General features: G+C 38.2%; 54 protein-coding genes, 2 pseudogenes and 1 riboswitch (1 of these 57 only partly in view). Of the genes and pseudogenes, 37 read left to right on the top strand and 19 right to left on the bottom strand.

The features are described 5' to 3' along the window. The first annotated feature begins 3 nt into the window (after positions 1–3). A complete protein-coding gene (locus tag DVW83_RS16050; RefSeq protein WP_375731119.1) occupies positions 4–99 on the top strand; it encodes a hypothetical protein in 96 nt (31 codons plus the stop codon). 57 nt (positions 100–156) lie between these two features. Here DVW83_RS16050 and DVW83_RS01830 read toward each other — a convergent pair whose 3' ends face one another. From DVW83_RS01830 to rpsD, 3 genes are all read right to left on the bottom strand, one after another. Next, positions 157–360 (bottom strand): hypothetical protein, encoded by a 204-nt coding sequence (locus DVW83_RS01830; protein WP_104660188.1) that lies wholly within the window; start codon positions 358–360, stop codon positions 157–159. A gap of 654 nt (positions 361–1,014) precedes the next feature. Continuing rightward, on the bottom strand, positions 1,015–1,572 hold the full coding sequence (locus DVW83_RS01820) for a biotin transporter BioY (RefSeq protein ID WP_104660189.1): 558 nt from the start codon (positions 1,570–1,572) through the stop codon (positions 1,015–1,017). A 495-nt stretch (positions 1,573–2,067) separates the two neighbouring features. After that, positions 2,068–2,679: a 30S ribosomal protein S4 gene (rpsD, locus tag DVW83_RS01815; protein ID WP_005880660.1), complete on the bottom strand. Its 612-nt coding sequence runs from the start codon at positions 2,677–2,679 to the stop codon at positions 2,068–2,070. Between the two features lie 322 nt (positions 2,680–3,001). Between rpsD and DVW83_RS01810 the strand changes: the two genes are divergently transcribed. From DVW83_RS01810 to DVW83_RS01770, 9 genes are all read left to right on the top strand, one after another. After that, a complete protein-coding gene (locus DVW83_RS01810) occupies positions 3,002–3,799 on the top strand; it encodes a formate/nitrite transporter family protein (protein WP_104660190.1) in 798 nt (265 codons plus the stop codon). Positions 3,800–3,822: 23 nt separating this feature from the next. Further along, positions 3,823–4,458 carry a DNA alkylation repair protein gene (locus DVW83_RS01805; RefSeq protein WP_104660191.1) on the top strand — a complete coding sequence of 212 codons (636 nt, stop codon included), beginning with the start codon at positions 3,823–3,825 and terminating at the stop codon, positions 4,456–4,458. 19 nt (positions 4,459–4,477) lie between these two features. Then, complete coding sequence (locus DVW83_RS01800; protein ID WP_104660192.1) at positions 4,478–5,251, top strand: HAD family hydrolase; 774 nt, start codon at positions 4,478–4,480, stop codon at positions 5,249–5,251. Positions 5,252–5,744: 493 nt separating this feature from the next. Then, positions 5,745–6,503 (top strand): DMT family transporter, encoded by a 759-nt coding sequence (locus tag DVW83_RS01795; RefSeq protein WP_238699324.1) that lies wholly within the window; start codon positions 5,745–5,747, stop codon positions 6,501–6,503. Positions 6,504–6,859: 356 nt separating this feature from the next. Further along, the gene (locus DVW83_RS01790) at positions 6,860–7,657 is read left to right on the top strand and encodes a TIGR00282 family metallophosphoesterase (RefSeq protein WP_104660193.1); all 798 of its coding nucleotides are present in this window, start codon (positions 6,860–6,862) and stop codon (positions 7,655–7,657) included. Between the two features lie 14 nt (positions 7,658–7,671). Then, positions 7,672–8,046 (top strand): YlbF family regulator, encoded by a 375-nt coding sequence (locus DVW83_RS01785; RefSeq protein ID WP_104660194.1) that lies wholly within the window; start codon positions 7,672–7,674, stop codon positions 8,044–8,046. After that, positions 8,030–10,648, top strand: coding sequence for a DNA mismatch repair protein MutS (gene mutS / locus DVW83_RS01780; RefSeq protein WP_104660195.1), 2,619 nt, complete (start codon positions 8,030–8,032; stop codon positions 10,646–10,648). The genes DVW83_RS01785 and mutS overlap by 17 nt, the downstream gene beginning before the upstream one ends. A 15-nt stretch (positions 10,649–10,663) precedes the next feature. Next, positions 10,664–12,754, top strand: coding sequence for a DNA mismatch repair endonuclease MutL (gene mutL / locus DVW83_RS01775; RefSeq protein ID WP_104660196.1), 2,091 nt, complete (start codon positions 10,664–10,666; stop codon positions 12,752–12,754). Between the two features lie 19 nt (positions 12,755–12,773). Next, complete coding sequence (locus DVW83_RS01770; RefSeq protein WP_104660197.1) at positions 12,774–13,331, top strand: Maf family protein; 558 nt, start codon at positions 12,774–12,776, stop codon at positions 13,329–13,331. A gap of 404 nt (positions 13,332–13,735) precedes the next feature. Here the strand turns inward: DVW83_RS01770 and treP are convergent, their stop codons facing one another. After that, entirely contained in the window at positions 13,736–15,718 is a 1,983-nt protein-coding gene (gene treP / locus DVW83_RS01765) for a PTS system trehalose-specific EIIBC component (RefSeq protein ID WP_137238932.1), read from the bottom strand. A gap of 236 nt (positions 15,719–15,954) precedes the next feature. On the opposite strand from treP, the gene treR reads away from it, so the two are divergent. The 7 genes from treR (at position 15,955) to DVW83_RS01730 (ending at position 20,903) form a co-directional block, all read left to right on the top strand. Further along, positions 15,955–16,668 carry a trehalose operon repressor gene (treR, locus tag DVW83_RS01760; RefSeq protein ID WP_104660199.1) on the top strand — a complete coding sequence of 238 codons (714 nt, stop codon included), beginning with the start codon at positions 15,955–15,957 and terminating at the stop codon, positions 16,666–16,668. 76 nt (positions 16,669–16,744) lie between these two features. Further along, positions 16,745–17,185, top strand: coding sequence for a peptide-methionine (R)-S-oxide reductase MsrB (gene msrB / locus DVW83_RS01755; RefSeq protein ID WP_081133753.1), 441 nt, complete (start codon positions 16,745–16,747; stop codon positions 17,183–17,185). A 481-nt stretch (positions 17,186–17,666) separates the two neighbouring features. Further along, positions 17,667–18,269 (top strand): Holliday junction branch migration protein RuvA, encoded by a 603-nt coding sequence (gene ruvA / locus DVW83_RS01750; RefSeq protein WP_104660200.1) that lies wholly within the window; start codon positions 17,667–17,669, stop codon positions 18,267–18,269. Positions 18,270–18,281: 12 nt separating this feature from the next. Beyond that, entirely contained in the window at positions 18,282–19,283 is a 1,002-nt protein-coding gene (gene ruvB / locus DVW83_RS01745) for a Holliday junction branch migration DNA helicase RuvB (protein WP_005875281.1), read from the top strand. A 48-nt stretch (positions 19,284–19,331) separates the two neighbouring features. Further along, positions 19,332–19,913, top strand: coding sequence for a TetR/AcrR family transcriptional regulator (locus DVW83_RS01740; RefSeq protein WP_005875283.1), 582 nt, complete (start codon positions 19,332–19,334; stop codon positions 19,911–19,913). Positions 19,914–19,928: 15 nt separating this feature from the next. Beyond that, the gene (locus DVW83_RS01735) at positions 19,929–20,393 is read left to right on the top strand and encodes a low molecular weight protein-tyrosine-phosphatase (RefSeq protein ID WP_104660201.1); all 465 of its coding nucleotides are present in this window, start codon (positions 19,929–19,931) and stop codon (positions 20,391–20,393) included. 135 nt (positions 20,394–20,528) lie between these two features. Next, positions 20,529–20,903, top strand: a complete 375-nt coding sequence (locus DVW83_RS01730) for a hypothetical protein (protein ID WP_081133757.1) — start codon at positions 20,529–20,531, stop codon at positions 20,901–20,903. A gap of 552 nt (positions 20,904–21,455) precedes the next feature. On the opposite strand, the gene brnQ is transcribed toward DVW83_RS01730, so the two are convergent. Next, complete coding sequence (gene brnQ, locus DVW83_RS01725; protein ID WP_104660202.1) at positions 21,456–22,808, bottom strand: branched-chain amino acid transport system II carrier protein; 1,353 nt, start codon at positions 22,806–22,808, stop codon at positions 21,456–21,458. A 149-nt stretch (positions 22,809–22,957) separates the two neighbouring features. Here brnQ and DVW83_RS01720 point away from each other — a divergent pair, with 149 nt between their 5' ends. After that, entirely contained in the window at positions 22,958–23,554 is a 597-nt protein-coding gene (locus DVW83_RS01720; protein WP_104660203.1) for a TMEM175 family protein, read from the top strand. A 47-nt stretch (positions 23,555–23,601) separates the two neighbouring features. On the opposite strand, the gene DVW83_RS01715 is transcribed toward DVW83_RS01720, so the two are convergent. The 5 genes and pseudogenes from DVW83_RS01715 to DVW83_RS01695 form a co-directional block, all read right to left on the bottom strand. Then, positions 23,602–24,951, bottom strand: a complete 1,350-nt coding sequence (locus DVW83_RS01715) for an amino acid permease (RefSeq protein WP_104660204.1) — start codon at positions 24,949–24,951, stop codon at positions 23,602–23,604. Between the two features lie 97 nt (positions 24,952–25,048). Continuing rightward, positions 25,049–25,433: pseudogene (locus DVW83_RS01710) on the bottom strand (transposase); the annotation flags it as partial. Positions 25,434–25,568: 135 nt separating this feature from the next. Beyond that, positions 25,569–26,312: an amino acid ABC transporter ATP-binding protein gene (locus DVW83_RS01705; protein WP_104660205.1), complete on the bottom strand. Its 744-nt coding sequence runs from the start codon at positions 26,310–26,312 to the stop codon at positions 25,569–25,571. 12 nt (positions 26,313–26,324) lie between these two features. Next, positions 26,325–27,920 carry an ABC transporter permease subunit gene (locus DVW83_RS01700; protein ID WP_104660206.1) on the bottom strand — a complete coding sequence of 532 codons (1,596 nt, stop codon included), beginning with the start codon at positions 27,918–27,920 and terminating at the stop codon, positions 26,325–26,327. A gap of 231 nt (positions 27,921–28,151) precedes the next feature. Then, positions 28,152–28,326: riboswitch (Lysine riboswitch) on the bottom strand. 317 nt (positions 28,327–28,643) lie between these two features. Continuing rightward, a complete protein-coding gene (locus DVW83_RS01695; protein WP_005875305.1) occupies positions 28,644–28,946 on the bottom strand; it encodes a hypothetical protein in 303 nt (100 codons plus the stop codon). Positions 28,947–29,176: 230 nt separating this feature from the next. Here DVW83_RS01695 and DVW83_RS01690 point away from each other — a divergent pair. The 5 genes and pseudogenes from DVW83_RS01690 to DVW83_RS01670 all read left to right on the top strand — a co-directional run bounded on the left by DVW83_RS01690 (position 29,177) and on the right by DVW83_RS01670 (position 32,250). Continuing rightward, a pseudogene (locus DVW83_RS01690) lies at positions 29,177–29,905 on the top strand (NAD-dependent protein deacylase). After that, entirely contained in the window at positions 29,895–30,746 is an 852-nt protein-coding gene (locus tag DVW83_RS01685) for a chorismate mutase (protein ID WP_104660208.1), read from the top strand. Before DVW83_RS01690 ends, DVW83_RS01685 begins: the two are co-directional and overlap by 11 nt. After that, complete coding sequence (locus DVW83_RS01680) at positions 30,739–31,260, top strand: transcription repressor NadR (RefSeq protein ID WP_005875311.1); 522 nt, start codon at positions 30,739–30,741, stop codon at positions 31,258–31,260. Before DVW83_RS01685 ends, DVW83_RS01680 begins: the two co-directional genes overlap by 8 nt. 306 nt (positions 31,261–31,566) lie before the next feature. Next, positions 31,567–31,761 (top strand): hypothetical protein, encoded by a 195-nt coding sequence (locus DVW83_RS01675; protein ID WP_137238930.1) that lies wholly within the window; start codon positions 31,567–31,569, stop codon positions 31,759–31,761. Positions 31,762–31,890: 129 nt separating this feature from the next. Next, the gene (locus DVW83_RS01670; RefSeq protein ID WP_104660210.1) at positions 31,891–32,250 is read left to right on the top strand and encodes a hypothetical protein; all 360 of its coding nucleotides are present in this window, start codon (positions 31,891–31,893) and stop codon (positions 32,248–32,250) included. Positions 32,251–32,855: 605 nt separating this feature from the next. Here the strand turns inward: DVW83_RS01670 and def are convergent. After that, positions 32,856–33,419 (bottom strand): peptide deformylase, encoded by a 564-nt coding sequence (gene def, locus DVW83_RS01665; RefSeq protein WP_081133766.1) that lies wholly within the window; start codon positions 33,417–33,419, stop codon positions 32,856–32,858. Between the two features lie 250 nt (positions 33,420–33,669). On the opposite strand from def, the gene rpsO reads away from it, so the two are divergent. After that, positions 33,670–33,939, top strand: coding sequence for a 30S ribosomal protein S15 (gene rpsO, locus DVW83_RS01660; RefSeq protein ID WP_005875316.1), 270 nt, complete (start codon positions 33,670–33,672; stop codon positions 33,937–33,939). A gap of 181 nt (positions 33,940–34,120) precedes the next feature. Continuing rightward, positions 34,121–36,244 carry a polyribonucleotide nucleotidyltransferase gene (pnp, locus tag DVW83_RS01655; RefSeq protein ID WP_104661555.1) on the top strand — a complete coding sequence of 708 codons (2,124 nt, stop codon included), beginning with the start codon at positions 34,121–34,123 and terminating at the stop codon, positions 36,242–36,244. 257 nt (positions 36,245–36,501) lie between these two features. On the opposite strand, the gene DVW83_RS15340 is transcribed toward pnp, so the two are convergent. Both DVW83_RS15340 and DVW83_RS01650 read right to left on the bottom strand, forming a co-directional pair. Continuing rightward, a complete protein-coding gene (locus DVW83_RS15340; RefSeq protein ID WP_224784396.1) occupies positions 36,502–36,672 on the bottom strand; it encodes an AraC family transcriptional regulator in 171 nt (56 codons plus the stop codon). Beyond that, positions 36,627–37,430, bottom strand: a complete 804-nt coding sequence (locus DVW83_RS01650) for a PocR ligand-binding domain-containing protein (protein ID WP_224784397.1) — start codon at positions 37,428–37,430, stop codon at positions 36,627–36,629. Before DVW83_RS01650 ends, DVW83_RS15340 begins: the two co-directional genes overlap by 46 nt. Positions 37,431–37,816: 386 nt before the next feature. Here DVW83_RS01650 and DVW83_RS01645 point away from each other — a divergent pair, with 386 nt between their 5' ends. Further along, the gene (locus DVW83_RS01645) at positions 37,817–38,080 is read left to right on the top strand and encodes a GlsB/YeaQ/YmgE family stress response membrane protein (protein WP_104661554.1); all 264 of its coding nucleotides are present in this window, start codon (positions 37,817–37,819) and stop codon (positions 38,078–38,080) included. A 119-nt stretch (positions 38,081–38,199) separates the two neighbouring features. Beyond that, complete coding sequence (locus DVW83_RS01640) at positions 38,200–40,212, top strand: KUP/HAK/KT family potassium transporter (protein ID WP_104661553.1); 2,013 nt, start codon at positions 38,200–38,202, stop codon at positions 40,210–40,212. A gap of 94 nt (positions 40,213–40,306) precedes the next feature. Here the strand turns inward: DVW83_RS01640 and DVW83_RS15335 are convergent, their stop codons facing one another. Next, on the bottom strand, positions 40,307–41,731 hold the full coding sequence (locus DVW83_RS15335; protein WP_238699323.1) for a hypothetical protein: 1,425 nt from the start codon (positions 41,729–41,731) through the stop codon (positions 40,307–40,309). 286 nt (positions 41,732–42,017) lie between these two features. Here DVW83_RS15335 and DVW83_RS01625 point away from each other — a divergent pair, with 286 nt between their 5' ends. After that, on the top strand, positions 42,018–43,349 hold the full coding sequence (locus DVW83_RS01625) for a hemolysin family protein (RefSeq protein WP_104661557.1): 1,332 nt from the start codon (positions 42,018–42,020) through the stop codon (positions 43,347–43,349). Between the two features lie 107 nt (positions 43,350–43,456). On the opposite strand, the gene DVW83_RS01620 is transcribed toward DVW83_RS01625, so the two are convergent. The 3 genes from DVW83_RS01620 to DVW83_RS01610 form a co-directional block, all read right to left on the bottom strand. Next, the gene (locus tag DVW83_RS01620; protein WP_104661552.1) at positions 43,457–44,842 is read right to left on the bottom strand and encodes an MATE family efflux transporter; all 1,386 of its coding nucleotides are present in this window, start codon (positions 44,840–44,842) and stop codon (positions 43,457–43,459) included. Between the two features lie 255 nt (positions 44,843–45,097). Further along, positions 45,098–45,421, bottom strand: coding sequence for a DUF960 domain-containing protein (locus DVW83_RS01615; RefSeq protein WP_005875335.1), 324 nt, complete (start codon positions 45,419–45,421; stop codon positions 45,098–45,100). Between the two features lie 219 nt (positions 45,422–45,640). Then, positions 45,641–46,249: a 50S ribosomal protein L25/general stress protein Ctc gene (locus tag DVW83_RS01610; protein ID WP_104661551.1), complete on the bottom strand. Its 609-nt coding sequence runs from the start codon at positions 46,247–46,249 to the stop codon at positions 45,641–45,643. 329 nt (positions 46,250–46,578) lie between these two features. Here DVW83_RS01610 and DVW83_RS01605 point away from each other — a divergent pair, with 329 nt between their 5' ends. The 5 genes from DVW83_RS01605 (at position 46,579) to DVW83_RS01585 (ending at position 50,006) form a co-directional block, all read left to right on the top strand. Beyond that, positions 46,579–47,295: a 16S rRNA pseudouridine(516) synthase gene (locus DVW83_RS01605; protein WP_104661550.1), complete on the top strand. Its 717-nt coding sequence runs from the start codon at positions 46,579–46,581 to the stop codon at positions 47,293–47,295. Between the two features lie 11 nt (positions 47,296–47,306). Continuing rightward, a complete protein-coding gene (locus tag DVW83_RS01600) occupies positions 47,307–48,002 on the top strand; it encodes a YjjG family noncanonical pyrimidine nucleotidase (protein ID WP_005875340.1) in 696 nt (231 codons plus the stop codon). 83 nt (positions 48,003–48,085) lie between these two features. Further along, the gene (gene udk, locus DVW83_RS01595; protein WP_005875342.1) at positions 48,086–48,715 is read left to right on the top strand and encodes a uridine kinase; all 630 of its coding nucleotides are present in this window, start codon (positions 48,086–48,088) and stop codon (positions 48,713–48,715) included. A 184-nt stretch (positions 48,716–48,899) separates the two neighbouring features. After that, a complete protein-coding gene (locus tag DVW83_RS01590; RefSeq protein ID WP_104661549.1) occupies positions 48,900–49,499 on the top strand; it encodes a TVP38/TMEM64 family protein in 600 nt (199 codons plus the stop codon). A gap of 15 nt (positions 49,500–49,514) precedes the next feature. Beyond that, entirely contained in the window at positions 49,515–50,006 is a 492-nt protein-coding gene (locus DVW83_RS01585) for a GNAT family N-acetyltransferase (protein WP_104661548.1), read from the top strand. Positions 50,007–50,492: 486 nt separating this feature from the next. Here the strand turns inward: DVW83_RS01585 and DVW83_RS01580 are convergent, their stop codons facing one another. Beyond that, on the bottom strand, positions 50,493–51,290 hold the full coding sequence (locus DVW83_RS01580) for a hypothetical protein (protein WP_104661547.1): 798 nt from the start codon (positions 51,288–51,290) through the stop codon (positions 50,493–50,495). 376 nt (positions 51,291–51,666) lie between these two features. On the opposite strand from DVW83_RS01580, the gene DVW83_RS01575 reads away from it, so the two are divergent. Continuing rightward, positions 51,667–53,040, top strand: a complete 1,374-nt coding sequence (locus tag DVW83_RS01575; protein ID WP_104661546.1) for a hypothetical protein — start codon at positions 51,667–51,669, stop codon at positions 53,038–53,040. Next, the gene (locus DVW83_RS01570) at positions 53,024–53,470 is read left to right on the top strand and encodes a YaiI/YqxD family protein (RefSeq protein ID WP_104661556.1); all 447 of its coding nucleotides are present in this window, start codon (positions 53,024–53,026) and stop codon (positions 53,468–53,470) included. The genes DVW83_RS01575 and DVW83_RS01570 overlap by 17 nt, the downstream gene beginning before the upstream one ends. Before the next feature lie 100 nt (positions 53,471–53,570). Here DVW83_RS01570 and DVW83_RS01565 read toward each other — a convergent pair whose 3' ends face one another. Beyond that, entirely contained in the window at positions 53,571–55,316 is a 1,746-nt protein-coding gene (locus tag DVW83_RS01565; protein ID WP_104661321.1) for an ABC1 kinase family protein, read from the bottom strand. A 258-nt stretch (positions 55,317–55,574) separates the two neighbouring features. On the opposite strand from DVW83_RS01565, the gene DVW83_RS01560 reads away from it, so the two are divergent. Together DVW83_RS01560 and DVW83_RS01555 are read left to right on the top strand one after the other, a co-directional pair. Then, on the top strand, positions 55,575–56,651 hold the full coding sequence (locus tag DVW83_RS01560) for a D-alanine--D-alanine ligase (RefSeq protein ID WP_005875355.1): 1,077 nt from the start codon (positions 55,575–55,577) through the stop codon (positions 56,649–56,651). Positions 56,652–56,722: 71 nt separating this feature from the next. Then, positions 56,723–57,430, top strand: the 5' portion of a protein-coding gene (locus DVW83_RS01555; RefSeq protein ID WP_137238928.1) for a UDP-N-acetylmuramoyl-tripeptide--D-alanyl-D-alanine ligase. Its footprint extends 645 nt past the window's final position; only the first 708 of its 1,353 coding nucleotides appear in the window; the start codon lies at positions 56,723–56,725; the stop codon falls past the right edge of the window.

The raw sequence follows: 57,430 nt of genomic DNA, 5'->3' as shown, positions 1-57,430 counted from the left end.
TATATTGAAACTTACTATAACACAAAACGCATACACTCTGCCCTTGGCTATCAATCTCCTAGAGCCTTTGAAAAAAAATCCGCTTATTCTCTTAACTAAGTGTCTAGTTTTTCTTGACAACTCCAATGTCGATCAGGCACTCTTTTTATACAATCACTACTTCTCTTTTTGATATGTTTTTGTGTCTCTTTTTTTCCTTTTTTCTTCAGAATATTCTAAATTAGAAATTGATTTTTGAATTTTTTGTGTCTCCTGTAAAGTTCGCTGAACTTGTAAGAATGATTCTTCTTTGGGTAAATTAATTTTACTTAGAATATCGCTATTTTGATAAAAATTTGGTGCATTTACAAATTCTGGCATAAAAAATACCTACTTTCTAGTTAACGTTCCGGAGTAAGTCGCAATAATTATTTCCAGCTGATTTATAACTTTGTAAATACATACCAATAACCATTTCTTTTTTATTTCCAATTTCGTGATTGAGGAGGTCTAGAAGGCCAACCAACTTTATCAAAAATCATCATTCCTGTCACTCGTATCGTTTTAGAAGCTGCTCGTGAAAGTAATGGAGAAACTGTTAAATAATTTCAGTAACAGTTAAGTCATTAGTTGGGTTGCCAATGGCTACTCCATCCTTATCTAAAGGAGTTAATTCTATCTACTATAAGTAGTTGGTTCATTTACACTATCAGCAAATGTAGGGATTGTAGATCTAGCTACACTAACGCCAATAGTTAAAAGACCTAAAGATAAAATAAACTTGTTTTTCATTATGTACCACCTCGGAACCTAAGCATAGAAAAAGCTTTCCATGCTTAGGTTTTAACAGATAAATCAAGTTATATATTAGAAAATTCATAAAATATATTTTTAATGTCATAATCGTTTAATTTTTCTGGATTGTCATTTATTTATAAAAGGTATTCCCATTTAAAAAGAAAAGTAACAACTAACTTTCGGAGAAGTGTCGAATAGTAGTGTACCGTTTATTTTTTATTGTAATGGGAAGAATAGTTATTTTTTAGGTGAAGCAATAGTCGATCGAGTAATCATGTGCAATCTTTTTCTCAATAAGATCCCTAGATAAGCCGCTGCAGTTCCTTTGATCAGTTCTGGGAGTAGGAAGGGAACGAACCCACTTAAAAATGCCGTTTGGATCGATAATCCACCACTGATTTTCAACCAAAATGTGCCAAAAATCAAAGCAATCACAGAACCTAAGAGATTTGCAATAAAAGCTTGTGGATAATTTTCGCCCCATTTTTCAATCAGCCAACCAATCAGCAGGGTTTGAAAAATAAACCCAATCAAATATCCACCAGTAGGGCCAAATAGGACACCAATCCCACTAGTCATGCCAGAAAAAACAGGTAAGCCAATCAATCCTAACAATAAGTAGATAAAGACGGCTATCGTTCCTGTTCGTTTACCAAGGAAGGTGGCGGTCAACCCGATCGCAAACGTTTGGCCTGTTAAAGGAATGATACCTAAGGGGATGGTAAATTGTGAGAGGGCAGCGATAATCGCTGCAAATTCAGCCGCAAGTATAAGTTCTTTCAAAGATTTTGTCATAAGTTCTCCTTTTTGTTAACTTTATATTTTTTATAGGTTAACGAAATTGTACGTTATATACATAGAATTGTAAAGAGAAAAATGAAAATATGTTGATCCTAACCAATGAAACGGATTCAGAACTATTTAAACAAAAAACAAGCCGAATAGGAGAAAAAGAACGTCTTCCCAAAATAGCAGTTTTTTAAGCTAACTTTTTGGATCGTACTTCAAAAGCCAACTTCTTGAAATAAGTCTGAATTTTTCAAAACATGAGGAGCTGTTTCGAAAAATCCATTCTTATTGTCGGCGGAGCTGAACGGGCTTTTTCACAACCTTATCTACGGTGTTTAAAGAGCTGACTTTCGGCGTTAGCTTAAAAAAATAAAAGATATGAGAAGCTGTTTTCTATTTTTCTTCTCTAATGCTCAAGCCAAAGCGCTCTTTTCACAGCCTCTAAATAAAAAAGCCCAACTACCGAAGTGGTAGTGGGCTCGTAAACCAAAACTTTTGAAATTATAGGCTTTGGTTGTAGTATTCAACGACAAGTGCTTCGTCGATTTCTGGATATAGTTCGTCACGTTCTGGTAAACGAGTTAATGAACCTTCCAATTTTTCAGCGTCAAAGCTTACAAATGCTGGGCGTCCAACAGTTGCTTCAACAGCTTCTTTAACTGTTACGATATTTTGTGATTTTTCACGAACTGAGATCACTTGACCCACTTCAACGTGGTATGAAGGGATATCAACGCGTTTGCCATCAACAGTGATGTGGCCATGGTTAACTAATTGACGTGCTTGGCGACGAGTAGTTGCAAGACCTAAACGATAAACAACATTGTCTAAACGTTGTTCTAGTAAGATCATGAAGTTAACCCCGTGTTTACCTTCTTTGATTTTGCTAGCTTTAACGAACAAGTTACGGAATTGACGTTCGTTCATTCCGTACATATGACGTAGTTTTTGTTTTTCAGTTAATTGCATACCGTATTCTGATTGTTTACCACGGCTATTTGGTCCATGTTGACCTGGAGCGTAAGGGCGACGTGCTAATTCTTTTCCTGTACCTGATAATGAAATACCTAGGCGACGAGAAATTTTCCATGATGGTCCTGTATAACGAGACATTAAAATTTCCTCCAATAAATAAATGTAGTTTTTGGAGTAAAATAATCCGATGAAAAATTCATAATCGTGTAGTCCGTTCTTCAATCTTCACCTTTGCAGCCGCGGTTACACAATTGAACCCGAATCGGGGCAACGAACTAGGGACGTATTATTATTCTTCTGCTGCATTATTTTACACGAATTCCAGTATAAAGGAAATCACTTGGTGATGTCAAGTGAAAAAGCTTCTAAAAACGCTTTACAAACGCTTCTGCACTCTATAAAATAAGGAGGTATATGCCAAAAGCATGAAAATAATTGAACAAATCAAAGGAGAAAAGAGATGAACCCAGTATCACCGTTGTTTGAAAAGATCGATGCCTCGATCGAAAAGAAAGTCGACTTGTTCGACAATAGTTTTGCACGTTATGCACTACGCGCCATATTTGCTTGTTTATTTTTAACATTAGGAACAGCTGTGGCTTTTGCAATCGCAATGAAAGGCGAAGCAATCGCTCACGGACTTGGGAAGATCCTTTATGCATTTATGTTTAGTTGGGGTTTGGTAATGATTTTGTACATGAATGCAGAGTTAGGGACTTCGAATATGCTTTATATGACAGTTGGTGTTTATCGTAAGCGCTTGAATCTATCGAAAGCACTAAAAATTTTATTTACTTGTATTTTGTTTAATCTGATCGGTGGCTTGTTGTTTGGATTTTTGATTTCTGCTACTTCGCCATTTCAAAGTTTGGCATTGGACAATTATATGTTAGAATCAGTTGCAACGAAACTGACAAAGCCAACGATGACGATTTTGGTGGAAGCAATGTTTGCAAATATCCTAGTCAATACAGCTGTTTTGATCAGCATGCGTATGAAGGATGATGCAGGTAAAGCATTAACGGTTGTGTTCATTATTTTCATTTTCTCATTTTTAGGTTATGAACACGTGATTGCGAATTTTCCTGCTTTTACATTGGCTTTCTTTGCTTCAGGAGGGCAAATGGATGCGATGACGCTAGGCAACATCGTACATAATTTATTGTTTGCCTTGCTTGGAAATTATATAGGAGGCGGACTAGTCATGGGGCTAGGATACGCTTGGTTGAATCAGTCTAAATCAGCTTATGTGGACTGACCCCTTCGAAAGGAGGAGAAAAATTGGAGAAGCTTGTTTTTCCAAAAAATGAAGAGAAAGCTAAACAGATGGAAGACTATATGCGTAATCAGTTTTTATTTGCCGGCGTGCCAAAACCAGAACGAGCAAATCTGCAAAAAAAATTGTCGCTTGATAGTAAATGCCTATCTGTTTCAGAAATTATTGCTTTGGCTGACTATTATTATGGTCAAATCGAAAGAGAGTATCAGTATTTAGCCATCGATTTAGTCCAACGTAATGTTCAACGTTTTACTTTTGATGAGTTGCGGGCATTGATAATGCTTGTAGAAAGAAAAGAATGGTGGGACAGTATTGATCTATGGCGGAAAGTTTACAGTACATGGTGCCTTCACCATCTAGAGCAACTGGAATCAGTTTTTGTTGTTTTTGCGCAACAAGATGATTTTTGGTTGCGGCGTATCGCTATTACGCTACAATTAGGTTTTAAAGAAAAAACGGAGACACAGCTACTTGCAAAAGCAATCGAAGCCGACCGTATGACCAATGAGTTTTTTATCCAAAAAGCAATTGGGTGGGCTTTAAGGGATTATAGTAAAGCAGACGCAGATTGGGTAAGAGAACAATTAGCAAAAGATTTGAGTCCTTTGGCAACAAGAGAAGCAAGCAAGTATTTATAAGAAAGAGAGACGACAAAAAATGAAACGCAAACTATTTGCATTTGATATTGACGGGACATTGTTGGACACGAATAAACAAGCACTAGATAGCACGAGAGAAGCGCTCGATAAATTACGAAAAGCAGGTCATTTAGTGACGATTGCTACGGGACGTAGTCGTTTCCATGCACAGGAAGTGATCCGTGACTTAGATTTTACCAACTATATTTTATGTAATGGAGCTGCAGGTTTTTTAGATCATGAACAAGTCTACAAAAACCTTTTGGATCGTGAACAGTTAGACCGCTTTGTCGAAGAAGCACATAGTGAGAATATCGATACGGCATTTGTTAGTCTAGATAATATCAAGCGCTCTTCTTCGAATAATGTCGGAGTAATGGAAGAGGCAATGCATTCATTTGGCGCCGTTTTGCCTGAGCTGGATCAGTATTTTGTCGAGGAACAAGAGATTTACCAAGCTTTAGCCTTTTTTGATAAAAACTATGATGATCGTTTTGCTGATTATGATAAGATCCGTTTTGTACGTTGGCATGAAAATAGTGTAGACGTTGTTCCTCATGACGGTTCAAAAGCAGCGACGATCGTACATTTAGCTGATCAAGTCGGTATTGCGCAAGAAGATATCATTAGTTTTGGTGACGGACAAAATGACCGAGAAATGTTGCGTATGTCAGGAATCGGAGTAGCAATGGGAAATGCTGCGCCAGAAGTCCAAGCAGAAGCAAAATTAGTCACAGATACAAATGACCAAGATGGTATTTGGAAAGCGTTGAAAGAATTGGCTTTTATTTAGTCTATCCCTACTGATTATTCGAATGACGAGTCAAAAGTTAGTTTTGAGAAATTGAAAAGAAAAACGAACAATACGTTTTTGTATTGCTCGTTTTTTTTTTGAAATTTCCGAAAAACCTGGCTTTTGGATGCTGTTTATTCGAGAGTCTGTGGCAAAACTGATTTTTAGATTTGTCCTACATTCTTTTTCGACAATAAGAAAGGGTACCATATAGATACTTTTGACTCAGGTTTTAAACAAGAATAAACGGTGACGGAAGAAGAAAATCATCTTGATTTCTCAGAGCAAAACACTTCTGGATCGGCCTCAATCGTAGGGTTATAAGCTGTATTTCTCTAGATATGCTTGACAAATTGATCGTTTAGTCGAAGCTTTTTTTCGTGTTGCTGTATGTTAAACGTTTTCTCGGTAGTAGATGCTGAATAAATTTACTTTCTCAAATTAAGATATGAATAAAGCTGGTGTATTCTTTTAACTAAATGTTTTAGTGAAGGTGGGAAAAGGGTTTGTCTGTACGTCCACGGGGGGGATTTATGTAATCAGTGGCTCGGTTTTATGGGGAGCATCTGGGAGCGTCGACCAATACTTTTTTGAAAAAAATGCTGTTAGTACAGAATGTATTGTTGGTCTGTGGTTGTTAGGTGCTGGTTTTTTAATGTCTTTATGGGCTACGCAACGAAAACAGTTGACTCAACTGTTCAGTCGGCCGAAAGATATAGGTCATGTGTTGTTGTTTGGTTTTGCTGGTGTTGTGCCATCGAAATTTACTTATTTTATGGCGATCCGCTTGGGTAATGCCCCGACCGCCACTATTCTGCAGTTTCTAAACCCGGTTTTTATTCTGCTTTATTATTCGATCCGTCAGAGAACAGCGCCGCGACGAATTGATCTTTTATCGATTGTTTTATCGATTGCAGGGATCTTTCTGTTGGTGACTCATGGTAGTTTGAACCAGCTCGTTTTGTCACCTTGGGCTGTTTTCTGGGGGATCATGGCTGGGGTTTCAGCAACTTTATACACCTTGTTACCGAGAACCCTTTTGCGGACGTATGATGCTACCTTAGTAACTGGCTTAGTAATGTTAGCGGCTGGAATTGCTCTATTGCCGTTTATTTTACGGGAGTGGTCGTTGCATTTATCAAGATCGAGTATTCTTTCTTTGGCCTTTATTATTATTTTTGGTACATTGTTTTCTTATTTGTTTTATCTCAAAAGTTTGCAGTTTATCGATCCCACTACGACAGTTTGTTGAGTTCGTTTGAACCGTTAACGCCACTTTTTTATCTGTTTTATTCTTGAACACGTTATTTGATTGGTCTTCTTAGCATTTTTTACTTTGTTTTCAGAAGGTAAAAGTAAAGCATAGGAAATTCAATTATGGCAACACACGATCATATGATTTTTACTAGGAGTGAAGGATCATTGAATGGAGAGAACTAAAAGAATGTGGGGCATGTTCTAAATATAAATAAACTGCGGGAGCATAAGCAATTCCTACATAAATAAATAGAAAGCACTTGGAGTGAAACACTTCTGTCCCAGCCTCTTTTCTTTCTTCTATAAAACAACTATAATATAAAGTGACGTTAAAAGAGAAGAGGAAAAAGTGTGCGGGTTTTATTTATTGGTGATGTAGTAGGTTCAATGGGGCGAGAAATGATTACAGAGTATCTTCCTCGATTAAAGAAAAAATTTCGACCACAGGTGACGATTGTCAATGGGGAAAATGCGGCTGCTGGAAGAGGGATTACAGAAAAAATTTATAAGAAGTTCTTACAAGATGGTGTAGATGTGGTCACTATGGGGAATCATACATGGGACAATAGAGATATTTTTGAGTTTATTGACCAAGCGAAAAAAATGGTACGTCCAGCTAATTTCCCAGAAGGAACACCAGGACAAGGGATAGTATTTGTCAAAGTCAACCAGCTTGAATTAGCAGTTATCAATATGCAAGCTCGTTCTTTTATGGTGGATCTAGATGACCCTTTCCGTAAAATAAACGAATTGATCGAAGAAGCAAGAAAAAGAACGCCAATTATTTTTGTTGATTTTCATGGGGAAACAACCAGTGAAAAACAAGCAATGGGTTGGTTCCTAGATGGAAAAGTTTCCGCAGTCGTTGGAACACATACCCATGTGCAGACGAACGATGCGCGTATCTTGCCTCAGGGGACGGCTTATCTGACTGATGTTGGTATGACTGGTCCGTATGATGGAATCTTAGGTATGCGACGTGAACCTGTTATCGAGAAATTCCTAACTGCCCTACCTAAACGTTTTGAAGTGGTAGAAAACGGCAGAGGGATTTTGAGCGGTTGTTTGTTAGAGATCGATGATGTGACTGGAAAAGCAAAAACGATCGAATTGATCCAAATCAATGAAGATCGGCCATTTTTAGAATAGAGAGTGAGCGAATATTGCTAAAAGAAGCGAACATTCAAAAAGAAGTAGACAAGCTTATGGAACAATTAAGTCTGAATGAAGTAATCATCCGCTACAAAGAACTAGAAATGAAAGTACAACAGAATCACTATCTAACGCAACTTACAGAAGAAATCCAAAAAGCACAAAAAGAAGCAGTGAACTTTGCGCATTATGGCAAGAAAGAAGCGGAAAAAGAAGCGATTGCACGAGCGAATGAGCTGACTGAAACAATGGATCAGCATCCGCTTGTCTTGGCTTACCGCCACCAACTGGTTGAAGCAAACGACCTTTTACAACATTTGACGAAGATGATCCAAGAGGAAATCAATGAATGGATAGAGGAGGAAGAGCATGCCTCAAAAAACTAAGAATACTCCGATGATGGAACAATATTTAAGCATCAAGGCTCAATACCAAGATGCTTTTTTGTTCTATCGTTTAGGTGACTTTTATGAATTATTTTATGAAGATGCTATCAAAGCATCACAAATTTTAGAATTGACGTTAACGAGTCGCAACCGAAATGCAGATGATCCGATTCCGATGTGTGGCGTGCCACACCATGCAGCCCAAGGGTATATCGATATTCTGATCGAAAAAGGCTATAAAGTGGCTATTTGTGAACAAGTCGAAGATCCCAAGACAACTAAAGGAATGGTCAAACGTGAAGTAATCCAATTGGTCACTCCAGGAACAGTCATGGATAGTAAAGGTCTTTCGGCTAAAGACAATAATTTCTTGACAGCTGTAGTGAATGATGGAACTGATTTTGGATTTGCCTATGTTGATTTGAGTACGGGAGAATTAAAAACAGCCCATTTACATGATGAGGAAGCTGTTTTAAATGAAACTTCTGCTTTGCAGACCAAAGAACTTGTTCTGGGAAATAAAATCAGCGAAACACTTTCTGAACAATTGAAGAATCGTCTAGGTTTAGTTTTTTCAAAACAAGAAACAAGTGAAGAAAATGCGGAATTTAGTTTTTTGACAAGTGAATTGAATGATCCGCTTGAAAAAGAAGTGACTGGCAAATTATTGACTTATTTAGCAGTTACACAAAAAAGAAGTCTCTCACACATCCAAAAAGCAGTAGAATATCAACCCGATCATTATTTAAAGATGGACTACTATTCAAAATTCAACTTGGAACTAAGTCAGTCTATTCGGACAGGCAAGAAACATGGGACACTCTTATGGTTGCTGGATGAGACAAAAACAGCTATGGGTGGTCGTCTGTTGAAACAATGGCTAGATCGTCCTTTGATCCAGTTGAAGCAAATCAATGCACGTCAAAACATGGTAGATTCACTTTTAAATAGTTATTTTGAAAGATTGGATCTTCAAAGTGCCTTGACGAAGGTCTATGATTTAGAACGCCTAGCAGGAAGAGTGGCTTTCGGGAATGTCAATGGGCGTGACTTGATCCAGTTGAAAACTTCATTAGAACAAGTACCGTTACTTCGTCAGTTGATTGAAGGCATCAATGAAGGACAATGGACAGAACTATTAAAAGAAATGCAACCGATGGATCAATTGGTACGTCTGATCGATCAAGCGATCCAAGATGAACCTCCTTTACAGATCACTGAAGGAAATGTCATTAAAGATGGATTCAATGAACAATTGGATACCTATCGTTCAGCAATGAAAAATGGTAAGCAATGGTTAGCAGAGTTAGAAGCAAGAGAACGACAAAATACAGGAATCAAAAACTTAAAAGTTGGCTTTAACCGCGTTTTTGGTTATTATATTGAAATCACGAAAGCCAATCTTGCGAACACTGAACTAGAAAAGTATGAAAGAAAGCAAACATTAGCGAATGCAGAGCGCTTCATAACCCCTGAATTGAAAGAATTAGAAACACAGATTCTTGAAGCAGAAGAAAAATCAGTAGATTTAGAATATCAGTTGTTTTTGGCAGTAAGGGAAGAAGTGAAAAAAGCCATCCAACCATTACAAACACTTGCCAAGGCTATTAGTACAGCAGATGTTTTGCAAAGCTTCGCTACCATCAGTGAACGCTATCAATATGTGCGCCCTGAAATGGTTACAAACCGTCATGAACTAGTGATTCAAGAAGGACGCCATCCAGTAGTCGAAAAAGTTTTAGGACATCAAGAGTACATCCCGAATAGTGTGGAGATGGCAGAAGATGAAATGATCTTGTTGATAACGGGACCAAATATGTCAGGTAAAAGTACGTATATGCGGCAGTTGGCATTGACTGTTCTAATGGCACAAATGGGTTGTTTCGTACCCGCGCAAAAAGCCATCCTACCAGTATTCGATCGGATCTTTACTCGTATTGGGGCAAGTGATGATCTTATTGCTGGCCAAAGTACATTCATGGTTGAAATGATGGAAGCAAACCAAGCATTGCTCCATGCTACATCGAATAGCTTGATTCTATTTGACGAGTTAGGTCGAGGAACGGCAACGTATGATGGTATGGCATTAGCCCAAGCAATCATTGAGTATATCCACAAAAACGTACAAGCAAAGACATTGTTCTCTACACACTACCATGAATTGACTGTTTTAGACCAAGAATTACCTCAGTTGAAGAATGTCCATGTGGGTGCGGTGGAAAAAGAAGGGGAAGTGGTCTTCCTCCACAAGATGATGGACGGACCCGCAGACAAAAGTTATGGGATCCACGTAGCGAAAATTGCTGGCTTACCTCCTAAATTATTAGAGCGGGCAGCCAAAATTTTAGAAACTCTAGAAGCAGGCGATACTATCCATCGTTCAGTTGCTGTCGAGGTTGAAGCGGCGTCAAGTAAAGAAATCTCGTATCCAGAGGCTAACACGATACAAGAAGAGCCAGCAGAAACACAACAACTTTCATTGTTCAGTGAATTAAGTGAATCAGAAACAGCTGTTATCACCGCTTTAAAACAAATGAACCTTCTAGAAATGACGCCGATGGATGCATTGAATCAATTATACGAACTAAAAAAACAACTATAGGAAGAAGGCGTTGAGATGGCAAAAATTCAGGAACTATCGGAACGATTAGCCAATCAGATCGCAGCTGGTGAAGTTGTCGAACGGCCAGCATCCGTGGTAAAAGAACTCGTTGAAAATGCCATTGATGCCGGAAGTACGCAAATTGATATTTTAGTTGAAGAAGCAGGCTTGAAAAAAATCCAAGTCATTGATAATGGCGAAGGTATCTTGACTGAAGATGTGGAAAATGCGTTCAAACGCCACGCTACAAGTAAGATCCATAGTCGTGATGATCTTTTCCGCATCCGTACGTTAGGGTTTCGCGGAGAGGCGCTTCCTAGTATTGCTTCCGTATCGTTGCTCACGATTGAGACAGCAAACCAAGATGAAACACAAGGAACCTACTTAGAATTGAAGGGCGGAGAAGTAATAGAGCATCGTCCGGCGCCACTAAGACAAGGAACAAAAATCACCGTTGGCAATCTGTTCTTCAATACACCTGCACGGTTAAAATATGTAAAAACATTGCATACGGAGTTAGCCAATATTGGCGATATCGTCAATCGCTTAGCTTTGAGCCATCCCACGATTGCATTTCGTTTAGTCCACGACGGCAATAAAATGTTGGCAACAGCAGGAAATGGAGATCTAAAACAAACGATTGCGGGGATTTATGGATTAGCTACAGCAAAAAAAATGTTGAAAATCGAAGCGAACGATTTAGATTTTGAAGTCTTTGGGTATGTTTCCTTGCCAGAAGTTACTCGTGCAAGCCGAAATTATTTATCGACGATCATCAATGGCCGCTTCATCAAGAATTTTTCATTAAACAAAGCAATTGTGGCAGGTTATGGCTCGAAACTAATGGTTGGCCGTTTTCCAATTGCTGTTTTAGAAATCAAAATGGACCCGTTATTAGTCGATGTCAATGTCCATCCTACAAAACAAGAAGTCCGTTTATCCAAAGAACAAGAACTGACAGATTTGATTGCTCAGGCGATCCAAACAGCACTATCACAAGAAAACTTGATTCCTAGTGCTGCAGACAATTTAAGATTTAAGAAAAAAGTACCGGATCAACCAAAAGCTGAACAAATTGAGATTGATTTATCTTATGCGTTTGAAGAGCAGAAACCAAAAACCCCGCAAAGTTTGGGTTACGATCAAGCGACAGGCGCATTCTATGTTTCTGAGGAAAAGAGTCCAGTTGTGAACGATTCTGTTGATAACTCTGTGGAAAGTGTTGAAAACAATGAGGGATTTTCTGAAGAAACAGGGGATTATCCAGAAAAACAGAGGGAAACGGTGGATAAACCTGGTGATACTGTGGATAACTTTGTAGAAAAATCAGTGGATAAGTCTGCAGATGAGTTATCCACTGTGGGCAACTTTTTAGAACAAGAAGTTCCTGGTCAAGATGTAGCGGAAACTGTGCACGAGGAAGAACTAGCTTTACATCCAGAATTTGATTTAGGGAAAAAAGATCGTGGATTGGAGCAAGCAATCCAAAAACTCGAGACTGAAAAGGCAACACAACGTTTTCCTCAGTTGGAATATTTTGGACAAATGCATGGAACATATCTATTTGCTCAAAGCAAAGAGGGGCTCTATATCATTGACCAACATGCCGCTCAGGAACGGATCAAATATGAATATTTCCGAGAAAAAATCGGGGAAGTCACAGATGATCTTCAAGAACTGCTTGTTCCTTTTGTTTTAGATTACCCGAATAGCGACGCATTGAAATTAAAAGAGCAGAAACCTGTACTTGAAGAAGTCGGGATTTATTTAGAGGAATTTGGCCAAAATAGTTTTATTGTTCGTTCACACCCAACTTGGTATCCAAACGGGGAGGAAGAAGCGATCATTCGAGAAATGATCGATATGTTATTGTCCACTGGAACGGTTAGTGTGAAGAAGTTTCGTGAGGCAACGGCAATCATGATGAGTTGTAAACGATCGATCAAAGCGAACCATTATCTAAATGAAGCACAGGCTAGGGTACTGTTGAACGATCTTGCCCAATGTGAAAATCCGTTTAATTGTCCGCATGGAAGACCAGTATTGATCCATTTCACTAATTCAGATATGGAAAGAATGTTCAAAAGGATCCAAGATCCACATTAAGGCGAAGAGGGGAAAACAGATGAAAGTTGTTTTGGCTTCACAGTCACCAAGAAGAAAAAAATTACTAGGACGATTGGTTTCCACATTTGAGGTTCAACCTGCTGATATCGATGAAACGCCATTTGAAGGGGAAAACCCTAAACAATATGTACAACGAATGGCTCTTGAAAAAGCGAACGTTGTTAAAAGTAAACAACTACCAGATACAGTGGTCATCGCAAGCGATACGACGGTGGTGCTTGAAGACGAGATCATGGGTAAGCCTGAGAATGAGGAAGAAGCGCAAGAGATGCTTCGAAAACTAAGTGGCACGACCCATGATGTCTATACAGCAGTCGTTCTAACAGATCATCAAAAAGAAGAAAAAATCTTAGCACATGCGGCAGTTACTTTCTACGATCTAACAGATGCAGAGATCGCTGCTTACTTAGCAACTGGTGATTATGCTGATAAAGCAGGCGCATATGGTATCCAAAGCCTGGCTGGTGCGTTTGTCAAAGCAATTAATGGCGACTATTACAGTATTGTAGGATTTCCCATTGGTGCCGTCAATCAAGCACTGAAAAAATTTAACTGAAACTAAAAAAGACGCATTGTCAAAAGATAGTGGTAATGAGAAATTTTGGAATAATGGCTATTCGTCAAATCGTATTAATGCAAATTTGTATAAAACTCACGATGAATGTGGGACAAATCTAAAAATCAGTTTTGCTACAGACTCCGGATAAACGGCGTCCAAAAGTCAGGTTTTTCGGAAGTTTCTCAAACCTAAACGACTTTTGTCTCGAACTCATTTTATTTCCAAAGATTAGTCCTTGTTGCATATAGATGTCAAATTCATTCTAAAGAATTTAAAGATGTCTTTTCTATACTTTTGAATCATAAAAAATGTTGGCGAACTTCACCAACATCAAAAAGTATAGAGCTAAAAAAATGAGCCAAGTAACCTCGTTATGCAGTGGTTATCTGGCTCATTTTGTCTTACTTGATTTTTGCTTTTCCGACTTGTTCACCGTGGCGGACAAGTCCTGTTTGATCGAGTGATAATCCAGCTACTTTTTCATTGTTAGTTAGAACAACGAGGATATCGGTCTTTTTCCCTGCTTGCTCAACCGCAGCTAGATCCATTTCAGCTAAACGTGTATTTGGTGTGACAAGGTCGCCTTCTTTCACGTGTACAGTGAAAGGTGCTCCTTTTAACTCAACCGTATCAAGCCCCATATGAATAAGAACTTCAAGACCTGCATCACTTAAGATACCGATAGCATGTTGTGTTTCAAAAACGCTAGTGACTCTTCCGCTGACAGGTGCATACACATTGTTGTTTGAAGGTTCGATCGCGTATCCTTCACCCATCATTTTTTGAGAAAAGACAGGGTCATCAACTTCGATGATCTCTTTAACTGGTCCATCTGCTACTGCAAACAATTCTTCAGTAAGAGCTACGCTAGTTGTTGCTGTGTTGACTGGTTCGAACTGTTTTGGAGCAACAGTATTGCCGTCTGCTGTTTGTAATTGGATGTTTGATTCAGCAACAGGTACAGCTGGATCAATTTTATTTAAAATGCCTTGACGTCTAAAGATGACAGTCAAACCGAAAGGAACAATGACTGCAATGACCATTGCAATGATGAATGGTACCCATGCTTGTGCTTGGATAGCTAAGATGCCAGGTAGGCCTCCTACACCGATAGCATTTGCACGTACACCCATCAAGTTAGCAAACATCCCTGCTAGACCTGACCCAACCATTGCTGCCACAAATGGATAAACATATTTCAAGTTGATCCCGAACATTGCAGGTTCTGTTACACCTAAGTAACAAGAGATCATTGCAGGAATAGAGATTTGTTCTTCTTTTTTATTTCCTCTGTGTAAGAAGATGATTGCAAGTACAGCTGAACCCTGTGCGATATTTGATAGAGCAATCATAGGCCAGAGATTCGTTGAACCAAAATCAGCAATCAACTGCATATCGATCGCATTTGTCATATGATGCAATCCAGTAATTACTAATGGGGCATATAAGAAACCAAATACTGCACTGAATAGCCAGCTGATTGAAGAAGTCAACCCTGTATTTACGACATTTGAGATCCAGCTACCAATTGTCCAGCCGATAGGACCTAAAATTACATGAGCTGCTAAGACTGTTGGTACCAAGGAGAATAATGGTACGAAGATCATTGAGATCGACTGTGGGATATACTTACGGAAGAAAATTTCCAAATAAGCTAACATGAATCCGGCAAGCATTGCTGGAATCACTTGTGCTTGATAACCGATCATTTGAACTTGTGCAAATCCGAAATCCCAGAAAGGAATATCAGCAGCAGTTGTAGCTACACTATAGGCATTTAATAATTGCGGTGAAACTAATGTGATCCCTAAAACAATTCCTAAAATTTGTGTAGTACCCATTTTCTTCGCGATACTCCAAGTGATCCCGACAGGTAAGAAGTGGAAGATTGCTTCACCTGGTAACCATAAGAATCCATTGACACCATTCCAGAACTGAGAATGTTCAACGATCGTTCCACCAAGACTCGCAAATTGGATACCTTCTAATACATTACGAAAACCTAAAATCAGTCCACCTACGATAATTGCAGGAATCAGTGGTGTGAAAATTTCCGCTAAAACAGCAATTGCTCGTTGGACAGGATGAAGATTTTGCTTGGCTGCGACTTTACTTTGTTCTTTGGATACGCCTTCAACGCCAGATACAGCAACAAAATCATTGTAAAATGTGGCTACATCATTGCCGATAATTACTTGAAACTGTCCTGCGTTAGTAAACATTCCTTTGACACTGGGAATATCTTCGATTGCTTTTTCGTCTGCTTTTTGTTGATCATTCAAAACGAAACGCATACGTGTAGCACAGTGACTCACAGCGGCAATATTTTCTTTTCCGCCGATACTCTCTAGTAGTTTTTCGGCATCTGCTTGGTACTTTACCATAGGAATAAACCCCTTTCTTTTTAACTTGTGTATACAAGTTGTCCATATCCATACTATACTGTTTTATTTAGTGGATTGCAAGCGTTTTATTTGAAAACGAGAAAATCTTATAACTGCTATAAAAACGATGGAGTGAATGGAGCAAGAAAGTAGCCAGAACATTGAAATCATAAAAAAGCTGTAGTATAGTTGATTAACGAATAAGAGATTTCAACTGTTTAGTGGAGGAGAAAAGAATGAATAAATTCAATGAAATTTTTTTAGATTTGGAACAAAAAATTTTGGAAAAAGAATATCCTCCCCATACGTTGTTGCCAAGTGAGAATCAATTGATCAAGATTTATGGTGTTTCACGGGAAACAATTAGAAAAGCGCTTAATCTTTTGACAACAGAAGGTTATATCCAAAAAAAACAGGGAAAAGGATCAATCGTATTAGAACGTAATCGATTTGATTTTCCAATCGCTGGTTTAACTAGCTATAAAGAGTTACAAGAAGCACAACATATTCCTAGTGAAACGATCGTGCAGACGTTAGAAGAAACAACGGTCGATCAAGCACTTAGCGATGTTACTGGTTGGGTAAAAGGAACACCGGTCTGGCATTTGATACGTCAAAGAAAAATCAATGGGGAAATAGTGATCTTGGATAGAGATTATCTATTGAAGGACGTAGTTCCTGTGTTGACAAAGCAGATCAGTGAAGGATCTATTTATGAATACTTTGAAGATGAGTTACAGCTGACGATTGCTTATGCCCAAAAAGAAATCACCGTTGAACCTGTGACAGTAGCGATAGAAGAAGCTATGGATCTAAACGGAGACAAATACGTAGTGGTTGTGAGAGGCTTAGTCCATTTAGAGGATACGAGTTGTTTCGAATATACCGAATCGATCCATCGTTTAGACAAATTCCGCTTTGTAGAGTTTGCAAGAAGACGAAAAGTATAAACCTGTAGCAAAATGAGCAGATTGTTTGCTTCTCCCTCCTTTGTCATTATGATTAAAAGACAAGGAGGCGTTTTTGATGAACGAAATTGAAAAGAAAAAACAAGAGTTAAAAGAACAAGACCCAATTTCCTATGCAGTGACACAAGAAAACGCGACAGAACGACCATTCACAGGAAAATATGATGATTTTTATGAAAAAGGGATCTATGTTGATATTGTCAGTGGTGAACCACTATTCAGCTCTGCCGAGAAATATGATGCAGGCTGTGGGTGGCCAGCTTTCAGTAAGCCAATCACAAGAAAAGATATCAAAGAAAAAGCTGATTTTTCACATGGGATGCATCGAGTAGAGGTGAGGAGCAATCAAGCAGACTCACATTTAGGACATGTCTTCAATGACGGCCCCACAGAAAAAGGTGGCTTACGCTACTGTATCAATTCTGCGGCTTTAAAGTTCATTCCTTATGATGAAATGGAACAGCAAGGATATGGCGACTATCGCTCGTTAGTTGAATGAAAGGTCTGACCATGACAAAATTATCAAGTATAATCAAGAAAACGTCTAAGGTGGACAATCAAGTGGCTTTCAGTAAAAGAATGACCAATATCTGAACTTTTTATCCACGATCAAGCGCTGTGAACGATGAAATTTGACAAGAAATGCGAAAAAATTTTTTCGCATTTCTTGTTACCTACTGGGTATAGTCACAAATTTCATTGTTTGCGGCTTTTTTCGTCGTATTTTGTTGGTCCACTTATCGAGTCCAGTACTGTTTTTGATCTGTATCCGAGATGGTGGCTAGAGATGAGGGCAGAGAAATCAACACTATCAGATTAAAACAGCCATTTCTCTCTGTTCCAAAGTTTATGTGATTTTGGATTCATATGACTTGATGATGCGGGAACAAAAATAGCGACCTCTTTTTTCAAAAGCCAAAGTGTGCTACAATAGGAGAAAATATGCGAACGTATGTGTGTGAAAGAAAGAGGATAACAAGATGTATGAATATCTGACAGGTGTGGTCACTTTTATCAACCCCTATTACATAGTAGTGGAAGCAAATGGGATTGGTTATCAAATTGCTTTGGGAAATCCTTACCGTTACAGCAGTCAAATGAACAAAGAAGTAAAAATCTACGTCCATCAAGTCATCCGAGAAGATGCGCATCTTCTCTATGGCTTCGGTTCTCTAGAAGAAAAACAATTATTCTTACGATTGGTCAGTGTTTCAGGCATTGGTCCTAAGAGCGCATTGGCTATTATGGCTAGTGACGATCATTCGGGATTGATTCATGCAGTAGAATCTGGAGATGTCACTTATTTGACGAAATTCCCGGGTGTTGGTAAAAAGACAGCTCAGCAGATGATTCTCGATCTAAAAGGAAAATTTGGCGAGTTGAGCATCGAGACGCCCTTCAATTTATTTGATGAGACTACACTGCAAGATGCAACGGCTCTATCTGAGGCAATGGAAGCTTTATCTGCATTAGGATACAGTGAAAGAGAAGTCAAGCGTGTAGAAAAACAACTAAAAGAAGTGGAAAATCAAACCACTGATGAATATTTACGTCAAGCATTGAAATTGATGATGAAAAAATAAGGAGGGCTATGAATGACAGACGAACATCTATTATCGCCTGAAACGGGTGAAAATGAACTTAGTTTGGAAAAATCCCTCCGCCCGCAGTATCTTTCGCAGTATATCGGGCAAAATAAAGTCAAACAAGAACTAAAGATCTATATCGAAGCAGCTCGTAATCGGGAAGAGCCTTTAGATCATGTATTATTATATGGTCCTCCAGGTTTAGGAAAAACGACAATGGCCATGGTGATTGCAAACGAAATGGCGGTAAATATCCGGACTACGAGTGGACCGGCTGTTGAACGACCAGGGGATCTAGTAGCGATCCTCAATGAATTAGAAGCTGGAGACGTATTATTTATTGACGAAATCCATCGGTTACCGCGGGTAGCAGAAGAAATGCTTTATTCGGCGATGGAAGATTTCTATGTAGATATCATGGTAGGCCAAGGACCGACTGCTCATCCAGTCCATTTTCCGTTGCCACCATTTACATTGATTGGCGCAACAACTAGAGCAGGAATGCTGTCGGCACCACTTAGAGATCGGTTTGGGATCATTTCCCACATGGAGTACTATGAAGAATCTGATTTAAGAGAGATCGTTATCCGTTCTTCTGATATTTTCCAAACAGAGATCATCGAAGAAGGTGCGTTAGAGATTGCACGACGTTCGAGAGGAACACCTCGTATCGCAAATCGCTTGTTGAAGCGAGTCCGAGATTTTGCGCAAGTCCAAGGCGATGGAAAAATCGATCAGCAAATCGCAGATCGAGCATTGACTTTATTGCAAGTGGACCAAGCTGGGCTAGATTATGTGGATCAAAAACTGTTGCGGACAATGATCGAATTATATGGTGGTGGACCGGTCGGACTAAGTACTTTATCCGTCAATATCGGGGAAGAACGAGAAACAGTAGAAGATATGTATGAACCTTTTTTGATACAAAAGGGATTTTTAAAGCGTACACCGCGAGGAAGAATTGCGACTGCCTACGCATACGAACATTTTGGCTACGACTATCAAGTCTGATTTTGTAGTGAATTCAATTCTTTAAGTGGAAAGATAGGAGGAATGTGGATGGGTGATACACTGCACACGAAACAATTGATAAAAACCGTGTTTATCGATCTATGTCAAGAACAGTCTCTACAAAAAATCAGTGTTCAGCGGATTGCGCATGAAGCTGGAATCAATCGTCAGACGTTTTATTATCATTTTACAGATAAATATGATCTATTACGCTGGGTCTATTATGAAGACTGTTTACACTATTTAGATCCTGATTCTCTTTCTTTAGACAATTGGGAAGAACAAGCTTTGAAAATGTTAAAAGCAATCGCTGCTCAAAAAGATTTTTATGCAAGTACAGTAGTTTCAGACCAAGAAGTAATGCAAAAAGAATTTATAACGATCATCCAGCAATCATTTATCAAGATTTTTGAAGAAATGGACGAGGAAAAGCAATTATCTTCAACAGATAAATTGTTTTATGCCCGTTTTTTCTCCTACGGTTGTAGTGGGGTATTGATCAATTGGATCACTCACGAGTATACTGAAACGCCAATGGAGATTGCGATGCAACTCTTTCGTTTAGCCAAAGATACAGAGTTGTATTCTTACCGGTTGTATGCAAAAGAAGAACTAGAAGAAAATGAATGAGGGGAGAACCTGTCAATGACTAGCGTTTTATTTGTGTGCTTAGGAAATATCTGTCGCTCACCGATGGCTGAGGGACTATTGAAAAAGCGGATTGCAGATGATGGGATGTCGCATCGATTTAGGATTGATTCAGCAGCCACTAGCACGTATGAAATTGGACGTTCACCTCATCCAGGTACGCAAGCAATCTTAGCAAAAGAAAATATTTCTACAGAGGGTATGATTGCCCGCCAAATCCAGCCACAAGATTTCCAAAAATTTGACTGGATCATTGGTATGGATCAGTCGAATGTCGAGGAACTAAAACAGTTAGCACCTGCAGATGCTCAAGCCAAAATCCATTTATTTTTGAGTAGTGTACCAGGGAAAGAAGAACAAAATGTTCCTGATCCATATTACACACATGATTTTGATGAAACCTATCAACTGTTGAATCAAGGTCTTGATTATTGGCTAAAAATATGGAGAAAAGATCAATAAAATAACAATATATATGTTGAGGTAACGCTTACTTTTTTTGGCTAGAGCAAATCATATTCTTGTTTTTTAGCTAAATATTAGGTAAAATAGACTTAATTAAGTAACACTTTCTTAGTTAAAGGAGGAGTGCATTCGATGAATGAAGAACCAGTATCACCTATGAAGAAACTGACCAAGTTAGTGACACATACGTCCTACCAGCTTTTCGATTCTTTTGTAAATGACACTGAGAAAATAGCAGAGAATGTACGTCTGCAAGGAAAGTTTGTTCTTGAACTACAAAAAGCGGCAGCGCAACACAGTTTAGTCATCTTGCAAGTCAGAGAAAATCGCATGAGTAATAAATATGAAACGATCTCGGGCTGGGTCGCAACGAAAACAGTGGAAAAAGAGCGGGTCATGATCCGTTTACAAAACCAAGAACAACAAATACGTATGGTACCAATTGAACAAATCGAAAAAATCACTAGCCTTTCACCAGCGGGAGAGCAAGAACGATTATCGAAATAAATCAAATCGAACTATGAAGAAATGATCTTTCATTTTTTCATAGTTTTTTTGTATCAAAGGATCGAATAAAAGCACAAAATATAGTAGAAATAAAAAAAGGTCCTGCTAGCCAGGGAGCTAGCAGGATAAGGAGTTAAAAATGAAAAAGTGTTGTTAGGGTTGTTTGTTGGTATGCTTATATAATACCGAGGAGTTGTGAATTTTTTGTGACGAAAGTTTTTGAAAGTTGTTAAATTTCTTTGTAAAAATTATTTCTTATTGATAAAAGTTACTTTTTTATAAGAATTGGTAATAGTTGCCATCTTAGATGATGATTTTCATTTACTAGCTCATGATAAAAGTACGTTGAAGAACGGATACTTATGAAGCAGTCGCATTATCTTGTTACTAAGGGATAGTTGTACAGCTGAGACGTATCGTTGCTAAAAAATAAGCCTGATAATCAAAAAATAGGTCACACCATTTTTAAATTATCAGGCTATCAAAGCCGATTGTTTTTTTTAAGTATCATTCATTTCTTTTGAGGAACAGTAACTTCAAAAGAAGCCTTACTCAGTTTAGTGCCGGTTCTTTTTTTATGCTACTCCAGATTAGTCCAATGATAAAACCAATGATTGCAGGAACGATCCAGCCCATACCTAATTGGAAAAATGGAAGATACTGCTTTGCATAGTCCAAGATATGTTGGGCTATAGTTGACTGTTTGATAAAGTCGGGACAAGCATTCAAACCGTCTAAAATAGAAGCAATTAACGTAAAGTACGTAGTCATTCGATAAACAGCGGGACGTTGTTTAAATAATGGCCCCGTAAGAACTAGTAAAATCAGGGTCATTGCTAAAGGATAGATGAACATCAATACAGGTAAAGAAATTTGGATGATGTTTGTCAATCCCACATTCGCCACCAAACAAGCGAGTACACTAGCCATCGTCACGAAAAATAAATAGTTTCTTTTTGGGAACAAATCAGTGAAAGTCTCTGCAAAAGCAGTGATCAAGCCGATCCCTGTTTTTAAACAGGCCAATACGACGATCAGTGCAAGTAAGATACTTCCGTAAGTTCCTAGATAATGGTCAGCGATTTGGGCAAGGGCGATTCCACCGTTTTCACTTAGCGCAAAACCACCTAGGCTCATGGCTCCTAAATAAGAAAGCAAGGTATAGATGATCCCCATCAAAACAATACTGATCGCACCAGATTTGATGGTGTCTTTTGCAATAGCAGAAGGTTTCGTGACACCCATATTGCGGATCGTCGTCACGATGATGATCCCAAATGCTAAAGCAGCTAAAGCATCAAGTGTGTTATACCCTTGAGTGAAACCAGTAAAAAAAGCATGGTCTTGATAACTCGGTTGGACAGCAGCATGTTGCACTGTACCGAGAGGATGAATAAATGCTAGTAACAATAAGAGTCCAAGTAATACTAAGAAAACAGGATTTAAAAATTTTCCTACATAATCGAGGATCTTCGTCGGCCGTCTTGAAAGCCACCAAGCAACAAAAAAGAATAGAATACTAAAAATAGCTAAAAACAAAGTTTGCTGATCAGACTGTATAAATGGGGCTAACCCGATTTCATAAGAAGTGGTTGCTAATCTAGGTAATGCGAAGAAAGGGCCGATTACAAGATAAAGCAGAATAGTAAAAACCAGTGCATACGTTTGATTGATTCTTTTAGCCAATTCATAGACGCCAGCCGTCTTCGATACGCCAATGGCAATGACACCTAAAAATGGGAGGCCGATTCCTGTTACTAAAAAGCCGAGGTTTGCCCAAAAAATCGAGGCACCTGCTTCTTGTCCCATGTGGACTGGGAAGATCAAGTTACCAGCTCCAAAAAATAAACCAAAAAGCATGGAACCGATAAACATATATTCTTTAAATGTTAACTTCTTTGTCATAAATAACTCCTTTACTTCTATTTTTTTTAAAGTAACAAAAATAATACAGATTAGCAACCATTTTCTAGATAACAGCAGTAATAAATCTTTAGATATTCCGACCATTCCGTGCTAAAATATGAGATAACTTACTAATAGGAAGTGGTCAAGTGACAAAAACAAGATTAGAAGCGTTCACGGATGGCGTCGTAGCCATTGTTTTAACAGTCTTGGTATTAGATATAAAGATCCCTGATCCGCCAGGTTTCCAGTCATTATGGGGAATTCGAAATACTCTGTTAGCTTATGGTATCAGTTTTATTTTTGTGGGAGTCATTTGGGTCAATCATCACCGTGTATTTCAAATGGCAGATAAGATCAATTATCGTGTCGTATGGGCCAATATTTTTTGGTTGTTCTGGTTGACACTTTGTCCGTCAGTCACAAGTTGGGTCGGCCGTAATCCGACTGAATTTTGGCCAGAGCTGTCTTATGTCCTTGTCTACACGATGTGGAGCTTTTCCTTTAGTATCCTGATGAAACAAGTAATGCGAGCGAATAAACCTGATTCGCATGTAGTCAAGACATTGACTAAAGACCATCGAAGTTTTTTGTCGATGTTCATCAATATTTGTCTGATCGTCGGTGTATTTTTTATTCCAATGATCGGTTTACTCGGTCGTTTCCTCGTTTCTGGTTTGTGGCTCTTATCTTACCGAAAAGCCGATGAATACTACCATATCTTTTTTTCAAGAAAAGTTGAATAAAAAAATACCTGGGAATAATCCATTAAGGAAAATCCCCAAGTGTTTTTTTATTTTTTCTCATATTTGATTCGATAGATGACCAATAAGCAAATGAACCAGACAGGTGTTAGTAACAACGCAATACGTGTATCTTTCCCAAGAAGTAGGACAACACAGGTAAAAGCCATGTATAAAAAGACGAGGTAGTTACTGAAGGGATAAAAAGGCATTTTGAATGAATGAGCTTTTTTTCCAAGTATACTTTTTCGGTATTTTAAATGAGTATAGACAAGCATGCTCCAAATGAATAGAAAACAAGTCGTTGCGATGCTACTGATCAAAGTGAAAACCTCACTAGGCATGATATAGTTCAAGACGACTGAAATAAAAATCACAATGGTTGAAAAGACTAATGCATTTCCAGGAACACGATGAGTGGTCAGCCGACGAAACCGTTTTGGGGCACTGCCTTCTTGAGAAAGGGAACGGAGCATCCGTCCAGTACTGTAAATCGCACTATTACAAGCTGAAGCAGCGGCACTCAAGACGACTAGATTAATCAATGAAGCAGCAATCGTAATGCCGATTTCTGAGAAAACTTCCACAAAAGGACTGTTGTCTGCATTTAAGCTGTTCCAAGGATAAATAGACATGATCACGAATAAAGATCCCAAATAAAAGAGAATGATCCGAATGGGGATATTATTGATTGCTTCTGGCAATACTTTTTCAGGATTTTTAGTTTCGCCAGCTACTAATCCGACTAATTCGATTCCAGCAAAAGCAAAGGTGACCATTTGAAAGGATAGGATAAATCCTTTTCCGCCTTTCGGGAAAAAGCCGCCATGCGACCAGAGATTCGAAATACTTACGGTACCGGCACTTGTTTTATAGTGTGTGATGATCATACAGGCACCTATGATAATAAAAGCGATGATCGCTACTACTTTGATCAGTGCAAACCAAAATTCTAATTCTCCAAAAAGAGAAACAGCGACCATATTCAATCCTAACAATAAAACTAAAGCAATTATCTCAGGTAGCCATTGGGGGACGCTAGGTGCCCAGTATCGGACATACATGCCCATAGCAGTAAGATCAGCCATGGCGATAGCGATCCAACAAAACCAGTAAGTCCAGCCCGTCACAAAAGCTGCTTTTTTTCCAAGATATTCTGCAATAAAATCCAGAAATGAATGGTTATTTGTATTTGATAATAAAAGTTCGCCTAATGCACGCATAATGAAAAAGCAGATGCATCCTGTGATCAGATAGGCAAAGAGGATCGATGGTCCAGCCAATTGGATCGATTTTCCTGAACCGAGAAATAGACCAGTTCCGATTGCACCACCAATTGAGATCAATTGAACGTGTCTGTTCTTGAGACCTCGTTGTAGTTCTTGTTGCTCTTCGTTCATCAGTTTACTCATCCTAACTAAAAATTTGATTACTTCAATATTAAGAGAATTTTCAAAAAATTACAACTTAGATTCAGAAATTATTCAACAATCATTTTTCATTTTTTGTGCCATCCATAAATGTCGCTTCATTATCAATCCCTTGATTGGTGATCAATTGACGACGAAATAAGACAAATACTTCCGCCAAAAGATGTGCAGTTGTTTCCTGGTTGTGGAAACGATTGATGGTTCGATAGCTGACTTATTCGTGGTTCGCCAACCAACGCATACGACAGCTATCATCTAATAAAAAGTCAATTTTCCGACCAGAAAAGACACGTTGTGTATAAGAGTATTGAATAATTTTCAACATCATTTTTTTGGGGGGAGATCGATCGGCCTAGTTGTTCTTCTCATTCAAGAAAGAGTGTTTGTGGTATTGCTTCGACTAAAGTATTCACTACAAAAACGACATCTGTTTCAGGAATAGGTCGTTTCATATCTCATGGTAAAGTTGTTTGGTTGATGGTATAATTTTTAATCCTTACAGGGATGAGTGCTATTTTTATACCTTGAAATCAAAAAAGTGGGACAATAATCAGATTTTTTCTGACTATTGTCCCACTCTCTGTTTTTTATCCGTTTTTTAAAATGCGAGATAAGAATTCTTTTGTTCGTTCTTCTTTCGGATGAACAAAGATGTCTTCTGAAGTTCCTTCTTCTGCAATCACACCTTTATCCATAAAGATCACCCGATCAGAAACATCTTTGGCAAATTCCATTTCGTGGGTCACGATGATCATCGTCAAACCGGTATGAGCCAAATCCTTGATCGTGCTTAATACTTCACCGACCATTTCAGGATCAAGAGCAGAGGTTGGTTCATCGAAGAGCATGACATCGGGATTCATCGATAACGCACGGGCAATCGCTACCCGTTGCTTTTGTCCACCAGATAGTTGTGAAGGTTTTGCTTCGATATAACGCTCCATACCAACTTTCTCTAAGTTTTCAAGAGCAACTTTTTGAGCTTCCTCTTTGCTTCGTTTCAACACAGTTGTTTGTCCAGAGATACAATTTTCTAAAACATTCATATTGTTAAAAAGATTGAATGATTGGAACACCATTCCAACATTTGTCCGATAGTTAGGTAAATTATATTTAGGTGATAGAACATTGTCACCGTTATAGACGATTTCGCCACCAGTTGGTTTTTCTAATAGATTGATACAACGCAGCAAAGTAGATTTACCAGAACCGGAAGAACCGATGATCGTGACAACTTCTCCTTTGTTGATCGTCATACTGATATCTTTTAATACTTCGTTTTCACCAAAGCTTTTTCTTAAATGGTTGATTTCAATGATTTTTTCGCTCATGATGCTTCCTCCTTATTCCTGCAAGTTTGAATTGTCGATTTCTTCGATCTTTGTATAGGCTGAAGGGCCATCGATTTTCTTCTCAACAAAGCGCAGGATTCTTGTGATAGTGAAAGTCATGATCAAGTAAATGATACCAACGATCGTAAATGTTTGGAAGAACTGGAAGTTTGCACCAGCAGCTGAATTTCCTTGGAAGAACAAGTCAGCAACGCCGATAACACTCAAGACAGCTGTATCTTTGATATTGATAACAAATTCATTTCCTGTGGCTGGCAAGATATTACGCAAGACTTGTGGAACAACTACTTTACGCATCGTTTGACCATGTGTCATCCCGATAGCTTGTGCTGCTTCAAATTGTCCAGGATCGACTGCGAAGATCCCCCCACGAACGATTTCAGTCATATACGCACCTGTGTTGATCGAAACGATGAATAGGGCAGCGATTGTTCGATCCAGTGAGATCCCAAAGGCTAACGCTAAGCCATAGAAGACGACCATTGCTTGAACCATCATTGGTGTTCCTCGGAAGACTTCGATATAAATAGAGAGTAATAGGTTTGCTAATTTCTGGAAGAAACGAGTAACCGCATTGTCTGACTCAGGAATCGAACGGAAGACACCGATCAATAAACCAAGAGTTGTACCAACGATCGTACCGATCAAGGCAATGAATAGCGTTAGTCCTGCACCGCGCAAGAACATGTTGCCATATTGATCCCAAATCGTTTTGAAATCATTTAACAGACCTGGGTCTTCATCATCATTTTCAGTAGAAGCTGGTTGATCTTTAATTGCTTGATCCATGATAGTTGTACGTTCTTTACTTGAGATTCCACCAAGTATTTGATTCACTTTTTGGATGTCAGGGTCGCCTTTACGCATTCCAACTGCAATTTGAACATCCTCAGGCTTCGTTTGAAAGCCATTTTCGCCTTTTAGTTCAAGCATTTTCAAATCTTTATTGACGCTTGTTGCAGTTACTCCTTCAGGTCGTTCACTGATATAGCCATCGATCATACCTGAAGTTAACGCTGTACGCATTGCAGAAAAGTTGTCCATTGCCTGCTGTTTATCTACTCCAGGGATCTGATCAATCACATCATAATGGAATGTATTTAGTTGAGCAGTGATCTTTGCGCCAGAAAGATCAGCTAAACTTTTGGCATTTGCGTATTTTCCGTTTTTTTGCACCACGACAACAAGTTGAGATTCATAATAAGGATCGGTAAAGTCGATTTCTTTTTTACGTTCCGCAGTAGGACTCATACCGGCGATGATCGCATCGATTTTACCAGATTGAAGGGCAGGGGCTAAACCATCCCATTTTGTTTGGATAATGACTAATTTTTTTCCTAGACCATCTGCTACTTTTTTGGCGATTTGAACATCATAACCACCAGCATAGCTTTTTTGACCTTGGATCGGTAATCCATTGTTCGCATCGGTTTGCTGTGACCAGTTGAACGGTGCATAACCTGCTTCCATACCTACACGAAATTCATCGTTCGGTGTTTTTTCATCTGCACTTACTAAGTTTCCGATACTGAAAAATGAAAAGATAAATGCAAATAATAGGGTGAGTGTAACTGAACTTTTTTTCATATTCTTTCTCCTTTTCTTTTCACACGCATGAATCAGGATCTTCCAAATAGAAAACCATGAGCCACTTCGTTAGAAAGAACCGCTGAATGGGGAACTTTCTAATCTGTTACGCATAATTTTTGAACGAGCGGTCAAATAAATGCGTTGCAATAGCTTATCAGGAGGAAATAAAAAACGACCACTTCGAGGATATGAAGGGGTCGCTAAATTTCATAGAGTGATAAACCTCTCACAAAACATAGCGCAACTTAGCATCACTGCTAAGACAGTCCATAAGCTCTTAACTTATGTCCCAACGTAAACTTTAAGCAAAAAAGAGTACATTTCGGCGATCCTCCCTAGTCCTGCTTCGACATGTTTGCTTCACTCCACAGGGTTAATGATTCTCGCGACCTCTACCTCATTGATTGAGGTAACTCGTATTCAGTTATTTATACAAAAACAGTTTACGATAGCCAAGATGCTTTGTCAATCCATAACTTGTCTTTTTCATAAAAACACTGACTAAACATAGAAAATTTTCATTCGTTTTCATTTTTAACATGATTTTTTGGCGTTTTCCCTTTGATTTGAAAAGAATAAATATTCACTCTAAATTGAAATTGGTCAAAAAAAGAACCTTCCGCAAAAAAATCTTGCAGAAGGTAAAAAAGCGGTGGTATTCAGAAAAAAACTTTGTTTGCCACCATGATCGTTACTGGCTAAAGAAACCAGCAACAACGATCAAGCCGCTTTGTTCACAACCTTTGGCTCGCGGCCTAAGATTGCTTGTAGAATAACTGTTACACCATATATTGCTAATACTAAATAGATCAAACTTGAATATTGTGTGATGCCCCAACCCCAAGTTCGGTAAACAACTAAAGTAATGGCTAAAACGATAGCGGCTAGTACATTGAAAAATGCGAAAGCCCAAAGATTCCCGTTTTCTTTACGTACAAGATAAAAAATCGAGAAATAAATACTTAATGCTAACCAAGCGATACAAGCTAAAATAACGCCCCAATAAATAATGAATGGTACCATGTCAATTCACCTCACTTTGATCTTGTCTGTTTGGTCTAACGAATAAATCTTAGGTTAGTCCCAATGAATACAGCAGTATTGTAGCACGTTTTCATTTTTTTGTCAGTTAAGATTGTGATTTATTTCTCAAAAAATGAAATCGTTTGAATGCGTATTTCTGCCAGAAGAAACAGGAACAAAAGTGTGCGTGGGGCATATTTTCGATTATAATAGAACTGAGGTGATAAAATATGAAAAAGGTAACTATAGCAGAAGCAGCACAAACAATCAACGAAAGTAAAAGCATCACCTTTTTGACCGGTGCAGGAGTCTCGACACCTTCAGGAATCCCGGATTATCGCTCTTTAAAGGGAATCTATCAAGGAATTGAGCAACCCGAGTATTTATTAAGTCACGAGGCAATGGTTCACGAACCACAGAAATTCTATTCATTTGTTAAAAAAATTTACCATCCGAATGCACAGCCCAATGTCATTCACACAGAAATTGCACGATCAGAAAAACATAAAAAAGTCTGGACGGTGTCCCAAAATATTGACGGGTTGCATGAAAAAGCCGGCAGTCAACAACTTGTCGATTTTCATGGAACTCTTTATCATTGTTATTGTAGAAAATGTGGAAAAGAAGTCGCTTGGCAAAGCTATTTGTATAGTGATACGCACGAAAACTGCGGTGGTCAAGTCCGCCCAGCCATTGTTTTATATGGCGAAGGATTTCAAGAAGAAGTATTGGAACAGGCTACATTTGCGGTTAGCCAAACTGAGCTGGTAGTGATCGTAGGAACGAGTTTTCAAGTACATCCTTTCTGTGATCTGATCTAATTTCGCGCCCCACGCGCAAAAATCTTAGTCATCAATCAGAGTCCGATCTATCTGGATCAGGAATATGACTTTGTCCAGACCGATGGGGTGACGGTGTTCGATAAAATAAAAGAATTAGGAGCAAATTATGACGATTAAATCTGAGAAAGAAAAAATGATAGCAGGCGAATTATACTTTGCGAATGACCCCGAGTTAGTAGCAGATCGCCAATTTGCAAGAAGCCAAAGCCAAATCATCAATCAAGCTGAAACAACAGAACTACGCGCGCAACTCTTGAAAGAAACATTTGGAAAGACGGGCGAAAAAATTTATATAGAACCGATGATCAATTTTGATTATGGGTATAATATTTTTGTTGGCGAAAACTTTTATGCGAATTTTAACTGTACTTTTTTAGATGTAAGTACAATTGAAATCGGAGATAATTGTATGTTTGCCCCCAATGTCCAACTGTATACGGCAACTCATCCGCTCCATCCAGTAAAACGAAATAGTGGACTTGAATATGCAAAGCCGATCAAAATCGGAAACAATGTCTGGCTAGGTGGCGGAGTGATTATCACTCCCGGTGTAACATTAGGGGATAACGTGGTTGTTGGTGCAGGTTCCGTTGTGACCAAATCATTTCCAGATAATGTGGTCATCGCAGGCAACCCCGCACGTATCATCAAAATGGTCGAGGCAGAACAACCACAAGAAACCCTCGAATCATTGAGACAAACAATCGATAGTCTGGACCAGCAATTGGTGAAACTGTTAGAAAAACGGATGCTGACTGTGACAAAAATCGGTCGAGTCAAAAAAGCAACGAATCATGCGATTTATGACGAAACACGGGAAAAGCAGGTTCTAGATAAAGTAGCAAAATGGGTGGATGATTCTGACTATACGGAAACCATTGTTGCTACCTACCAAGATTTGATGAAACATTCTCGTGATTACCAAAAGCAAATGGATAAGGAGAATTCAGATGATTGATGGAGAAACCCGAAGAAAGCAAATCCTTCATACCTTATTGAATGAAGAAAAGCCAGTCAGTGCAAGTAATTTTGCCAAGCGATTTGGTGTCAGTCGACAGATCATCGTCGGTGATATCGCACTTCTCAGAGCTGCGGGAGAAACTGTTGTCGCAACTGCTAGAGGATACATTTTAGAAACAAGCGAGTCTACGACTGGTTTAGTCAGTAAAATCGCAGTCCAACACGGACGCGAGCAAACAGAAGAAGAGTTGCGCCTGATTGTTGAAAATGGCGGGGAAGTGCTCGATGTGGTGGTTGAACATCCGCTATATGGAGAACTAACAGGAATGTTGCATATCCAAACTGAAAAAGATATACACTCATTTATGAAACGTTATCAAAAAAGTAATGCTTCTTTGTTATCTGAACTAACAGGTGGTATTCATTTACATACCATCCGCTATCCTGACACGATCACTTTGAAACAAATCAAGCAAAAGTTATTGGAAGCAGGTATTCTATACGAAGGCTAGGTAACAGAATTAGCGAAACGACCAGGACTATGTCCGAAAAAAAAATAAATAGCACAGCAGATAACTGGGAGAAAAAACGATTATACGTTTCCCCAGTTATTTTATTTACCAGAAAAAAGGAAATCGCTTCATAGATCTAGTTGATATAAACTAGATATGGTAATAGATTCCGGCTGAAAACGAGGAGTTTCTATTATTCAAAATGTCTAAAATGAAGCAAGCATAGTCGTGAGAAGAAAAATAAAGTGAGGTAGAGTAGATGAACGAAACAGAAAAAACACCAATCAAATGGAACAAAGCGATCAAATGGATAAATTAATTTTAATTAGCGGAGATAAAAAGGATACAAAAGAATTTTTTGCAAATCATCCAGATGCTAAAGTTGTTTTGGAACAAGAAACACAGAATAGAACGTATGGATTTGGTTGGTACATAGATGATATTCGGTTAACACTTAGTTTCAATAAAAATCTCGATTTTGGTAAAAGCTTAATTGAGTAGGTAATAAATGATAACCCCAAGCATAAGGATTGGCCATTATGGAAAGATATTGATGAGTTACTCAGTACATATGAAGAATTTAAGCCAGATATCCTAACTAAAAAAACTGCAACTCAAGTAGATCAACAGGTGATTGATGTTGCAGGAACGTTATTATTAGATATAGTGGAAAAACGTCCAGATGTCGAAATGCTGTTTTGTTATAACGGGACTGCGTATAACCAAAAAAATGTCTTCAAAAAAGATAAAGAGGAGACCGTATCAAAGGGATTGCGTAAACTTTACCACGATCCTGAATTACAAAAGAAGGTAAGATTCAATAATGGCAAAGAAAATACAGTTGCACCATGGGAAAAAAATCCGGTTTTGTGGGAAAAATATTCAAAAAAATATGATCACGAGAATAAGCGCGCTATCAAAAATTTTTCTGTGCCACAACAAGAAACACAAATAAAACCACGAACTTCTATGATGGATATAAAAAAATAGAATTGAAGCAAACGAGTGATTCAACGACAAAAGATATGCAGATGAGAAAAAATAAGCGACAAGAACGGTAATTAAAAGGACAAATCATGATTGAATAACTAAGCAATCAATTACCTATGACATAAGAATTTTCAGTAATTATGAATGGACAAAAGATAAGAAATGCTATACTTGTATTTTGTGTCAATTGGATAACACAAAAGCATTTAAAAAGAAAACATCTAGCTGACCCTTATACTATAAACAACCAAATCTCCGAAGTTTCATCAAGTAAATCATTAGGACAATGGAGAACGTTGCTGAAATACAGTGATGCTTTACCATCAAGTATATCTTTTTGAGAATTATTTGGGGTGGTTGGTACATAATGGATAAATAGTGGAAATAATAAAAAAGAATGAATGTGGGGGAAAAAGGTAAGAAACACTTTTGTCTCATTCTTTAAAAACGAATAAACGGGGGGAGCAGAAGAAACTCCGAGAAACAAGCCGAAATTCACAAAAATTTGAAAAGAAATTTCCGTGAGCCTCTTCTTATTCTTCGAGTTGATCACTTCTGTTCCGACCTCTCTTTAGTTGCTACTTGTTAAAGTCCATCATACTCGCTTATTCGATTACCAATACGCCTTCTTTAAGGGCGAACGGATTTTGATCATTGATATGGTCATAGAACATGACGCCGTTGATATGGTCGATCTCATGTTGGACAACGATCGATTCATAATTTTTTAAACGAATCTTGTGTTTTTCGCCATTCATATCATAGTAAGAAACAGTGATCTTAGCATGACGTACGACATAGCCTGGAACTTCACGATCGACAGATAGACACCCTTCACCTTCACCCAAGCAAGCATCTTGTACAGAATGACTCAAAATTTTTGGATTATACATCACCGTACTCAATGTTGGTTCAGTTGCTTCTGGATCAGGACTTGGTACGTGAACAGCAATAATGCGCTTGGAAATATCAAGTTGTGGTGCTGCTAAACCAACACCACCACGTAGATTTAATTCTTCTGCCTTCACAGGATCTTGGCTGTTTTTTAAAAATTCAAGCATTTCTTTTCCTAGTGAGATATCTTCTTCACTTAATGGGAGGGAAACTTCCTCGGCGATTTCGCGCAACGTTGGGTTTCCTTCACGAATGATATTATCCATTGTAATCATGGAATATGTACCCCTTTCTTCTAAAACGATTCATCAGTCTGTTTTCGGATTATAGTTTAACATAAATTTTAAGAAGTAGTAGTAGGATTGTTTGATAAACTAAATTTTCTTAATGATTCTTCACTTGATTTCTAACGTATATTCAGGTAAAGTATAGCTGTGTGCTCAAGGCATACCGCCTGTCACTTGGTTAAGCGAATCACCAACGTTTTACTCAGTCACAGGGGAATAATCGAAAGAGGTGAAAGAAATGGCAATTTCAAAAGAACGTAAAAATGAAATCATCACAGACTATGCACGCCATGAAGGAGATACTGGTTCTCCAGAAGTACAAATCGCTGTATTAACTGAAGAAATCAACCACTTGAACGAACATGCACGTGTGCATAAAAAAGATCATCATTCATACCGCGGCCTAATGAAAAAAGTTGGTCACCGTCGTAACTTGTTAGCTTACTTACGTAAAACTGACGTTCAACGTTACCGCGAATTGATCAAACGTTTAGGTCTACGTCGTTAATTTTAACAAAAAGAGTGGGGTTCAAACGAATCTCACTTTTTTTACTGTGATACCTCAATCAACCATTTCGTGAAAAAGCATGATGGACTCCTACTAACCAAATGAAAGCTACCAAGCTTCGTTTGGCGGTTTTCATTTGTTTAGTAGCGTCTTGCTTTCACGGGAAAGAAAAGGAGTAATTATGTCAGAAAAACAAGTATTCAAAACGACATGGGGTGGCCGTCCCCTACAAATCGAAGTCGGTCAATTAGCAAAACAAGCCAATGGAGCAGTATTAGTCCGTTATGGCGATACAGTGGTCTTAAGTGCGGCTGTAGCATCAAAAGAAGCAAAAGATACAGATTTCTTCCCATTGACAATCAACTATGAAGAAAAAATGTATGCGGCTGGGAAGATCCCTGGTGGTTTCATCAAGCGTGAAGGACGTCCAAGTACAGAAGCTACTTTGACTGCTCGTTTGATCGACCGTCCGATCCGTCCGATGTTTGCGGATGGCTTCCGTAATGAAGTCCAAGTAACAAATATCGTGATGAGTGTGGAAACAGATTGTTCACCAGCAATGGCTGCTATGCTAGGTTCTTCACTTGCGTTATCGATTTCTGATATCCCATTTGACGGACCAATCGCTGGGGTAGAAGTTGGCCGTATCAACGGTGAATATGTCTTGAATCCGACTGTTGAACAAGCAGAACAAACAGATATCGAACTAAGTGTTGCGGGAACAAAACAAGCAATCAACATGGTTGAAAGTGGCGCTAAAGAAGTATCTGAAGAAGACATGTTAGGCGCATTGCTTTTTGGTTTTGACGCAATCAAAGAATTAGTGGCTTTCCAAGAAGAAATCGTTCAAGTAGTGGGTAAAGAAAAAATGGAAGTTTCTTTACTACAAGTAGACGCTGGCTTGAAAAAAGAAATTTTTGATGCTTCATACGGTACGATGAAAGCGGCCGTTATGACTGAAGAAAAATTGGCTCGTGAAGACAACATCGAACAAGTGAAGATCGATATTCGTGAAGCTTATGCAGAAAAATTTGCTGGACACGAAGAAGAAGATCACTTATTGAAAGAAGTCAAACAAATCACGGAAGATCTTGAAAAAGATGTGGTACGTGAATTGATCACAATTGATAAAATCCGTCCTGATGGTCGTAAACTAGACGAAATCCGTCCATTGTCTTCCGAAACAGGCTTGTTGCCACGTGTCCATGGTTCTGGGTTGTTTACTCGTGGACAAACACAAGCATTATCTGCATGTACTCTTGCACCATTAGGGGAACACCAAATCATTGATGGACTTGGTGTGGAAGTCAGCAAACGATTTATCCACCATTACAATTTCCCTCAATTCTCTGTAGGTTCAACTGGGCGTGCTGGTTCACCAGGCCGTCGTGAAATCGGTCATGGAGCATTAGGCGAACGTGCATTAGCACAAGTGATCCCTTCAGAAGAAGACTTTCCTTATACAATCCGTTTAGTAGCGGAAGTATTGGAATCAAATGGTTCTTCTTCACAAGCAAGTATCTGTGCGGGTACATTAGCATTGATGGATGCAGGTGTTCCTATCAAAGCACCAGTAGCAGGTATTGCTATGGGACTTGTATCAGATGGCGAAAACTATACGATTTTAACGGATATCCAAGGATTAGAAGATCATTTAGGCGACATGGACTTCAAAGTAGCTGGAACAAAAGAAGGTATCACAGCACTTCAAATGGATATCAAAATCCAAGGAATCACGGAACAAATCTTAAAAGAAGCATTGACACAAGCAAAACAAGCACGGATGGAAATCTTAGAAGAATTGACTTCAACGATTGCTGCACCACGTGAAGAATTAAGCCAATATGCACCGAAGATCGAAATGATCCAAATCGATCCAGCGAAAATCAAAGATGTGATCGGTAAAGGTGGAGACACTATCAACGGTATCATCGAAGAAACTGGTGTAAAAATCGATATCGATCAAGATGGTAAAGTAAGTATTGCTTCTTCGGATAAAGAAATGATCCAAAAAGCAATCAAAATCATTGAAGACTTGACTAAAGAAGTGAAAGTCGGCGAAGTTTACCTTGGTAAAGTCGTTCGAATTGAAAAATTTGGGGCTTTCGTCAACTTGATCAAAGGAAAAGATGGACTTGTCCATATTTCTCAACTAGCAAACGAACGTGTGAATAAAGTAGAAGATGTTCTTAAACTTGGAGATGAAGTACTTGTAAAAGTTACTGAAATCGACAAACAAGGACGAGTAAATCTTTCAAGAAAAGCAATGCTAGCTGAAGATGGTACTGAAAAAACAACAAAATAATAGAAGAAATTTAGATTCAATGTTTTTTCTAATGAATATGTCTGGAGCAACAGATGGGGAAGTATTGAACCTCAATAAATAAGTGGACTTTGCGGGATTTGTTTTTCAAATTTTTGAGAAGACCGATTTTTTGAGAGTAACTCCCACTGTCTACTCCAAACGAAAGAACGAGAGAAAAGTATGTTTACTTTTGTCTCGTTCTTTTTTGTCTGAGCAAAACTATCTGAAACCAACAGTCACATAGCCAACTTCGATAGTTATTGCATCGTGCGCCTACTTTTTTCGGCGTGAAATTCAGCGTTATGTGGAGTGAGGTATTCGCTCATCGTTTGCCCTGTTTCGCGTTTGAATTTTTTATAGAGTACAGAAGGATTGGGGTAACCTAATTTTTCAGCAATCGAGCAAGTCGTCTCATTGGTAAAAGCCAATAATTTTTTGTATTGGCGATTTTTAGCTGAGTATAATAAGCGGAAAAACTTAGATTCAAATTGCGTTGGAACAGCTTTTTCAAGGTGCTGATCGAACAGTTCAACTCTTGGGCTAATTCTGATAATCGATAGACTTTGTCAGGGTGGTCATTTAAGATGGCGGTCGCGCGGTCGATTAGAGTCACATCAAGTTCATTTACAGGTGGTAGGGCATCAATAAATGCGGCTTGGTACTCGCCAAATTTGATTTTATCTTCCAATTGGGTAGTGATCAATTGTACAATGGATTCACCGTGACGCACGAGCAAAATGATTTTTTCATCTTCTGACAGTGGATGCTGATGGTAAAATTGGATCCATTGAGGAGTGAATTTTTCAACTTCTTTTTTCTGAGTGGCCACAACAGACGGAATCAATGTGTAGTTTTGTTGATTTTGCTGTTTCAATTGACCGATAAAAAGGGTGCCGACATGCCGTCCATCAATGTAAATCGGGAAAACGATGTTCACGAATTGATAGGGACAACGATAAATCAAATACGATTTTTTTTGTTGGATACAGCGAGTAGCAGCGCGGCGATCAGATTGCAAACAAACCTCTTTTGAACGGGCAGCTTCACAAAAAAGACAAGCGTTGGTGATTTCCGTTACTGGTTCACCATGACTATCAATCAATAAGAGTGAGACACCTAATAATTTGGTGGTTGTTTCTTGAAGAGTTTGCCAAGTCTCTAAAGCCTTTTTCAATTGCCATAACATATGATCATCTCCTTTTTTAATGCAACTATGTATCGAATACAGAGCCTTGTAGTTTTTTGCTTTGTTTTTGTATTTATTCATATCACAGATAATGAAGTCTTTCATCTTTGTTGTGAATATTTTATACTAATAGTGGTAGTTATTGTTGCATCGTAATGAATTAGTTCCTTATGTGATATATCCTACAAGGAAGAAATATTTAGCTCATGGTGGTTTCATCATGATGCTTTTTTGTTTCTCATGATTAGCTAATTGATTCTCTCTACAAAATTGGGAATAATCTCTATGGATACCAGATAAAAATCGAACCGCTTAATCCTTGGTCGATTCGCTAAATCAGCGTAAAATAGGCATATAATCAGTTTTTAGAAAAAGGAGGGATGGAGATGCTGCACTTTTTACTGACATTGATTGTTGGAGGCCTATTAGGACTTATTGCTAGCTTGATATTAAATGAAGAAGTACCAGGAGGTGTAACAGGCATGGTATTGATCGGGTTCTTGGGTAGTTGGCTTGGTGAATCCATTCTTGGAGAGTTGGGTCCTTCTATCAGCGGTTTCTATCTTGTTCCTTCCTTGTTGGGGGCACTTTTTTGTCTAGGTGTTTATACGTTTTTAGCCGATTATATTCGCCGACATTATTGGAAATAAAAAATAGCTGAAATGATTGACACATTAGAATCTTCCTAAGATAATGAGGAGACACTTAGAAAAAATCTGAACAAAGGCAGACTTTCAGGAGTGAATGTTAGAGGAAATGAGGAAGAAAGTTGACAACAAAACATAATACTAAGAAGATTTCAATGGCCGGTCTTTTAGTGGCAATGGGCGTTGTATATGGAGATATCGGTACCAGTCCATTGTATGTAATGAAAGCCATCGTTGAAGACAACGGCGGACTACGCGGAATCAATCCGGATTTTGTGATCGGTTCTGTATCATTGATTTTCTGGACACTGACGTTGCTTACTACAGTCAAATACGTGGTGATTGCATTGAATGCAGATAACCACGGTGAAGGAGGAATCTTTTCTTTATATACCTTGGTAAGAAAAGGTGGCAAGTATCTGATTATTCCTGCGATGATTGGAGGTGCAGCTTTACTAGCAGATGGTGTGTTGACGCCTGCGGTAACTGTCACAACGGCAATCGAGGGGTTAAGAGGTATTCCACAATTTTTTGATCGTTTTGGGAATGATCAAAATATTATTGTTATTATTACTTTAGTGATTATCTTAGTGTTGTTTATGGTTCAACGTTTTGGGTCAGAAGTTGTCGGTAAGGCATTTGGACCAGTTATGTTTTTATGGTTTACTTTTTTAGGTGTGATGGGATTGGTGAATTTCAGTCAAGATTGGACAGTGATCCGCGCATTGAATCCTTATTATGCAGTCCAATTGCTGTTAAGTCCGGATAACAAACTAGGATTATTTATCTTAGGGAATATCTTTCTAGCAACAACAGGGGCAGAAGCGCTATATTCAGATCTAGGACACGTAGGAAAATTGAATATTCGCTTAAGTTGGCCATATGTCAAAATGTGTCTGGTATTGAATTATTTCGGACAAGCAGCTTGGTTGCTGACTGTGTACCAAAATCCAGAGATGCAACAGATCAAAAATCTGAATCCATTTTTCCAGATGTTGCCGAATGGCTGGTTGATCATTGGTGTAGCGTTTGCGACTATTGCCGCAGTTATTGCTTCACAAGCCTTGATCACAGGCTCATTTACGTTAGTCTCTGAAGCGATTAAATTGAAACTATTGCCGCGATTGAAAATCATGTATCCAGGTAGCAGTATTGGGCAAATGTACATTCCAGCAGTCAACTTGATTTTATGGTTTGCCTGTTCACTAGTTGTTGTAACCTTTAGGACTTCCCATCATATGGAAGCAGCGTATGGTCTGTCGATTACGGTTACGATGCTGATGACTACAGCATTGCTCTATTTCTATTTGATCCAAAATGGTTATTCTAAATTGTTTGCGCATATTGTGACTTTCTTTTTTGGTGTAATCGAGATCGTCTTTTTCATCTCAAGTATCGTAAAATTCTTCCATGGTGGCTTTGTTGCAGTTTTGATTGCATTAGTAATCTTAGCGGTGATGTTTATTTGGGAGCGGGGGAATATTATTCGTGAATCTGTAGCGGAAGATGTTGCGTTGAAAGAATACATTCCACAACTAGCTAAATTGCGTGATGATAGATCGTTGCCACTTTACCAGACAAATATCGTGTTATTGGTACCTGATATGGCTGAAGGGAAAGTGGGCAGGCAATTCGTCTATTCGATCCTTGATAAACGACCAAAACGAGCACGTGTCTATTGGTTTGTCCATGTAGAAGTAACCGATGAACCGTATACAAAAGAATATCAGATCGACATGATGGATACGGATTTTATTGTACAAGTCAACTTATTCTTAGGTTTTAGAGTCCAACAAGAAATCAATGTGTATGTTCGTCAGATCATCCATGATTTAATGAAACAAGGACGTCTTCCTAAGCAACCGCAAACTTACTCTTTGACGCCAGGTAGAGAAGTCGGTGATTTTCAGTTTATTTTGATTGATGAAGTTGTTTCAAATGTCACAACATTGAATAAATGGGATCGCCAAATCATGCATGCAAAACTTGCAATCAAAAAATATGCAACAACCCCAGAAACATGGTTTGGTCTGGAATACAGCGAAGTCAAACACGAAACAGTCCCATTATTGATTGGTTTGACCAGAAAAACATGGTTAAAAGAACGAAAAAAAATAACTGAAAAGTCTCCATAAAAATGGGGATAAAAAATGAATGAACTACCTGAATGAGAGGAGTATGTAGAGCCCTCTCATTCGGGTAGTTCTTTTGTCTTAGTTTTATTGTCTTCTATCTGTGGTGGGATGTATCTTTGTTTTTACTTGTTACAACAGATGAACTGTTCGAAGGTAGTGTACGAAGATTAGCTTTTTCTTTTACTTGTTTGAGATACATTGTATCAAGATAGGTTTCGATATCATTTGGTTCTTGTTGAATTTGTTTTATGTAGTTTGGTACACTGATTTGAAGTTGTTCCATTTTGTCATTTAGTGTTTTTTTATTTAGATCAGCCTGCACATCTCGTCCGATTGCTTCTTGTGTTTTTACAATGGCCTCTTTTTTTAATGCTTTCACATCATTTTCAGGTAAATCAAAACTATAGATAAGGTTCGTTAATGTATGTAAGTCTAGCTTTTTTTCTGCTAGATCCGGAAGGTCTTTTTTGAACTTCGAAATAACATTCTTGTTTGTACTTTCGATTATTCTTTTTGCTTCAGTTGCTCGGTCCATTGTTTCAGGAAAAGGAAGATTTGCGACGATAAGTTTGATACTTTTAGCTCTATAACTTGTTTTAGACAAAGATACTAATGTTTCGTTTAGTCCTTGATTTTTAGACTGCATCAGCCATTTATTCATGATACCGATCAAATTCCCGTTCGTAGTGAAATCTGAGCTATAGCCTTCTTTAGTGTTTTTAATGAGTTTTTCTGCTTCAATCGATTTATCGATTGATTTAGGTAAACGGAGATTGGCTGTAAGAAATTTGATGCTCTGATGGTTATAGTTGCAAGTGGCTAGAAAAGCCAACGTTTCATTTGGTCCATATACGTCTAACATTTTATTTAAATAGGTAACGGTATAGAGCAGATTTTGATTAGATAGAAAATCTGTGTTTGTTTTTATTGGTATTTTTTTTATGAGCTTTTCTGCTTCGACTGCTCGATTCAGTGATTTCGGTAAGTGGATGTTAGCGGTAAGAAATTTGATGCTTCCTTTGCTGTAGTTGCAAGAAGCAAGAAAGTCTAACGTCTCTTTAGGTCCGTGTACATCCAGCATTTTATCCAAGTATTTAATGGTGTTCAGTAAATTTTGATTACCTATGAGATCTGTGACTATTCCCCTGTTCTTGTTTTTAATGATGTTTTCTGCTGCGATTACAGGATTTATTGATGATGGCAACTCAAGGTTTGCTATCAGGAATTTGATGGTCTTAGCGCTATAATTACGTAGAGATAAAAAAGCCAATGTTTCATTTGGACCGTGGATGTTCAACATCACATTCCAAGCATTGATCGTATTTAGAAGCTCCTGATTGTTTTTGAAGTCGTTGAATACTTGGCTCTTATCAAGCTTAAATAATTCTTTGACTATTTTTGTGCGGTCTAGTGAGCTTGGCAAATCAAGATTATTGATAATAAATGCAAGGCCCTCAAGACTATAGTTGAATTTAGCTAAAAATGCTAAGGTATCATTTGGTCCGTAGGTTTTGCACATAGCATTCCAGGCTTTAACGCTATGTTCCAGAATTATTTTTTTTTGTCTACTTGTTTATTAGGCATAATGGATTCTCCTTTTCATCGTTTTTTTCTGTTTTATTGTAGGGGATTATTTTGGGTAGGAGGAATTGTTTTTTTCTAAGGTAAGAATTTTTCGGATACCGCTAAGAAATTGCTTGATGAAATACTCACTTTATACAGAAGGTAGAGAAAGTCCATTCTATTTTTATCAAAAATTTTTAGAAAAGAGGTACAATGGAGATGGAAAAGAGAGGCGGGAATTTATGGTACTTAATTTTGTCATCTTATTTTTGATGATTGCAATTACTTCATTTTTTGTAGCAAGTGAATTTGCATTAGTAAAGATACGGCGTTCACGTTTAGAGCAACTAGAAAAGGAAAACGTAAAAAATGCGAAACTAGCACTTCATGTCACACATCATTTAGATAACTATTTATCTGCAAGTCAATTAGGGATCACGTTAACAGGATTGATTATTGGGTGGGTTGGAGAAGGCTCTGTAGCTGCTTTGTTAGAACCATGGCTTGGCAAGTTGCCTTTTAGTTCTGCATTAAGTGGTACGATCTCTGTTGCTTTAGGATTTATTATCGTTACCTATATCGATGTTGTGATCGGTGAACTTTTGCCAAAAAGTTATAGTATCGTCAATACAGAACAGGTCGTTTTATTTGTGGTAAGACCGTTACATTACTTTTATAAACTCATGTTTCCTTTTATTTGGATACTCAATCACTCAGCGGCAGGTCTTGGTAAATTATTAGGGGTGAAATTGGTATCTGAAGGGGAAGAAACCTTGTCACAAGAAGAGCTAACTTTAGTTGCATTGAATTCTTATGAAAAAGGTGAATTAACGAAGGAAGAATACCATTACTTAGAAAATGTCTTTGAATTTGACGACACGCTTGCAAGAGACATCCAAGTGGATCGAACATCGATGCAAGTGTTTGAAGCAAGTGACACAGTGAAACAAGCAATCCAAGAATCAATCAAACGAGGACATACGAGATACCCTGTCATTTTAGAATCAAAGGATAATATTATCGGGTATGTGACGTTGCCCGATTTAATCAAACAATCGTATAAAGATGATCAGTTGCCAGTAGAACAGTTGATTGAAGAACCAATTGTGACGACTGAAACGATCCCGATCAAAAAATTATTGACGATCATGCGTAAAAAAGGCAAACACATTGCGATTTTAAAAGATGAATATGGTGGAACAAGCGGGTTAGTGACGATCGAAGATATTTTAGAAGAAATCGTCGGAGAAATTCGTGATGAAACGGATTTGGATGAAGCTCTTGTGGCAAAACAAGCAGATGGCAGTTACATTGTTTCAGGAAAACTGACATTAGATGATTTCGAACGTTACTTTGATGTTTCGCTCCCTGCATTTGTTGACTCGCCCTTTATCACATTAGCGGGTTTCATGTCTCACTACGAAAAAAATATTGAAGCAGGTAAGGTGATCTTACTTGAAAGTTTTCAATTCACTGTTTTAGAATACAACCATGCACACATCGACTATTTCAAAGTCATAAAAAAACCAGTTAAAGAAGATAAAAAAGAGCAAAAAGAGCAAAAAGAGCAATAGAACAAGAATAGAGGGTAGAATCAGCCATCGCTGATTCTACCCTCTATTTTCTTAATCTTGTTTCTCGGAGTCAGACGCTTCTGTGCCGAACTCTTTTCAATCTTGGATTAGTGGACACTGTCATAACGGACTTCCGCATCATCCAATGAGAAATGTTGTTCGTTGTCCAATTGTTTTAGTTGTTTCATTGAACGAAGGTAAGAATATAGTAGGACAGCAACAGAACCAGCCCATGCAAGTGGAGAAGCAGCTGCGGCACCGGCATATCCCAACATACCTGTCAAAATAATTGCTGCAAATGAACGCATCAGCAATTCCATCATTCCTGCGATGGTCGGTATTTTGCTTTGTCCAAGTCCTTGTAAAGTGTAGCGCAAGATGAACAAGATTGCTAAGATCCAATACAAAGAACCGTTGATATTGAAATAAGTCTGTGCTAATTCAAATACTCTGGTTTCAGAGGATGAAACAAATAGTTTCATCAATGAATGGCCAAAGAAAATCACTGTTGCTCCAGCAACAAGACTAAAGCCAATACTCATCATTAATGTTTGCTTGACACCTTTTAGGATACGACCATATTCTTTTGCTCCGTAGTTTTGAGCACTGAAAGTCGCCATAGCGATCCCAAATGACATCATTGGTTGATTGGCAAATTGATCGATTCGGCTAGCTGCGGCTTGAGCAGCAACGACGTCTGTACCTAGACTATTTAAAGCTGCTTGAAGAACGATTGCTCCGATGGCAATAATCGATGATTGAAAAGCCATTGGCAAAGCAGCATTTAGATGGATACGGATTTCTTCTTTATCAAATGAAAAATCTTTTTTACGTAGTTGCAGCAATGGAATCTTCTTTTTGATATACACGAGACACAATACACTTGAGCTAACTTGGGCAATCACCGTAGCGATGGCTGCTCCTTCTACCCCCATACCAAAGAAGATAATGAAAATCAAATCAAGCACGACATTGATGATAACTGCGATAATCAAAAAGAACAAAGGCGTTCTGCTGTCACCGAGTGCACGAATAACGTTTGAAAGCAGATTAAAACTCATAGATGCAAAAATCCCTAGTAAAATGATCGAGATAAATGTTTGTGCTTGATCAATGATTTCAGGTGGAGTTTGCATCAATTGAAGCATCGGATGAATGAATACTAGGCTAAGGACAGTTAAAACAATAGTGACAATCAAACTTATTATAACACTTGCAGCAAAGCTTTTCTTAAGTCCGCGGTAATCTTTTGCACCATAGCGTTGGGCGGTGATGATCGCTAGTCCAGCTGTTAACCCTTGGGCAAACCCAATAATCAAAAAGGTCAAACTTCCAGTAGCGCCAACAGCGGCCAACGCGTTTTTTCCTAATGTCTGTCCAACGATAATCATATCGACCATATTGTAGAACTGTTGAAAGACATTACCAATGAGCAAAGGAACAGTGAACATTAAAATTAGCTTAGCCGGATTTCCTTTTGTTAAATCGCGCATCTTTTAAACTCCTTATTGTCTTTAAAATTTAGTTAGTAGTATATAGTGTTTATCCTAAGAATACCAATTAGAAATTAATGAAAAAACGGAGTGTTTTCTCTGTTTTCTTGGAATTTTCATAGTTTATTTTCAATAAACCGCACCATGAAACAAGCCAAGAAGTGAACCACTGAATGAATTCAACGAATAAATTCAAAAGATCAACTGCTTGGCCTGAACGTACGGATCAAAAAGCGACATTGTTAAGTGTCAACTTTAATATTGTTTAATCTCACTTGGTAAAAGAATCGTTTCTCTTGTGCCATCATCATAAGCATAGACTTGGCTTGGGAATTGTGAAGAATATCGAAATGGTAAATCAATGTCCATTTCTACCTCACTGCCTGCTTGTGAAAAATGGATGGTTACTTTTCCATTATTCTCTATTAAATCAAAGGCTAAAATATTATCTAATGAGATGACTCCCTTAAGGTCTAGGTCAATAATAAACCAGATACTATCAATCAATTCATCTGGCAAACTCGATACAACACCTACAGAGGCATACCGGTTGCGACTGCTGTCAAAACTTTCAAACATCTGTTTAACCTCCTTTGTTTTATCGAATAGACATGTACACTTTTTCGTTTAGGATAAATGAATGATACTTACTGTAACGATGGTTCATTCTAATAAAGATTTTTAAAAAATGCAACAATAATCGCATACTTTTTTTCAAAATATAAGTTTTTTTTAAAGAGAGAAAAAAATATGCCAAAAGCGCAGTTTCCAACGCTTTTGGCATAAACAATTTTTCTGTTATTCTTCAGGTGAACCAATTACTTCTGGTTCGCTTGCTTCATCAGTTGTTTCAGTTTCTTCTGCTGGAGCTACGACAGCAGCGATTTGTTCTTCACTATCCGTTACAACTTTATATTCGTTGTTTTCTGGTAGATCTGCCACAGTGATCGAATCACCTAAGTCTAAGTTTGTTACATCTACTTCGATACGTTCTGGCAAGTTATCTGGTGTAGCAGATACAAGAACTGTGTATAGGTTTTGAGCTAATACACCGCCAGATTTAGCACCTGCAGCCTCACCAATTAGAACAATTTCTGTTTCAACTTCTGTTTCTTCTGACATGTTAACAGATAAAAATTCGACATGTTCAAAATGGTTGGTAAAGGTATTTGTTTGGACTTTATGAACCAATGTGTTGACTTTGTTTCCGTCAATGTCCATTGTCACTACGGCATTCGCACCATTTTCACGTAATAATTTGCTAAATGTTTGACCATCAAACGAGATTGGTGTGCTTTCAACATTGTAGCCATAAACGATAGCTGGAACTTTACCTTCATGACGCAATTTGTTTCTTAACGAACGGGGACGTACTTCTCTTTTACTTACTTCTAATGATACTGACATAACCAAAATTCCTCCTTAAAATGTGACTGCCTGCTTTGGTAACGGGCAGATTTTATTTAAGTGAACTTTTCCGCGGCTATTCTCTTGCACATTATTGGGTAGGGGCGCTTAAAAAAGCACAAAAGGGTAGATGCACGCATCTACCTTAGAAAGTCAGGATTCAACTTTTCTCCACCAGGTCATTACGCTGTGTATGAGAAATCCAATTCACTTTACTACTTAACCGTAGCGCTAATTTTTGATTAAGTCAAGGAATAACGCTGGTTTTATTATTTGCATGAAGAAATATTCAGGTTATAATGCTTGGTAGGATAAGAAAGGAAACACCTATGCGTTTAGATAAATTGATTGAAGATCAGCTACAAACAACACGGAAAGAAATGAAACGATTATTTGCTTCTAAGCAAGTTCGAATAGATGGACAAATCGAGTTTAGTCAAAACCGTAATGTCGATAGTTTGCTCCACGAGATCGAAGTTTCTGGTAAGCGATTAACTACAAATGAATCCTACTTTCTCTTGAATAAGCCGAATGGGGCGGTTACTGCTGTAAAAGATGAAGAAAAGATGACAGTAGTGGATTTGATTGCTTCAGCAGACCGGGTCCAGGATTTGTATCCCGTAGGACGCTTGGATCGTGATACGACGGGGCTGCTCTTACTGACATCGAATGGGCAGCTAGGCTATGAGATGCTACTTCCTAATAAGAAGGTATTAAAAACTTACCAAGTAGCAGTCAATGCAGGATTGACGCCTGAGGATAGTCGGGCTTTTAAAGAAGGAATCGTATTCGATAGCGGGTATCGCTGTTTGCCTGCAGAACTGACGATCACAGAAGCAACCAATAAAATCAGTACAGCGACTGTCACGATTCAAGAAGGAAAGTTCCACCAAGTTAAGAAGATGTTTCTAGCTCGCGGGAAAAAAGTAGTAGAACTAAGAAGAATTAAGATGGGTCCGCTAGAATTAGATGAAAAATTACCAGTGGGCGCCTATCGGTCGTTGACGCTCACTGAATTAAAGCAACTAAAAATGTATTTTAAATAGGAGAAGATAAAATGAACTATCAAACAATATTATTTGACGTAGATGATACATTACTTGACTTTCAATTAACCGAAGCAAAGGCCTTAAACGAATTGTTTGCAGAACAAGGAATCGAACTGACTCCTGAAGTGAGAACAAGTTACAAAGCATTGAATCATCATTTGTGGCGTGAATTTGAAAAAGGAAATATGACAAGAGAAGAAGTTACAGGCAATCGTTTTGGATTATTATTCCAACAATTTGGGAAGACCGTTGATAGCGCAGCAATGGAAAAGCGCTACCGTCACTATTTGAATCAAGGACATGATTTGATCGAGGGTAGTCATGAACTGCTTCAAGCACTAGAAAATCAAGCAGACCTCTATATCGTGACCAATGGTGTATCGAAGACACAATACCAACGTTTGACTGATGCGAAGATGCTAGGATATTTCAAACAGATTTTTGTTTCTGAAGATGTCGGCGCACAAAAACCGATGAAGGCATTCTTTGACCATGTATTCTCTCATATCCCAAATTTCGAAAAAGAAAAAACAGTGATTATCGGTGACTCGCTCACTTCTGATATTAAAGGTGGAAATGCTGCTGGGATCGATACGATTTGGTTCAATAAAAATAAATTGCCTGAGATTCCTGAAATCAAACCTACTTATCGAGTAGATTCACTAGCTGAGCTTTATCCTCTTTTGGAAATAGACGTACATTAATTTTCAGAAAAATATAGCATTTTCGTGTTTTTTCGCTATAATAGATTAGAATGAAAAAACGGATATGAAAGAGGTTTTAGTCAATGACAAAAAGCAAGCCAATTATCATTGGTGTGACGGGTGGATCTGGAAGCGGAAAAACAAGTGTTAGTCGCGCAATCTTCAATAATTTTCCAGACCATTCCATCATGATGCTTGAACAAGATTCTTATTATAAAGATCAAAGCAATTTAAGCTTTGAAGAACGATTGAATACGAATTACGATCATCCCTTTGCCTTTGATAATGATCTGCTGATTCAGCATGTAGAAGAACTACTGAACTATAAAGCCATTGAAAAACCAGTCTATGATTATGTTGCACACACAAGAAGCCAAGCAACGATCATTCAAGAACCGAAAGAAGTAATTATTTTAGAAGGCATCTTAATTCTAGAAGACGAACGCTTGCGCGAGTTGATGGACATTAAAGTCTACGTTGATACAGACGATGATATTCGCATCATCCGCCGAATCAAACGAGATATGGAAGAACGTGGCAGAACATTGGATTCGGTCATCGAACAATATTTGACAGTGGTCAAACCGATGTATCATCAATTTATCGAACCGACCAAACGTTACGCAGATATCATCGTGCCTGAAGGCGGCGAAAATCACGTTGCTATCGATTTGATTACGACTAAAGTTGCTAGTTTTTTAGATCATAAATAAGTTGTAGCGAGGATAAGAACAGTTGTATGTACTGGAGCAGTGAATCTGTCAGAAATAGTTCTGAGGGGTTGCTGATTGGATTTAGGATAGAGTGATAGATGGCTCTCTTAAATTCTTTACCAGTCAACTGTTTTTTTATTTAGAAAAAAGTAGGATTATACTTAAGATGGTGGAGAGACTATTTATGGTAAAGAAAGCAAGTATACACAAGTACATACAGGTTATCCCGATTATCGGTTTCGTGTTTTTTCTAGTATTGGTTCTGTACGGATACCGACATGGTATTTTTCAGTCAACGGATTCTTTACAGAAATTTTTTCAACAATTTGGCCAATTCGCGGTAATCATGTTCATCTTTTTCCAAGTTATCCAAGTCATTATCCCTATTCTGCCAGGCGGTATTTCTTCTGTAGCAGGAATGTTGATGTTTGGCAACGGATTTGGTCTGCTTTATAGCTGTATCGGTTTAGTGATCGGGGAGGCAATTGGTTTTTTGCTTGTTCGCTATTATGGCGTAAGTTTTGTTCAACTTATCCTTTCACCGAAAAAATACCAGAAATTTGATCAATTATTGACACGAAGAACAAAAGATATCAAAAAAGTATTGATTGTCACGCTGTTATTACCTTTTGCACCTGACGATCTTATCTGTCTTGTCGCAGGCTTGACAAAATTGACTTTCAGAGAATACATGCAGATCGTTATTCTTTTGAAGCCATGGTCTGTTGGGATCTATAGTATGATCATGCTGTTTTTATTTCATAAAGCGCAAGGCAGCTTATAAGAAGGGAAGAAAACGATGTTAGAAAAAGTCAAAGTTACGCAAAATGAACTAGAAGAACTAGTCGCAGTTATCCAAGAAGTCTGGCCGGAAGCATTCATTCCAATCATCGGGCAAGAACAGGTGGACTACATGTTAGCGACCTATCAATCAAAAACACAGATCGAGAAGGAATTAGCTACTGCTGTTAATTATTACTTGTTGAAAGACGAAGGCGAAACAGTTGGCTATACAGCATATGAAGTGATTGATGGAAAAATCTACTTGAGCAAATTGTACCTACTAAGCAAAGTACGAGGAAAAGGACTGACATCTGCAATTTTTCGTTGGTATGAAGAATTAGCAACCGAACAAGGGCTGCATGAAATCTTTTTACGCGTAAATCAAGAAAATACCCAAGCTATTGCAGTTTATCAACACCAAGGATTTGAAATCGAAGAAGAATTGATTTCCGATATTGGCCGAGGATTTCAAATGGTGGATTACAAAATGAAAAAAACACTCGCATAAATGGTGAGGGTGTGTTAAAGTAGCTTCATGCGACGGGTCGAGAAGGCCTCTGGGTTACAGATGCGCCTGATTGATTTTGGAGGCACACGATAAGTTAATTATCACTTGCCGGAATGCAAGGGTGTCGGACAAGACTTTTGTGGAGAAGGGCTTGTCTGCTTAAAAACAGCTGTTTTTAAGCACCAGTAAGTAAAAGCCGATCAACTCAACAAAGATAAGTGCGAATTTTGAGACGTTACTGTTTCAGTCATACTTATTTGAGTGATCGGCTTTTATTTTTATGTATCAAAAAAATATACCTGTACATACCATTATGTAGAGTCAGTTCTAAACTTAGTATCAGGACATTCTATGGCTGAGAGCATAGTGATCACAGCTTGTGCGATTTACTATGTAATAATCTAACCAATAATTTTTATAGAGACTATATTCTGCCGTATAAGCGGTAGGTTTTTTCATAGTTTCATTTTTTCCCTACTTTTGTTTTTAGTCTATGATGAGCACGATATCCATCACGGTAAATTGTTTGTTTTCAGGGTCATAGATCGACCATAAAAATGCCCCGTCGTCTTCTCTGCCATCATTATAGATATTTGTAAAGTCGTTGTTCCATTGGTAGATCACTAAATTCTTTTTATCAGGGAATAAGAGATCATTGACTTTCCAAAAGTCTTTGCGTGTTCGCTGTATACCAACGTAGCTAAGAAAAGTTGATTCATATTCTCCATCTTCCGCGAAAAAATTTTCCGGTGGGAGTGCCACAGCTTGTATCATTTGAGAATTCACGCGAATAGGGAATCCATTATAAGAATCAAAAGAAGGAACATCCATGTAGACAAGTTTTACGTCTGCGGTTAATTTATATAATTGAGGAAATCGTTTAACTGCGGCTTCCCAACTTTTTCTATACCCTATTCGTTCCCGTATGATTCTTGCTCTATATTGTTGCACGGGTTCGCCGTATATGGGAAAACCAGTGGCTTCTTTTGTTATCATGTCAGCTTTAATCTCGGCATCGATCCTCATCTCCATGGCTTGCTTTATTTCAGGCGTCAAAGTGATCTCTACTTCTGGTACTTGATCTAGCTTTTGTTTTAATCCTGGTACGAGATGAGGTACTTGGATTGACCATTTCCGATTCATATACGTGAAGTAAGCCAAGACGGCTTCTTGATGGCTGGTGCACCTCTTGTAATTTTTTTCTGTAAAAAAAGCGCACTCTACAGGTTCGATTAAACGATCATTGAATTTATAATAAAAGGTTTCTTTTTCTAACAGTTCCATGTTTTCACGCTCCTTACGATTATTTACGTATCTACGCTGTTTTTTCATTTTGCCATGAAGCATCGTCCAGTAAAGGCAGTCTTTAAAACTCCCTTTTTCCTAAAAAAGAAATTTGTGAAAGGTATTTTTTCTATTTATACATAGGACGATTTTTTAATGTGGTTGAAGGGAGATGCTTAAAGGCATGGAAGACTAGTGTTTGAAGGAGCCAGTTTCGTTCAACTTTTTTCAGTATAAAAAAATTTGATTTCAAAACCTCGGTTGAGGTTTTGCTAGTAACGGTGTTTGATTATTTTATAAAATTGGTTTCTGCTACAATTAATGCTAGAATGATTTTAAATTATAAAATTGAATAAGTAGCTAAGGAGCTTTTTTTATGTACGAAAAAATCAAACAATTCGGTCGTAATTTTACGCAAACTACGCCGTTTATTTTAAGTAATACGGTCATTTTGATTCCGTATCTTTTATTTTTAAGCTTAAGCGATGGTAATGGCTGGCTGTCCATTTTGCCATTTACGCTTTTTTATACGTTTCGCATGACGGGACTATTTTTAATCAGTAGTCTGCAGTTTGGATTGGATAGCTATACTTTATTGATGATCTCTTTACTGATGGGAGGAGCAGGCTCGCTATTAGGTATTCTAGGAGTCATCTATTTTCCTTTGTTTTATTTATCAAGTATTTTATTGGGCTTGAGTGTTTCGTGGATAGTTCCGGCAAATATTACTGTGAATGCGCATGAAAAACATCAGGGATTTACGAACATGACAGCCAACAAATACCCGTTTGCTATTCTATTATTGATTTTGCTGTTTCGCTCGATTGCTCTTCCTGGTACTACGCAGATCGTTGTGACACTAGCTATCTATACCTTGTTTTATATCATGGCTTACCATACGGTTAGACATTATCCGCGGTATGAATTAGATTTCAAGGACATCAAATCCAATTTAGTAGCAACCAAAGAATTTGTCCTCTTTATTGGTTTCTTCATCCTTTTGTTTTTGCTGCGTAACGCGCGATTACTAGTTGATCCTGAACTGTTCGATATTGCGGTTTATGGTTTTTTATTGTTATTTGTTTTGGCAGCCTTTTATTTAGGCAGGGCGAAGAAAAACTGGAAGCTGCCAACATGGATGAATCTCTATACCTTTTTAAATGGCATGCTAGGCAATTTCTTGTTTTTATTCAGTACGATCTACGTAGGAAGAGTCTATGGTTTTGATCGCTTGGCAATTGATATGTACTTGCCATATATTGCAGGAATGATTTTAGCAAAACTCATTGGCAATAGGTTGTTACGAGGTTTCTCAGCTACACCGCTTGTTGTCCAACTTGCTGGTCTCTTTCTTTCATTGCTCGTTCTTTTAGTGCCGTATGGATTTGTTCCAGGGCTGTTTTTACTCAGTTTTTGGCATGCGGTTGCTAGCAGTTGGCTGAACCACGAATATTATGAGATTGAAACAGAAATTCCAATGGACCGCAGAATCATCACAAAATTTACTACTCAAAACAAGGGAAGTGTGACGCATCAATTTTTGTTGATGGTTTGGATGTTGGTCATTGCTCGCTTGATGGGTGAGCCAGTAGCTTTGCTTTTGCGATTAACAGGAAAATTAAGTGTGACAAGTTCAAGTGTTCAATTAATGACTTATGCTAAATGGGGAAACGTGGGCCTATTGTTGTTAGGCGTTATCACAGTCTATTTACTATGGAAGCGAGATGAAAAACATGCGCCTATTCATTGATGGAGATGGATCACCAGTCAAAGAGGATGTCATTGATTTAGCCAGCAAAAAAAAGCTTGAAGTAGTGATTGTGACAAGTGTCGATCACTATACTACAAAAGAATATCCCTCAAATGTGCAACTTGTGTATGTTGATCGTGGTACAGATAGTGCAGATTTTAAAATCGTGGGTTTGATTCATCGAGGAGATTTTTTAGTCACCCAAGATTATGGTCTGGCATCACTCGTTTTGCCAAAAGGTGTACGAGTCTTTCATCAATCTGGAAAAGAATTTGATGAAAGTAACATTGGTTCACTTTTAGAGCAACGGTATCACAGTGGGAAAATGAGAAAAGCTGGTCTGCGAACTAGAGGGCCCAAACCCTTTACGAAAGACGACCATGCAGCTTTTCGGCTTGCATTTGAGCAAGCATTGGCGGAAAATAGTTGAAATTAAACATGAGGTCGAGACAAAAGTCGTTTCGGTTTGAGAAATTGGAAAGAAAAACGAACAATACGTTTTTTGTATTGCTCGTTTTTTTGTATGGAGATTATTTTTTTCTTTTCTTATACAACTGGATCAATGAATCGATGGCTAAGAAGATAATGACTAACGCAGCGATCGCATAGGTACAAATCCCTAAGATGGAGATGACATTGAAACGATCATCTGGTGCGGCTTGTACTAAAAGTGAGGCTCCTACGATCAATGCAGCAAGGATCACGCCGAAAACGATCCGATTGACCATGTTTTCTATACGATTTAATAGATCTTCTTGCTTTTTGATTTCTAAATTCACTTTTCCTTGCCCTGAGGTCCATATCTCAAGTAGATGATGCAGTTGCTGGGGAAGTTTCGGTGCAGTTTTCAACCCGCTTAATAAGTCTAATCCCGTTTTCTTCAACGTTTCTTCGATTTCTAAATGAGTGAAAAAATAATTCTGAGCAAATGGTGTGGCAATCTCCATCAATGACATTTCAGGATCTAATACACGAATCACACCTTCTAATGTACTAAAAGCTTTGAGTAATAGAGTGATATCACGATCAAACTGTAAATTATTTTGGTGACAGATCACGACAATCTGGGTAAAGACCTCTTGGATCTCGATTTCTTCGATGGGAGAATCGGTATATTGCTCAAGAAAGGTAGCTAGTTCTTGATGAAAATTACTTTCATCAAAAGGACCTTCCTGTTGGCAAAGCCGTAAAACAGCTTTTTCAATACGATAATTATCTTTTGTGTATAGCGCAATGACAGCTTCTGTCAAGCGTTGGCGAAGAGTCAGCGATAGCTGGCCCATCATACCAAAATCAATATAGTTCAGCGCATAAGGTGCGGCTTGTTTCGTGACACGAGAAGTAGCTGTTACGCTGATTGAATGAAATTCTTTTTGGCGTTTTTTTGTTTCGGTTGTTTGGTTGTGACTCAATTCATCTTGGGTCAATACATGGAATAGAATATTTCCAGGATGAGGATCTGCATGGAAAAAGCCATCATCGAACACTTGCTTCATAAAATTTTCGACTAATAATTTTGCGATGCTTTGTTTTAATTGCTGATTTTCATACCCTTCAATGAGTGGTGGTTCATCAGCTGTTATGTTCATTAAATGGTTTAAATTTTCTCCAGGCATTGCCTCCATCACGATCACTTTTTTCGAACAAAAAGCTTCATAGATTTTTGGACTGCGAATCTCTTGCCAATGGTCATTCTTTTCATAAAATAATACGCCATTCTTACTTTCTTTAAAAAAGTCCAATTCATTCGTCAACGAACGTCGTACTTCTTGCAGCACACCATTCAAATCTACTACGCTAGTTTCAGGAATGTATTTAATCAAAGGAAGAGCTCTTTCAAAAAGTTGCAGATCCAACATGATCTCTTCAGCAATATTTGGATGTTGGACTTTAACGACCACAGTGTCGCCATTTTTTAACTTTGCGTGGTGTGCTTGACCCATAGAAGCTGAGGCAAAAGGAGCTTTGGTAAATTCTTCAAAAATATCTTCGATCAATAAGTCCAACTCTGATTCGATTGTTTTTTTTACGGTTAGATAGCTATCACTAGGGACACTATCCTGTAAGGTTTTGAACGTTTTTGTAAACTTAGTTGAAAGCAAGTCGTCACGTACAGATAACATTTGACCGATTTTGATAAATGTTGGTCCTAATTCTTCGAAGGCAGTTTTCACCTGTTCAGGATTTTTTTGCTGGACAAAGTTAGGAACGACATTATATTTGATAAATATTTTGATGATTTCTGCTAAACGGCTACGAGAAGTTGATTTTGACATGTAACTCACTCCTTTCTATTATCATAACTGGAAAAGAAAAAAGGAACAACTAACTTGACGGTATATTTTACAATCCCTCAATCGAATTTTTCTAGTCAGCAAATCATCATTATTAGACAAGAATCTAAAAAAAGTGAGGATCTATTTCTTGCATTTTTTCCTACGATTCAACACGAAACGCTTCTTTCACAACCATCTTTTTTGTGCTAGAATATGAAATAAATCACTGAATGATTTAGAATACAGGAGGACAATCTTTTGAAGATTACTTTACTATATGGCGGACGCAGTGAAGAACATGATGTTTCGATTCTTTCAGCGTTTTCAGTCTTGAATGCTATTTATTATGCGTATTATCAAGTGCAACTTATATTTATCAGTAAAGATGGTCAATGGGTCAAAGGACCATTGTTAACAGAAAAACCAGCCAGCAAAGATGAGTTGCATCTGACTTGGGATCCAAGTGGAAAAGTAACAGACGGCTTTACTGGAAAGGTGATCAATCCTGGAGAAATCAAAGAAGAAGGAACGATTGTTTTCCCAGTTCTGCACGGACCAAATGGAGAAGATGGCACGATCCAAGGATTTTTAGAAACATTGAATTTACCTTATGTGGGCGCGGGTGTGTTGACGAGTGCATGTGCTATGGACAAGATTATGACGAAGTACATTTTACAGGCCGGGGGAGTGCCACAAGTTCCTTATGTCCCAGTATTGAAAAATCAATGGAAAGAAAATCCTAAAAAAGTTTTTGATCAATGTGAAGGCTCTTTGCTTTATCCGATGTTCGTCAAACCTGCGAATATGGGATCAAGCGTAGGGATATCCAAAGCGGAAAATCGGGAAGAATTACAAAATGCGTTAGCGACTGCATACCAATATGATTCACGTGCAATCGTTGAACAAGGGATCGAGGCTCGTGAGATCGAAGTTGCAGTCCTTGGAAATGAAGATGTACGCACCACGTTACCTGGTGAAGTAGTAAAAGATGTGGCTTTCTATGACTATGATGCAAAATACATCAATAATAAAATCGAAATGCAGATCCCTGCTGAAGTTCCAGAAGAAGTGTATCAAAAAGCACAGGAGTATGCGAAACTTGCCTATACGATGTTAGGCGGAAGTGGCTTGAGCCGTTGTGATTTCTTCTTAACAAATAAAAATGAGCTTTTCTTAAATGAATTGAATACAATGCCTGGATTTACTCAATTTAGTATGTATCCTCTACTATGGGAAAACATGGGCTTAAAATACGGAGATTTGATTGAAGAACTGATCCAACTAGGAATCAATCGATTCAACCAACGTCAAAGTTTTTTTGAAGTAAATAAATAAAACCAGAATGAAGCTGGATCAAGTGTCAACTACGCTTGTTCTGGCTTTTATATGCGAAAAGGAAGGTTTTCATGAAATTAACGATACAAGAAATTGCGCAAGCAGTCGGTAGCGGGAATGAGGAATCAGGTAAGATAACTGGAGTGGAATTTGATAGTCGTAAAATCAAAGCCGGTGATCTATTTGTCCCCTTAGCTGGAGCAAGGGACGGGCATGAATTTATTCAGCAAGCAATTGAACAAGGTGCTTCGGCTACGCTGTGGAGCAAAGAACCAGCAAAAGCTCCGCAAGGAATTCCAGTGATCATTGTAAAAGATACATTAGTAGCAATGCAGGATCTAGCTAAATACTATTTAGAGAAGGTTGGCGCGGATGTTATCGCGGTGACTGGGAGCAATGGCAAAACAACTACGAAAGATTTAACTGCATCAGTATTATCGCAAAAATTCCATACGTATAAGACGCAAGGAAATTACAATAATAATATTGGTTTGCCTTACACCATCTTGCATATGCCTGATGAAACAGAAAAAATCGTTTTAGAGATGGGGATGGATCATGCTAATGAGATCACTGCGCTTTCTTTGTTAGCCCACCCTAAAGTTGCGGCAATCACGATGATCGGAGAAGCGCATATCGAAAACCTTGGTTCTCGAGAAGGAATCGCTAAAGCGAAGATGGAGATCGTAGATGGGCTTGCATCGGACGGTTTATTGATTATTCCAGAAGCAGAGCCGCTATTAAAACCACTCACAAAGAATTTGACACAACGTGTGCAA

The sequence above is a fragment of the Enterococcus sp. VV15 genome, from assembly GCF_005236045.1.
Classification (GTDB): domain Bacteria; phylum Bacillota; class Bacilli; order Lactobacillales; family Enterococcaceae; genus Enterococcus_B; species Enterococcus_B durans.
Note: the sequence above shows the minus strand (reverse complement) of the source record. Positions and strands in the feature narration are given on the sequence as shown.

Coding starts and splice junctions, on each gene's coding strand:
- DVW83_RS01600 (WP_005875340.1), top strand. CDS start 47,307: ATGAACTATCAAACAATATTATTTGACGTAGATGATACATTACTTGAC.
- DVW83_RS01820 (WP_104660189.1), bottom strand. CDS start 1,572: ATGACAAAATCTTTGAAAGAACTTATACTTGCGGCTGAATTTGCAGCG.
- DVW83_RS01575 (WP_104661546.1), top strand. CDS start 51,667: ATGTACGAAAAAATCAAACAATTCGGTCGTAATTTTACGCAAACTACG.
- DVW83_RS01695 (WP_005875305.1), bottom strand. CDS start 28,946: ATGGTACCATTCATTATTTATTGGGGCGTTATTTTAGCTTGTATCGCT.
- pnp (WP_104661555.1), top strand. CDS start 34,121: ATGTCAGAAAAACAAGTATTCAAAACGACATGGGGTGGCCGTCCCCTA.
- DVW83_RS01620 (WP_104661552.1), bottom strand. CDS start 44,842: ATGCGCGATTTAACAAAAGGAAATCCGGCTAAGCTAATTTTAATGTTC.
- DVW83_RS01705 (WP_104660205.1), bottom strand. CDS start 26,312: ATGAGCGAAAAAATCATTGAAATCAACCATTTAAGAAAAAGCTTTGGT.
- DVW83_RS01830 (WP_104660188.1), bottom strand. CDS start 360: ATGCCAGAATTTGTAAATGCACCAAATTTTTATCAAAATAGCGATATT.
- DVW83_RS01735 (WP_104660201.1), top strand. CDS start 19,929: ATGACTAGCGTTTTATTTGTGTGCTTAGGAAATATCTGTCGCTCACCG.
- mutL (WP_104660196.1), top strand. CDS start 10,664: ATGGCAAAAATTCAGGAACTATCGGAACGATTAGCCAATCAGATCGCA.
- DVW83_RS01610 (WP_104661551.1), bottom strand. CDS start 46,249: ATGTCAGTATCATTAGAAGTAAGTAAAAGAGAAGTACGTCCCCGTTCG.
- rpsD (WP_005880660.1), bottom strand. CDS start 2,679: ATGTCTCGTTATACAGGACCATCATGGAAAATTTCTCGTCGCCTAGGT.
- def (WP_081133766.1), bottom strand. CDS start 33,419: ATGATTACAATGGATAATATCATTCGTGAAGGAAACCCAACGTTGCGC.
- DVW83_RS01675 (WP_137238930.1), top strand. CDS start 31,567: ATGGATAAATTAATTTTAATTAGCGGAGATAAAAAGGATACAAAAGAA.
- DVW83_RS01650 (WP_224784397.1), bottom strand. CDS start 37,430: ATGTTATGGCAATTGAAAAAGGCTTTAGAGACTTGGCAAACTCTTCAA.
- brnQ (WP_104660202.1), bottom strand. CDS start 22,808: ATGACAAAGAAGTTAACATTTAAAGAATATATGTTTATCGGTTCCATG.
- DVW83_RS01740 (WP_005875283.1), top strand. CDS start 19,332: ATGGGTGATACACTGCACACGAAACAATTGATAAAAACCGTGTTTATC.
- DVW83_RS01715 (WP_104660204.1), bottom strand. CDS start 24,951: ATGAACGAAGAGCAACAAGAACTACAACGAGGTCTCAAGAACAGACAC.
- treR (WP_104660199.1), top strand. CDS start 15,955: ATGAATAAATTCAATGAAATTTTTTTAGATTTGGAACAAAAAATTTTG.
- DVW83_RS01570 (WP_104661556.1), top strand. CDS start 53,024: ATGCGCCTATTCATTGATGGAGATGGATCACCAGTCAAAGAGGATGTC.
- DVW83_RS01625 (WP_104661557.1), top strand. CDS start 42,018: ATGGTACTTAATTTTGTCATCTTATTTTTGATGATTGCAATTACTTCA.
- msrB (WP_081133753.1), top strand. CDS start 16,745: ATGAACGAAATTGAAAAGAAAAAACAAGAGTTAAAAGAACAAGACCCA.
- DVW83_RS01605 (WP_104661550.1), top strand. CDS start 46,579: ATGCGTTTAGATAAATTGATTGAAGATCAGCTACAAACAACACGGAAA.
- DVW83_RS01680 (WP_005875311.1), top strand. CDS start 30,739: ATGATTGATGGAGAAACCCGAAGAAAGCAAATCCTTCATACCTTATTG.
- ruvA (WP_104660200.1), top strand. CDS start 17,667: ATGTATGAATATCTGACAGGTGTGGTCACTTTTATCAACCCCTATTAC.
- DVW83_RS01770 (WP_104660197.1), top strand. CDS start 12,774: ATGAAAGTTGTTTTGGCTTCACAGTCACCAAGAAGAAAAAAATTACTA.
- ruvB (WP_005875281.1), top strand. CDS start 18,282: ATGACAGACGAACATCTATTATCGCCTGAAACGGGTGAAAATGAACTT.
- DVW83_RS01810 (WP_104660190.1), top strand. CDS start 3,002: ATGAACCCAGTATCACCGTTGTTTGAAAAGATCGATGCCTCGATCGAA.
- DVW83_RS01590 (WP_104661549.1), top strand. CDS start 48,900: ATGGTAAAGAAAGCAAGTATACACAAGTACATACAGGTTATCCCGATT.
- mutS (WP_104660195.1), top strand. CDS start 8,030: ATGCCTCAAAAAACTAAGAATACTCCGATGATGGAACAATATTTAAGC.
- DVW83_RS15335 (WP_238699323.1), bottom strand. CDS start 41,731: ATGTGCAAAACCTACGGACCAAATGATACCTTAGCATTTTTAGCTAAA.
- DVW83_RS01685 (WP_104660208.1), top strand. CDS start 29,895: ATGACGATTAAATCTGAGAAAGAAAAAATGATAGCAGGCGAATTATAC.
- udk (WP_005875342.1), top strand. CDS start 48,086: ATGACAAAAAGCAAGCCAATTATCATTGGTGTGACGGGTGGATCTGGA.
- treP (WP_137238932.1), bottom strand. CDS start 15,718: ATGGTAAAGTACCAAGCAGATGCCGAAAAACTACTAGAGAGTATCGGC.
- DVW83_RS01615 (WP_005875335.1), bottom strand. CDS start 45,421: ATGTTTGAAAGTTTTGACAGCAGTCGCAACCGGTATGCCTCTGTAGGT.
- DVW83_RS01700 (WP_104660206.1), bottom strand. CDS start 27,920: ATGAAAAAAAGTTCAGTTACACTCACCCTATTATTTGCATTTATCTTT.
- DVW83_RS01800 (WP_104660192.1), top strand. CDS start 4,478: ATGAAACGCAAACTATTTGCATTTGATATTGACGGGACATTGTTGGAC.
- DVW83_RS01565 (WP_104661321.1), bottom strand. CDS start 55,316: ATGTCAAAATCAACTTCTCGTAGCCGTTTAGCAGAAATCATCAAAATA.
- DVW83_RS01645 (WP_104661554.1), top strand. CDS start 37,817: ATGCTGCACTTTTTACTGACATTGATTGTTGGAGGCCTATTAGGACTT.
- DVW83_RS01730 (WP_081133757.1), top strand. CDS start 20,529: ATGAATGAAGAACCAGTATCACCTATGAAGAAACTGACCAAGTTAGTG.
- rpsO (WP_005875316.1), top strand. CDS start 33,670: ATGGCAATTTCAAAAGAACGTAAAAATGAAATCATCACAGACTATGCA.
- DVW83_RS01580 (WP_104661547.1), bottom strand. CDS start 51,290: ATGGAACTGTTAGAAAAAGAAACCTTTTATTATAAATTCAATGATCGT.
- DVW83_RS01585 (WP_104661548.1), top strand. CDS start 49,515: ATGTTAGAAAAAGTCAAAGTTACGCAAAATGAACTAGAAGAACTAGTC.